The sequence below is a fragment of the Niveispirillum sp. KHB5.9 genome, from assembly GCF_048066115.1.
Classification (GTDB): Bacteria; Pseudomonadota; Alphaproteobacteria; order Azospirillales; family Azospirillaceae; genus Niveispirillum.
Genome location: NZ_JBLTYX010000010.1, coordinates 115,344 through 172,698 on the forward strand (window position 1 = coordinate 115,344; position 57,355 = coordinate 172,698).

The 57,355-nt window shown below is 65.6% G+C and carries 52 protein-coding genes (2 of these 52 only partly in view); 30 read left to right on the top strand and 22 right to left on the bottom strand.

The genetic code is table 11. The features are described from left to right. The 9 genes from ACM9HJ_RS17345 to ACM9HJ_RS17385 all read left to right on the top strand — a co-directional run. Nucleotides 1-653, top strand: the 3' portion of a protein-coding gene (locus ACM9HJ_RS17345; protein ID WP_416573014.1) for an ABC transporter ATP-binding protein. It extends 178 nt beyond the left edge of the window; only the last 653 of its 831 coding nucleotides appear in the window; the start codon falls outside the window, past its left edge; the stop codon is at nt 651-653. Nucleotides 654-665: 12 nt separating this feature from the next. Further along, the gene (locus ACM9HJ_RS17350) at nt 666-1,481 is read left to right on the top strand and encodes an urea amidolyase associated protein UAAP1 (protein WP_416573015.1); all 816 of its coding nucleotides are present in this window, start codon (nt 666-668) and stop codon (nt 1,479-1,481) included. A gap of 16 nt (nt 1,482-1,497) precedes the next feature. Then, nucleotides 1,498-2,148 carry an urea amidolyase associated protein UAAP2 gene (locus ACM9HJ_RS17355; RefSeq protein WP_416573016.1) on the top strand — a complete coding sequence of 217 codons (651 nt, stop codon included), beginning with the start codon at nt 1,498-1,500 and terminating at the stop codon, nt 2,146-2,148. 11 nt (nt 2,149-2,159) lie between these two features. Beyond that, nucleotides 2,160-5,675, top strand: a complete 3,516-nt coding sequence (locus ACM9HJ_RS17360; RefSeq protein ID WP_416573017.1) for a 5-oxoprolinase/urea amidolyase family protein — start codon at nt 2,160-2,162, stop codon at nt 5,673-5,675. Further along, nucleotides 5,675-7,435: an allophanate hydrolase gene (atzF, locus tag ACM9HJ_RS17365; RefSeq protein ID WP_416573018.1), complete on the top strand. Its 1,761-nt coding sequence runs from the start codon at nt 5,675-5,677 to the stop codon at nt 7,433-7,435. Before ACM9HJ_RS17360 ends, atzF begins: the two co-directional genes overlap by 1 nt. Before the next feature lie 111 nt (nt 7,436-7,546). Further along, on the top strand, nt 7,547-7,909 hold the full coding sequence (locus ACM9HJ_RS17370) for a hypothetical protein (protein ID WP_416573019.1): 363 nt from the start codon (nt 7,547-7,549) through the stop codon (nt 7,907-7,909). A gap of 75 nt (nt 7,910-7,984) precedes the next feature. Beyond that, the gene (gene secD / locus ACM9HJ_RS17375) at nt 7,985-10,525 is read left to right on the top strand and encodes a protein translocase subunit SecD (protein WP_416573020.1); all 2,541 of its coding nucleotides are present in this window, start codon (nt 7,985-7,987) and stop codon (nt 10,523-10,525) included. Nucleotides 10,526-10,646: 121 nt separating this feature from the next. Further along, nucleotides 10,647-11,267, top strand: a complete 621-nt coding sequence (locus ACM9HJ_RS17380; RefSeq protein ID WP_416573021.1) for a DUF433 domain-containing protein — start codon at nt 10,647-10,649, stop codon at nt 11,265-11,267. Then, nucleotides 11,245-11,619, top strand: a complete 375-nt coding sequence (locus tag ACM9HJ_RS17385) for a DUF5615 family PIN-like protein (RefSeq protein ID WP_416573022.1) — start codon at nt 11,245-11,247, stop codon at nt 11,617-11,619. Before ACM9HJ_RS17380 ends, ACM9HJ_RS17385 begins: the two co-directional genes overlap by 23 nt. Before the next feature lie 319 nt (nt 11,620-11,938). On the opposite strand, the gene ACM9HJ_RS17390 is transcribed toward ACM9HJ_RS17385, so the two are convergent. From ACM9HJ_RS17390 to ACM9HJ_RS17445, 12 genes are all read right to left on the bottom strand, one after another. After that, entirely contained in the window at nt 11,939-12,970 is a 1,032-nt protein-coding gene (locus ACM9HJ_RS17390; RefSeq protein WP_416573023.1) for a glycosyltransferase family 4 protein, read from the bottom strand. Nucleotides 12,971-13,579: 609 nt separating this feature from the next. Next, nucleotides 13,580-14,974 (bottom strand): efflux transporter outer membrane subunit, encoded by a 1,395-nt coding sequence (locus ACM9HJ_RS17395; protein WP_416573024.1) that lies wholly within the window; start codon nt 14,972-14,974, stop codon nt 13,580-13,582. Nucleotides 14,975-14,979: 5 nt separating this feature from the next. Next, nucleotides 14,980-18,105: an efflux RND transporter permease subunit gene (locus ACM9HJ_RS17400; protein WP_416573025.1), complete on the bottom strand. Its 3,126-nt coding sequence runs from the start codon at nt 18,103-18,105 to the stop codon at nt 14,980-14,982. Nucleotides 18,106-18,125: 20 nt separating this feature from the next. Further along, nucleotides 18,126-19,307 (bottom strand): efflux RND transporter periplasmic adaptor subunit, encoded by a 1,182-nt coding sequence (locus tag ACM9HJ_RS17405; RefSeq protein ID WP_416573026.1) that lies wholly within the window; start codon nt 19,305-19,307, stop codon nt 18,126-18,128. Between the two features lie 500 nt (nt 19,308-19,807). Next, entirely contained in the window at nt 19,808-20,455 is a 648-nt protein-coding gene (locus tag ACM9HJ_RS17410) for a hypothetical protein (protein WP_416573027.1), read from the bottom strand. A gap of 104 nt (nt 20,456-20,559) precedes the next feature. Beyond that, entirely contained in the window at nt 20,560-21,405 is an 846-nt protein-coding gene (locus tag ACM9HJ_RS17415) for a ParB/RepB/Spo0J family partition protein (protein WP_416573028.1), read from the bottom strand. Further along, a complete protein-coding gene (locus ACM9HJ_RS17420) occupies nt 21,395-22,369 on the bottom strand; it encodes a ParA family protein (RefSeq protein ID WP_416573029.1) in 975 nt (324 codons plus the stop codon). Before ACM9HJ_RS17420 ends, ACM9HJ_RS17415 begins: the two co-directional genes overlap by 11 nt. A gap of 126 nt (nt 22,370-22,495) precedes the next feature. Continuing rightward, nucleotides 22,496-22,747 carry a pilus assembly protein HicB gene (locus ACM9HJ_RS17425; RefSeq protein ID WP_416573030.1) on the bottom strand — a complete coding sequence of 84 codons (252 nt, stop codon included), beginning with the start codon at nt 22,745-22,747 and terminating at the stop codon, nt 22,496-22,498. After that, nucleotides 22,744-23,166, bottom strand: coding sequence for a putative toxin-antitoxin system toxin component, PIN family (locus tag ACM9HJ_RS17430; RefSeq protein WP_416573031.1), 423 nt, complete (start codon nt 23,164-23,166; stop codon nt 22,744-22,746). The genes ACM9HJ_RS17425 and ACM9HJ_RS17430 overlap by 4 nt, the downstream gene beginning before the upstream one ends. 84 nt (nt 23,167-23,250) lie before the next feature. After that, nucleotides 23,251-24,066, bottom strand: coding sequence for an alpha/beta fold hydrolase (locus tag ACM9HJ_RS17435; RefSeq protein WP_416573032.1), 816 nt, complete (start codon nt 24,064-24,066; stop codon nt 23,251-23,253). A gap of 92 nt (nt 24,067-24,158) precedes the next feature. Then, a complete protein-coding gene (locus ACM9HJ_RS17440; RefSeq protein ID WP_416573033.1) occupies nt 24,159-24,371 on the bottom strand; it encodes an alkylphosphonate utilization protein in 213 nt (70 codons plus the stop codon). Between the two features lie 119 nt (nt 24,372-24,490). After that, the gene (locus tag ACM9HJ_RS17445) at nt 24,491-25,813 is read right to left on the bottom strand and encodes a replication initiation protein (RefSeq protein WP_416573034.1); all 1,323 of its coding nucleotides are present in this window, start codon (nt 25,811-25,813) and stop codon (nt 24,491-24,493) included. 979 nt (nt 25,814-26,792) lie between these two features. On the opposite strand from ACM9HJ_RS17445, the gene ACM9HJ_RS17450 reads away from it, so the two are divergent. From ACM9HJ_RS17450 to ACM9HJ_RS17465, 4 genes are all read left to right on the top strand, one after another. After that, nucleotides 26,793-27,299: a hypothetical protein gene (locus ACM9HJ_RS17450; RefSeq protein ID WP_416573035.1), complete on the top strand. Its 507-nt coding sequence runs from the start codon at nt 26,793-26,795 to the stop codon at nt 27,297-27,299. Between the two features lie 201 nt (nt 27,300-27,500). Further along, nucleotides 27,501-27,830, top strand: coding sequence for a hypothetical protein (locus tag ACM9HJ_RS17455; RefSeq protein ID WP_416573036.1), 330 nt, complete (start codon nt 27,501-27,503; stop codon nt 27,828-27,830). Between the two features lie 51 nt (nt 27,831-27,881). Continuing rightward, on the top strand, nt 27,882-28,373 hold the full coding sequence (locus ACM9HJ_RS17460; RefSeq protein ID WP_416573037.1) for a copper chaperone PCu(A)C: 492 nt from the start codon (nt 27,882-27,884) through the stop codon (nt 28,371-28,373). 11 nt (nt 28,374-28,384) lie between these two features. Continuing rightward, nucleotides 28,385-29,005 carry an SCO family protein gene (locus ACM9HJ_RS17465; protein WP_416573038.1) on the top strand — a complete coding sequence of 207 codons (621 nt, stop codon included), beginning with the start codon at nt 28,385-28,387 and terminating at the stop codon, nt 29,003-29,005. Here ACM9HJ_RS17465 and ACM9HJ_RS17470 read toward each other — a convergent pair. The 6 genes from ACM9HJ_RS17470 to ACM9HJ_RS17495 form a co-directional block, all read right to left on the bottom strand. Continuing rightward, entirely contained in the window at nt 29,002-29,895 is an 894-nt protein-coding gene (locus ACM9HJ_RS17470; protein ID WP_416573039.1) for a LysR substrate-binding domain-containing protein, read from the bottom strand. The two genes, ACM9HJ_RS17465 and ACM9HJ_RS17470, sit on opposite strands and share 4 nt — an antisense overlap. A gap of 203 nt (nt 29,896-30,098) precedes the next feature. After that, nucleotides 30,099-30,287 (bottom strand): hypothetical protein, encoded by a 189-nt coding sequence (locus ACM9HJ_RS17475; protein WP_416573040.1) that lies wholly within the window; start codon nt 30,285-30,287, stop codon nt 30,099-30,101. Between the two features lie 62 nt (nt 30,288-30,349). Beyond that, nucleotides 30,350-31,084 carry a substrate-binding periplasmic protein gene (locus tag ACM9HJ_RS17480; RefSeq protein WP_416573104.1) on the bottom strand — a complete coding sequence of 245 codons (735 nt, stop codon included), beginning with the start codon at nt 31,082-31,084 and terminating at the stop codon, nt 30,350-30,352. A gap of 120 nt (nt 31,085-31,204) precedes the next feature. Further along, on the bottom strand, nt 31,205-32,245 hold the full coding sequence (hemH, locus tag ACM9HJ_RS17485) for a ferrochelatase (RefSeq protein ID WP_416573041.1): 1,041 nt from the start codon (nt 32,243-32,245) through the stop codon (nt 31,205-31,207). Between the two features lie 37 nt (nt 32,246-32,282). Continuing rightward, the gene (locus ACM9HJ_RS17490; RefSeq protein ID WP_416573042.1) at nt 32,283-32,453 is read right to left on the bottom strand and encodes a hypothetical protein; all 171 of its coding nucleotides are present in this window, start codon (nt 32,451-32,453) and stop codon (nt 32,283-32,285) included. Between the two features lie 197 nt (nt 32,454-32,650). Next, nucleotides 32,651-33,127, bottom strand: coding sequence for a YchJ family protein (locus tag ACM9HJ_RS17495; RefSeq protein ID WP_416573043.1), 477 nt, complete (start codon nt 33,125-33,127; stop codon nt 32,651-32,653). A 127-nt stretch (nt 33,128-33,254) separates the two neighbouring features. Between ACM9HJ_RS17495 and ACM9HJ_RS17500 the strand changes: the two genes are divergently transcribed. Beyond that, nucleotides 33,255-34,157, top strand: a complete 903-nt coding sequence (locus tag ACM9HJ_RS17500; RefSeq protein WP_416573044.1) for a hypothetical protein — start codon at nt 33,255-33,257, stop codon at nt 34,155-34,157. 13 nt (nt 34,158-34,170) lie between these two features. Here the strand turns inward: ACM9HJ_RS17500 and ACM9HJ_RS17505 are convergent, their stop codons facing one another. After that, a complete protein-coding gene (locus ACM9HJ_RS17505) occupies nt 34,171-34,755 on the bottom strand; it encodes a thymidine kinase (RefSeq protein WP_416573045.1) in 585 nt (194 codons plus the stop codon). Between the two features lie 194 nt (nt 34,756-34,949). Here ACM9HJ_RS17505 and ACM9HJ_RS17510 point away from each other — a divergent pair, with 194 nt between their 5' ends. The 8 genes from ACM9HJ_RS17510 to ACM9HJ_RS17545 all read left to right on the top strand — a co-directional run bounded on the left by ACM9HJ_RS17510 (nt 34,950) and on the right by ACM9HJ_RS17545 (nt 46,078). Continuing rightward, nucleotides 34,950-36,443: a class I SAM-dependent methyltransferase gene (locus ACM9HJ_RS17510; RefSeq protein ID WP_416573046.1), complete on the top strand. Its 1,494-nt coding sequence runs from the start codon at nt 34,950-34,952 to the stop codon at nt 36,441-36,443. 122 nt (nt 36,444-36,565) lie between these two features. Beyond that, nucleotides 36,566-36,892, top strand: a complete 327-nt coding sequence (locus ACM9HJ_RS17515) for a DUF2934 domain-containing protein (protein ID WP_416573047.1) — start codon at nt 36,566-36,568, stop codon at nt 36,890-36,892. A 145-nt stretch (nt 36,893-37,037) separates the two neighbouring features. After that, nucleotides 37,038-37,595: a hypothetical protein gene (locus ACM9HJ_RS17520; RefSeq protein WP_416573048.1), complete on the top strand. Its 558-nt coding sequence runs from the start codon at nt 37,038-37,040 to the stop codon at nt 37,593-37,595. A gap of 222 nt (nt 37,596-37,817) precedes the next feature. Then, nucleotides 37,818-39,224 (top strand): flagellar hook-associated protein FlgK, encoded by a 1,407-nt coding sequence (gene flgK, locus ACM9HJ_RS17525; RefSeq protein WP_416573049.1) that lies wholly within the window; start codon nt 37,818-37,820, stop codon nt 39,222-39,224. Continuing rightward, nucleotides 39,221-41,287: a hypothetical protein gene (locus tag ACM9HJ_RS17530; protein WP_416573050.1), complete on the top strand. Its 2,067-nt coding sequence runs from the start codon at nt 39,221-39,223 to the stop codon at nt 41,285-41,287. Before flgK ends, ACM9HJ_RS17530 begins: the two co-directional genes overlap by 4 nt. Before the next feature lie 34 nt (nt 41,288-41,321). Beyond that, nucleotides 41,322-41,609 (top strand): hypothetical protein, encoded by a 288-nt coding sequence (locus tag ACM9HJ_RS17535; protein WP_416573051.1) that lies wholly within the window; start codon nt 41,322-41,324, stop codon nt 41,607-41,609. A gap of 379 nt (nt 41,610-41,988) precedes the next feature. Next, nucleotides 41,989-45,306 carry a flagellar hook-basal body complex protein gene (locus tag ACM9HJ_RS17540; RefSeq protein WP_416573052.1) on the top strand — a complete coding sequence of 1,106 codons (3,318 nt, stop codon included), beginning with the start codon at nt 41,989-41,991 and terminating at the stop codon, nt 45,304-45,306. 151 nt (nt 45,307-45,457) lie between these two features. Continuing rightward, a complete protein-coding gene (locus tag ACM9HJ_RS17545) occupies nt 45,458-46,078 on the top strand; it encodes a putative metalloprotease CJM1_0395 family protein (protein ID WP_416573053.1) in 621 nt (206 codons plus the stop codon). A 107-nt stretch (nt 46,079-46,185) separates the two neighbouring features. Here the strand turns inward: ACM9HJ_RS17545 and ACM9HJ_RS17550 are convergent, their stop codons facing one another. Both ACM9HJ_RS17550 and ACM9HJ_RS17555 read right to left on the bottom strand, forming a co-directional pair. Then, nucleotides 46,186-47,007, bottom strand: coding sequence for a hypothetical protein (locus ACM9HJ_RS17550; protein WP_416573054.1), 822 nt, complete (start codon nt 47,005-47,007; stop codon nt 46,186-46,188). Between the two features lie 195 nt (nt 47,008-47,202). Continuing rightward, a complete protein-coding gene (locus tag ACM9HJ_RS17555) occupies nt 47,203-47,670 on the bottom strand; it encodes a flagellar biosynthesis regulator FlaF (protein WP_416573055.1) in 468 nt (155 codons plus the stop codon). Nucleotides 47,671-47,810: 140 nt separating this feature from the next. On the opposite strand from ACM9HJ_RS17555, the gene ACM9HJ_RS17560 reads away from it, so the two are divergent. Together ACM9HJ_RS17560 and ACM9HJ_RS17565 are read left to right on the top strand one after the other, a co-directional pair. Further along, a complete protein-coding gene (locus ACM9HJ_RS17560) occupies nt 47,811-49,823 on the top strand; it encodes a tetratricopeptide repeat protein (protein ID WP_416573056.1) in 2,013 nt (670 codons plus the stop codon). Nucleotides 49,824-49,964: 141 nt separating this feature from the next. Further along, nucleotides 49,965-52,895, top strand: a complete 2,931-nt coding sequence (locus tag ACM9HJ_RS17565) for an ATP-binding protein (protein ID WP_416573057.1) — start codon at nt 49,965-49,967, stop codon at nt 52,893-52,895. A 127-nt stretch (nt 52,896-53,022) separates the two neighbouring features. Here ACM9HJ_RS17565 and ACM9HJ_RS17570 read toward each other — a convergent pair whose 3' ends face one another. Continuing rightward, complete coding sequence (locus ACM9HJ_RS17570; RefSeq protein WP_416573058.1) at nt 53,023-53,361, bottom strand: ribbon-helix-helix domain-containing protein; 339 nt, start codon at nt 53,359-53,361, stop codon at nt 53,023-53,025. 226 nt (nt 53,362-53,587) lie between these two features. Here ACM9HJ_RS17570 and ACM9HJ_RS17575 point away from each other — a divergent pair, with 226 nt between their 5' ends. From ACM9HJ_RS17575 to ACM9HJ_RS17600, 6 genes are all read left to right on the top strand, one after another. Next, a complete protein-coding gene (locus ACM9HJ_RS17575) occupies nt 53,588-53,767 on the top strand; it encodes a hypothetical protein (protein ID WP_416573059.1) in 180 nt (59 codons plus the stop codon). A gap of 88 nt (nt 53,768-53,855) precedes the next feature. Beyond that, entirely contained in the window at nt 53,856-55,094 is a 1,239-nt protein-coding gene (locus ACM9HJ_RS17580; protein WP_416573060.1) for a YcaO-like family protein, read from the top strand. Nucleotides 55,095-55,106: 12 nt separating this feature from the next. Further along, complete coding sequence (locus ACM9HJ_RS17585; RefSeq protein ID WP_416573061.1) at nt 55,107-55,856, top strand: TfuA-like protein; 750 nt, start codon at nt 55,107-55,109, stop codon at nt 55,854-55,856. An 83-nt stretch (nt 55,857-55,939) separates the two neighbouring features. After that, entirely contained in the window at nt 55,940-56,629 is a 690-nt protein-coding gene (locus ACM9HJ_RS17590; RefSeq protein WP_416573062.1) for a Crp/Fnr family transcriptional regulator, read from the top strand. Nucleotides 56,630-56,675: 46 nt separating this feature from the next. Beyond that, nucleotides 56,676-56,981: a hypothetical protein gene (locus tag ACM9HJ_RS17595; RefSeq protein ID WP_416573063.1), complete on the top strand. Its 306-nt coding sequence runs from the start codon at nt 56,676-56,678 to the stop codon at nt 56,979-56,981. Nucleotide 56,982: 1 nt separating this feature from the next. Further along, a protein-coding gene (locus ACM9HJ_RS17600) for a tetratricopeptide repeat protein (protein ID WP_416573064.1) crosses the window boundary here: on the top strand, nt 56,983-57,355 show its start. Its footprint extends 1,580 nt past the window's final position; only the first 373 of its 1,953 coding nucleotides appear in the window; the start codon lies at nt 56,983-56,985; the stop codon falls past the right edge of the window.

The window sequence follows — 57,355 nt, forward strand, 5'->3', positions numbered from 1 at the left end:
TCCTGATCGATGGCGTGCCGATCTCGCCGGAACCCGGCCCCGACCGCGGCGTCGTCTTCCAGCGCTATTCCGTGTTCCCGCATCTGAGCGTGCTCGGCAATGTGCTGCTGGGCGCGGAATTGAAGGGCGGCGGCGTTTTCGGCCGGCTGTTCGGGTCGGCCCGCGCCCGGGCGAAGGAGGAAGCGGCGGGATTGCTGGCCGAGGTCGGCCTGTCCAACGCGCTCGACAAATATCCGGCCCAGCTTTCCGGCGGCATGCAGCAACGTCTCGCCCTGGCCCAGGCCCTTATCGCCAAGCCCAAGGTGCTGCTGCTGGACGAACCGTTCGGCGCGCTCGATCCCGGCATCCGTGCCGATGTGCACAAGCTGATGCGCAAGCTGTGGCATGAGCATCCGATGAGCGTGGTCATGGTCACCCATGATCTGTCGGAGGCGTTCCATCTGGCCACCCGCGTCATCGCCTTCGACCGCCGCCGCAACCTGCCGGAAGAACGGCTGCGTTATGGCGCCAGCATCACCAACGATATCGAGGTCTGGCCCCGCCGCGTGGCGGGCAATCCCGGCTTCGGCAAAGACCCCAACCCGCCCCGCCGGGACGACCCGGCCAGTGATGACGGGCAACCAGACCGGGACGACCCGGCCGACGCCGCGTGAGAGGGAGCCACCATGCCCCGCCAAACCGCTGAACAGATCGCCGCCAACCGCGCCCGTTACCTGGAACTGAAATCCGCCGCCTCCGGCCGTGCGCCACTGGTCTTGCCCCCGCCCACCAAACGCGACGCCGCTCCGCCCAGCGCAGACAGCGTGAAACTGTCGGAGACGCTGCCCGGCGGCTGGTACTGGACCGGAGTCATCCGGCGCGGACAGGTGCTGACCATTGCCAACCCGGCTGCCACGCCGGGCGTGTCGCTGCTGGCCTGGAACCTGGCCGACCCGACCGAACGTTACAATCATGCCGACACGATCAAGATCCAGTGGACGGCGGAACTGCGCAAGGGGCGGGTCCTGTTCTCCGACATGGGCCGGGTGCTGCTCTCCATCGTGGAGGATAGCTGCGGCAAGCATGACACATTGGTCGGCGGCTCCACCCCGGCCAGCGTGGCGCGGGTGTATGGGCCTGACAGCGGCATGCGTAATGCGCGCGACAATTTCATCCTGGCGGCCGGCAAGCATGGCCTGACCCAGCGCGACATCCCGCCCTGCATCAGCTTCTTCGCGCCCGTCACCGTGACCGGTAATGGGAAATTTGCGTTCGATGCAACCGGTGTTCAGCCGGGTGATTTCGTGTCGCTGCGCGCGGAAATGGATTTGATCGTCGCCATCTCGAACACACCCCACCCCCTGGCGTCACCGGTCACACCATCGCCGGTGGAACTGACCATCCTTACCGCGCCCGACGCCGGTGCGGATGATCTGTGCCGCACCGCCACGGCGGAAGCCGCGCGCGGCTTCGTCAATACCGACGCCTATCTGTCGGCCTGAGCGGGGAGGAAGAAACATGAGCAACAGCAGCTTCACCCCCGTCCTGTCGTCCCGCGACATTGCCACCGCCATCCTGGATGAGGTGATCGCCGCCGAACATCCCTGGTCCGGCGTGGTGCGCAAGGGCCAGGTGATCCGCATCGTGGATAGCGAGGGCTGTCAGGCCGTCGATACGCTGTTCTACGCCCTTGCCGATTTCGCTGAGCGTTACAGCGCCCAGGATACGGTGCTGGCCCAGGGCACGCCCTATATCGGCCCGGGTTCGATGCTCTACTCCAACCGTGGCAACGTGCTGGCCCGGATGGTGGCCGATACGTGCGGCAGCCATGACACCTCGGCCGGTGCCTGCTCGTGCGAGAGCAACACGGTCCGCTTCGGCCATCACACCAAATATATGCATGCATGTCGCGAAAACTTCCTGATCGCCGTGACCCGTCACGGCATGGGCAAGCGTGATATCGTGCCCAACATCAATTTCTTCATGAACGTCCCCATCGATCCCGACGGCACCCTGGCCATCGCCGATGGTGTGTCGTCAGGCGGGGATTATGTGGAGCTGGTGGCGGAGCAGGATCTGCTCTGCGTCATCTCCAACTGTCCCCAGGTCAACAATCCCTGCAACGGCTTCGACCCCACGCCCATCCGCGTGCTGGTCTGGGAAGCGTGAGGGAGACACCCATGTTCACCAAGGTCCTGATCGCCAATCGTGGCGAGATCTGCGCGCGGGTGATCAAGACCCTGCGCCGCATGGGTATCGCCTCCGTCGCGGTCTATTCCGACGCCGACCGCTTCACCCTGCCCGTCCTGTCGGCAGACGAGGCGGTGCATGTCGGCCCGGCCCCGGCCAAGCAATCCTATCTGGATATCGACGCCGTCATCGCCGCTTGCCAGGCGACGGGGGCGCAGGCGGTGCATCCTGGATATGGCTTCCTGTCGGAAAATGCCGGCTTCGTGGAACGGCTGAACGAAGCCGGTATCGCCTTCATCGGCCCGCGCGTGGAGCATCTGCTGGGCTTCGGCCTGAAGCACACGGCACGCGAATTGGCCAAGGCGGCCGGCGTGCCGCTGCTGCCCGGCACCGACATTCTGGACAGTGTGGAACAGGCGCAGCAAGCGGCGGCGAAGATCGGCTTTCCGGTGATGCTGAAAAGCACGGCGGGCGGCGGCGGCATCGGCATGCAGCTCTGTCACAGCGCCGACGAACTGGCCGCCAGGTTCGCGGCCGTGCAGCGCATGGCCACCAGCAGCTTCGGCGATGCGCGGGTCTATCTGGAACGGTTCGTGGCCCAGGCCCGCCATGTCGAGGTGCAGATCTTCGGCGATGGCAAGGGCGAAGTGGTGGCGTTGGGGGAACGTGACTGTTCGCTCCAGCGCCGCAACCAGAAGGTCGTGGAGGAGACCCCGGCACCCGGCCTGCCCGATGCGGTGCGCACCCAGTTGCGCGATGCCGCCATCGCCCTGGGACAAAGCGTGCAGTACGCCTCGGCCGGCACGGTGGAGTTCATCTATGACGTGGCGCGGTCCCAGGTCTATTTCCTGGAGGTGAATACCCGCCTGCAGGTCGAACATCCGGTGACCGAGGCCATTTTCGGCGTCGATCTGGTGGAATGGATGGTGCGGCAGGCGGCGGGTGATTTCACCCTGCCGGCCCAGGATAGCCTGATCCCGCAGGGGGCCGCCATCGAGGTCCGGCTCTATGCCGAGAACGCCGCGGCAGACTTCCGGCCATCCACCGGCCTGCTGACGGCGGTGAGCTTCCCCACCGATATCCGCGTCGATGGCTGGGTGGCCACGGGTACGGAAGTGACGGCCAATTACGACCCGATGCTGGCCAAGCTGATCGTGCATGCCGACGATCGTGACAGGGCCATCGACAAGCTGTCGGTGGCACTCGCCGCGTCACGCGTGGCGGGAATCGAGACCAACCTGTCATACCTGCGCGCCATCATCGGGTCGGACATTTTCCGCCGGGGCGAGGTGGCCACATCGGTCCTGAAGACCTTCGCCTTCACCCCCGCGACCGTGGAGGTGCTGGCACCCGGCGCCCAGACCTCGCTTCAGGATTGGCCGGGACGGCTGGGTTATTGGGATGTGGGCGTGCCGCCGTCCGGCCCCATGGATGACAAGTCCTTCCGGCTGGCCAACCGGTTGCTGGGCAATGAAGAAGGCACGGCCGCATTGGAATGCACCCTGACCGGCCCTACCCTGCGCTTCAACCAGGATACGACCATCGCCCTGACCGGGGCGGTGATGGCCGCGACTTTAGACGGAAGCACCATCAATCATGGTGTACCGGTCACGGTGAAGGCCGGACAGACCTTGGCCCTGGGCCGCATCCAGGGGCCGGGACAACGCACCTATCTGGCCGTGGCGGGCGGGTTCGATGCGCCGGATTATCTGGGATCGAAAGCCACCTTCGCCCTGGGGCGGTTCGGCGGTCATGCCACGGGCTGCCTGAAGGCCGGCGATACGCTGGCTTTGGCGGGGCTGCCGGTGGGTGTGGCGGAAACGCCCGCCCTGCCCACCCTGTCGAACGAATGGGAACTGGCGGTGCATTACGGCCCACATGGGGCGCCCGACTTCTTCCAGGAAAGCGACATCGCCGACCTGTTCGCGGCCACCTATGAGGTGCATTTCAATTCCGCCCGCACCGGCGTGCGCCTGATCGGTCCCAGGCCGAAATGGGCGCGGGCGGATGGGGGGGAGGCCGGGCTGCACCCGTCCAACATCCATGACAATGCCTATGCCATTGGCGCGGTGGATTTCACCGGCGACATGCCGATCATCCTGGGGCCGGACGGGCCCAGTCTGGGCGGTTTCGTCTGCCCTGTCGTCGTCGCCAAGACCGACCTGTGGAAGGTCGGGCAATTGCGGCCGGGCGACAAGCTGCGCTTCGTGCCCGTCGTGACAGCGCCCAGCGCGCCCGTCACCCATGCCACCCTGCCCTCGCCCATCCTGTCGCGGATCGAGGGGCCGGTGCCTGTCGTCTATCGCCGGGCCGGCGACGATTACCTGCTGGTCGAGTACGGTCCGATGGCCCTGGATCTGGGCCTGCGGCTGCGCGTGCATCTGCTGGTCACGGCGCTACGCGAGCGGGCCTTGGCCGGCATCATCGACCTGACACCGGGCATCCGGTCGCTGCAAATCCATTATGACAGCGGATCGTTGAAGCTACCCATCCTGCTGGGGGTTCTGGCAGAGATAGAAGCCTCGCTGGGCGGCATCGACCAGGCGAAGGTGCCCAGCCGCATCGTCCACCTGCCTTTGTCCTGGAACGACCCCCAGGTGCGGCTGGCGATGACCAAGTACCAGGAACTGGTGAGGGCCGATGCCCCCTGGTGCCCGGACAATATCGAGTTCATCCGCCGTATCAATGGCTTGGACAGCCAGGAGGATGTGAAGCGCATCGTCTTCGACGCCAGCTACCTCGTCTATGGCCTGGGCGACGTCTATCTGGGCGCCCCCGTGGCCACGCCGTTGGACCCGCGCCACCGGCTGGTCACCACCAAATACAATCCCGCCCGCACCTGGACCCCGGAAAATGCCGTGGGCATCGGCGGCGCCTATATGTGCATCTATGGCATGGAGGGACCGGGCGGGTATCAGCTGTTCGGCCGCACCATCCAGGTCTGGAACAGCTGGCGGGCGACCCAGCCCTTCCAGGCGGGCCAACCCTGGCTGCTGCGCTTCTTCGACCAAATTCGTTTCTTTCCCGTAACAGAACAGGAACTGGCCGAGGCGCGCGAGGCCTTCCCCCACGGCCATTACGCCGTGCGGATCGAGGAGACGGTGCTGGATTATGCCGCGCATCTGCGGTTTCAGGCCGAGAATGCCGACAGCATCGATGCCTTCAAGCGGCGCCAGCAGGCGGCGTTCGAGGCGGAGCGGGAGGATTGGAAGGCAAAGGGTCTGGACAGTTTCGTCAGTGACGAGGGCGGGCCGGCGGCCGAGGCCACCGCCCTGCCCGAAGGCTGCACCGGCGTGGAGACCGGCGTGACCGGCAATGTCTGGAAGATCATGGTGGAACCGGGCCAGGATGTGGCCGCTGGTGATACGATCCTGATCCTGGAAAGCATGAAGATGGAAATGGAAGTGAAGGCCGCCAGCGCCGGCCGGGTACGCGAGGTCACCGTGAAGCCGGGCCGCACCGTCAATGCCGGCCAGACCGTCGCCATTCTGGAGGAGGTCGCCTGATGCTGCTCGAGAAGTTGACCATACAGGGCCTGACGGCACTTTATCGCGCCGGGGAGGCCAGTCCGGTCACGGTGATCGAGGCGGTTTTGCACCGCCTTGCCCGCAATCCCGACAAAGCCGTCTGGATCAGCACGGTCCCGGCGGAGAAGTTAAGGGCGGAAGCCGAGGCGCTGGCCAAAGGTGGCTATGATCCTTCCAAACCGCTGTGGGGCATTCCGTTCGCCGCCAAGGACAATATCGACGCGGCCGGCCTGCCCACCACGGCCGCCTGCCCCGCCTTCGCCTATGATCCGGGTGCCGACAGTACCGTGGTGGCCAAGCTGCGCGCGGCGGGTGCCATCCTGATCGGCAAGACCAACCTGGACCAGTTCGCCACCGGCTTGAACGGCACGCGCAGCCCTTATGGCGCTCCGCGCTGCGTATTCAACGAGGAGTACGTCTCAGGCGGGTCCAGTTCCGGGTCCGCCGTGGCGGTGGCGCGGGGTCAGGTGGCGTTTGCACTGGGGACGGATACGGCAGGCTCCGGCCGGGTGCCAGCCGCCTTCAACGATCTGGTCGGGATCAAGCCCAGCAAGGGGCTGCTGTCCACCAGCGGTGCCGTACCCGCCTGCCGGTCGCAGGATTGCATTACTGTGCTGGCCCACAGCATCGCCGATGGCGATCTGGTACGGCGCGTGGCGGAGGGGTTCGACGAGGCCGACCCCTTCTCCCGCGCGCCACAGACGCGGCCGTTGCGGCTGGAGGGGTTCCGCTTCGGGGTTCTGACGGGGGCGGAGAAGGAGTTCCTGGGCGATAAGGCGGCCGAAGCACTTTATGACGCCGCCGTGGAGCGACTGGCCGGGTTGGGCGGCACGGCCGTACCCTTCGATTACAAGCCATTGCGTGAATGCGCCCACCTGCTCTATGGCGGGCCGTGGGTGGCGGAGCGGCTGGCCGCCATTGAGGAGTTCGTGGAGGGTCAGGCCGATGCCATGGACCCGACCGTGCGGGCCATCATCAAGGGGGCGGAGGGCAAGACAGCGGTTGAGGCCTTTGTCGGCCAATACGCCCTGGCCTTCTATGCCCAGGAGATGCCCCGGTTGTGGGGAGAGCTTGACATCCTGCTGCTGCCCACCACGCCCACCATCTACAAGGTGGCCGACATGCTGGCCGATCCGGTGCGGCTGAACAGCAACCTGGGCCGCTACACCAATTTCGTGAACCTGCTGGATTGCGCCGCCGTGGCCGTGCCGGCGGGTTTCCGGCCCAACGGGCTGCCGTTCGGCGTCACCCTGGTCGGGCCGGCCTTCACCGATAACGGCTTGGCCATGCTGGCCGACCGGCTGCACAATGATGGGAACGTGACCATGACACCGCAGATCCCCGCAGACTGGCTGCCCATCATCGTCGTGGGCGCGCATCTGTCGGGCATGCCGCTGAACCATGAGCTGACCTCTGTGGGCGGTATCCGGCTGGGCGAGGTGCGGACGGCACCCGATTACCGGTTCTACGCCCTGGCCGGCACGGTCCCGCCCAAGCCGGGGCTGGTACGCGATCCGGGCTTTGCCGGGCCGGGGATCGTGGCGGAGGAATGGGCCCTGCCGCCCGCCGCCTTCGGCGCCTTCGTGGCCCGTATACCGGCACCGCTGGGGGTGGGCAAGGTGACGTTGGACGACGGGCGGCAGGTCACCTGCTTCCTGTGCGAGAGCCATGCGCTGCAGGGCGCCACGGAGATCACCGGTTTCGGCGGCTGGCGGGCCTATCGGGCCAGCTTGGCGTAAGTACCCTCTCCCTCCCAAGCCTGACGGCTTGGGAGGGAGAGGGTAACGCGCTTGCCAGCGGGGCCCTGCCAGCGTATTTCTCCACCCTTCATGTTCCGGACGGTGGCCCCTTTGCGTCTTCCCTTCACCCAATGGCGTCTGTTGCTGCTGGCGGCCTTCGTGCTGCTGGCCGGCGCCATGGGTGGCGGCAGCCATCCCGCCGCAGCACAGGCGGCCAGCGGCTGTCACGACGGCCAGGGCTGCGACCAGTACCTGACGGCGCCGGCCCAGCCGGCCCTGATCCAGGCAGCACTGCGCATCGACGGCAAGGCCATGGCCGGTGGCGATGGCAATGCCACCATCCTGCCCGGTACGATCGGCCCGAATTCCTTCGCCCTGCCCGTCCGGGCGGGCCTGAACCCCGATCCGGTCACGCGGCCGCGCAAGGCCGCCAATGGTCCCGGCCAGCCACGCGGCCCGCCGGCGTTCGCCTGATCCCCTATCCGTCCTGACCTTGATCACCCAGGCGCCGCGCCCAACGCGGCCGGTGCCGTTGATCGGATGAATTCCATGCTGAAATTTACAAAGCTGCAGACGATCGCAATTCTGCTGATCTGCTTCCTGGGCAGCGCGCTGGCCATCCCCAGCTTGATCGGCCCGCACAACATGCCGTCCTGGCTGCCCATGCGTCACTTCAACCTGGGCCTCGACCTGCAAGGCGGTTCCTACCTGCTGCTGGAGGTCGATGCCGAGGCGGTGAAGCGCGAGCGGCTGGAGAATGCCACGGACGAGGTGCGCGGCCTGCTGCGCACCGCCGAACTGCGCGCCGCCGGCGTCGCGGTGGAAGGCAATGGCCTGATCGTGCGTCTGGCCGATCCCGGCGATGCCCAGCGCGTGACCGAGGCGCTGCGTCCCCTGACCCAGGGCACGATGCCCGGTGAGATCGCCGATTTCACCATCGTGCCGGAAGCCGGGCGTCTGCGCCTGGATTTCGGTCAGCAGGCCCTGACCAACCGCGTCAGCAAGGCGGTGGACCAGTCGCTGGAGATCGTGCGCCGCCGCATCGACGAGACGGGCGTGAACGAGCCCATCGTGGCCCGCCAGGGCGCATCGCGCGTGCTGGTGCAGCTGCCGGGCGTCACCGATCCGGGGCGCATCAAGCGCCTGCTGGGCCAGACCGCCAAGATGACCTTCCATCTGGTGGGCGATGCGACCGTGGCGCCGGGTTCGTCGGCCCCGCCGGGCTTCGAATGGCTGCCCAACAGCGACCGTGGCGCCGGTGGTCCCCAGGTGCTGGTGCGCAAGCGCGTGGAGGTGGATGGCGCCACCCTGACCGACGCCCAGCCCAGCGCCGACCCGCAATCGGGCCGCTGGGTCGTGTCCTTCAGCTTCGACAGCATCGGCGCCCGCCGCTTCGCCGACATCACCAAGGCCAATGTCGGTCGACCGTTCGCCATCGTGCTGGACGGCCGCGTCATCTCCGCGCCGGTAATCAACGAGCCCATCATGGGCGGTCGCGGCCAGATCAGCGGCAATTTCACCGCCCAGACGGCCACCGAACTTGCCGTGCTGCTGCGTGCCGGTGCCCTGCCCGCCCCGCTGACGGTGGTGGAGGAACGGTCGATCGGGCCCGAACTGGGGGCCGACAGCATCAAGGCCGGCGTCATCTCCTGCCTTGTCGGCGTGGTGCTGGTCTTCGTCTATATGTGGCTGACCTACGGCTTCTTCGGCCTGATCGCCAACGCGGCATTGGTGTTCAACCTGTTCATGACGCTGTCCTGCCTGGCCATGCTGGAAGCAACCCTGACCCTGCCCGGCATCGCCGGCGTCGTCCTGACGCTCGGCATGTCGGTGGACGCCAACATCCTGATCAACGAGCGTATCCGGGAAGAGCTGCGCAAAGGCAAGACCGCCCTGTCGGCGCTGGAAACGGGCTATATCAAGGCCCGCGGCACCATCATGGACAGCAACCTGACCACGCTGATCAAGATGGTCCTGCTCTATGTGGTCGGTACCGGCTCGGTGAAGGGCTTCGCCGTCACCACCTCGCTGGGCATCATCACCTCGATGTTCACGGCCACGGTCGTGGCCCGCCTGCTGACCGCCATCTGGTACAAGCGCACCCGGTCCAAGACCCTGCCCGTCTTCGGCCCCGTCAAGCTGAAGACCGCCGGAATGAAGATCAACTTCATGAACGGCCGGCATGTCGGCCTGGCCGTGTCGGTGGTGCTGTCCACCATCTCCGTCATCATGTTCTTCAAGCCGGGCCTGAATTACGGCATTGATTTCGCCGGCGGCATCGTCATGGAGGTCCGCACGGCGGAACAGACCGATTTCCCCAGGCTGCGCGAGGTGATGGAGGGCGTGAATGTCGGCCCGGTGGCCCTGCAGGCCTTCGGCACCGACCGCGACGTCATCCTGCGCATGGAGCGCCAGGAAGGAGCAGAGGCCAACCAGCAAGCCGCCATCAAATCCGTCACCGCAGCATTGGAGCAGAACTTCCCCGGCTCGGAAGTGCGGCGCGTGGAGGCGGTCGGTGCCTCAGTGTCGGCGGAACTGTTCAGCGACGGCATGCTGGCTCTGGGTCTGGCCGCGTTCTTCATGCTGATCTACATCACCTTCCGCTTCGAATGGCAGTTCGGCGTGGGTGCGGTGGTGACCATGATGCTGGACGTGACCAAGACGGTGGGCTTCTACGCCCTGACCGGGTTGCAGTTCAACCTGACGGCCGTGGCGGCGATGCTCACCATCATGGGCTTCTCCATCAACGACAAGGTCGTGGTCTATGACCGCGTGCGCGAGAACCTGCGGCTTTACCGCAAGATGCCGCTGCGCGAATTGATCGACCGGTCGATCAACGAAACCATGACCCGCACGATCAACACGAACATCGCCGTGTTCCTGTCCATCGTGCCGCTGGCGCTTTATGGCGGCGAGGCGCTGCGCGAGTTCGCCTGGGCCCTGCTGTTCGGCATCCTGCTGGCCACCTCGTCCTCCATCTTCATCGCAGCCCCGATCCTGCTCTATCTGGGCGAGAACCGGCTGCGCAAGACCATGGATGCCGAGGACCCGCCGACGGAAGCCGAGGGCGACACGGCCGCCAAGGCCTGATCGGTTTGGAAGCAGAAACCCCGGCACCGCAAGGCGCCGGGGTTTTTGTTTGACGGCAGGTTGGTTTGCGGAATTCCGAAAATGCTGCCATCATAAAGATACCCAGAAGAAGGGCATATTTATGATGGCGGAAACCATGGCTGGCATGGACCGGTTGCTGACGGCGCGTGAAGCCTCCTTTGTGGCGGGTGTAAGCTACGACAAGGTGGTGAAGGCGCTTGAAAACCGTACCGTGCCCAACCGTGCCGGCCGGGCGCGGCAGCGGGCGTTGGATCTGGACGGCGTGCTGTCCCTGACCCTGTCCGACAGGCTCCAGGGATATCCGGCCCTGATGCGCCGCCGGGTCAGCCGACGGGTGCTGGAACACCTGCGTGGCGACGGCCCCGATGCCAATGCTCCCGACATTATCGACAGCGATGGACTGGTCGTGACCACCTTCCGGACCGGTGAGCTGTTCAGGGGTGTCCAGGAAAGACTGTCCATCCTGGTCAAGCTGACGGCCAGCGTGGAACGAAACCCGGATGTCCAGGGCGGTGCCCCGGTGTTCCGAGGGACACGCATCATGGTGCATCATATAGCCGACCTGCTGCGCAGCGGAACAAACAGGAGAGAAATTCAGGAGGATTTCCCCGATCTGGATGAGGAGATGTTGGAACTGGCCCTGCTGTTCGATAGGCTTCACCCGGTCAAGGGTCGGCCGGTTCGGAAAGCGGGACAGAGTGAAATATCGCTTCCTGATTGATGCGAACATCTCCGTCGCCTTGGAAGCGGCGGCCCATGCCAGGGGACACGAGGCCTATCATGTCCGCACCCTGGGCCGGCAGAATGACGGAGACCCCGTACTGCTGAAGCTGATCGAGGCGGAAGGCTATACGCTGGTCACCAACAATATCGTCGAATTCCGCAACCGGCAGCTTTTCCATGCAGGTATGGTCTTCATTGCTGAAGCCGCACGCGGTCGCGCCTATCAATTATCCGACTTCTCAGCCGCGTTGGACCATATAGAGCAGGTCAACGTTATCGACGGTCATGAGGTACTGGTTGAGCCGGCACCGGACGGCACCTGCACGACAAGCCAAGCGCAACTGCCATAAGCTGTACGAGACCATTCGGAGTTGCCGACGGCATTGCTGCGTGCCTGTGAAACACCGCGCAACACGAATTGCGCTTGGTTTCAGAGCGCCAAGCCGGTCTGCTCCGAATAAGGGCGCCCCCCGTGCAACAGTGTGAAACGGAAAAACGGGTGCATTCGGAGCGGGCGGGTTGCTTACTCCGGGCATCGGGTCATGGGGATGGCGTTGATGAACAACGATATCATGGGAGGGGCGGCACGAAAAGAAAAACGGCCGGGAAAGCCCCCCGGCCGCTCGTCAGTGATCCCGCTTCGGGAGGAGCCCGGCGGGTCGGGTAAAATCAGCGCGCCTCGCCACCAACGGCACCGGCCGGGGCCGGCACACTGGCCGTGCGGGCCAGGGCGATGCGGTAGAGGACCAGGGTCAGGACAATGGTGACCATGAAGCCGGAGATGCCACCGACCAGGATGCCGGCCGCATTGGGCAGGGCCACCATGGTCCAGTAGAACATGGCCGTGCGGGTGGGAGAGACCAGCCAGCGCAGCAGGTAATGGTGCAGATGCTCGCGATCGGGCGAGAACGGCGCCCGGCCGGAACGGATGCGCGACACGATCAGGCGCAGGCAATCCAGCACCGGCAGCAGGAACAGGCCCATCAGCTGCATGTTGGTCAGGCTGCTGTCGGCATGGCCGGTAACAGCCAGGCCCAGCAGGCCCATGACGGCGGAGATGCCATAGGCGCCGCTGTCGCCCAGGAAGATGCGGCCGCGCATGTTGAAGACCAGGAACACCGCCCCGCCGGCCACGATCAGCAGCGCCAGCATGGAGAGCGTGCCGGCACCGGCCAGCGCGAAGAACATGCCCCAGATCATGGCCATGCCGCTGGCGATGCCGTTGGCACCGTCGCTCATGTTGAAGGCGTACTGGAAGCCGACCAGGCTGATGATGGTCAGCGTGGCACCCAGGAAGGGCGGGACGTCCACCTGCATGCCGCCACCGAAATCCAGGCTGGTCAGGGCCAGCTGCGGCGCCAGGATGATGGCGAAGGAGAACATCACCAGCGACACCGACAGCCGCACGACGGGCGGCAGATGCTGGCGATCATCGATCATGCCCATGACGAACAGGATGGCCATAACGGGGACGATCACCCAGTGCAGGCCGACACCGTCCATATAGGAAAGCCCACCACCGATCAGCGTCGCGGGCAGCAGGATGGCAAGCCCGCCCACCAGGGGCACGGCGCCACGATGCAGCTTACGCAGGCTGTCCGGCTTGTCGATGATGCCCAGCGCATTGCCGATCGGCATCGCGGTGAGGCAGATGATGGCAGACAGGGCGATCTGCAGGGTAATGGCCAGAAGATATTCCAATTTCGCCACCCTTCAGGTGTGGTTTGCGAGTTTTCTTCGCCACGCACGATTTGATCGCCATCGATCCGCGGGATCGACAGCGCCATCTTTCGTGATGCGGGAAGACACTCCTTATTGACGTTACCCTGCGGCTCGCCCTCGTACCGCAGTGCCGAAACCATGGTTGGTTTACCATAGGCCCCGATCTATCGGAAAGACATTAACGTAGGGATGGTCTACGTGGAAGCGCAGACAGACAAAAACAACTTACTGACATGGAGATTAGCATATCCGATGCAGGAAAAGCACAGTCTTTCGGCATGTCAACCTATGCCTTTGCGCAGGGGTCCTAGCCGGAAATGGGCAGAACAGCAGGACTTCGGGGGTAATACGCCCCGGCAGCGGGCAATGGCATACACTCTTGTGCAACCGCGACTCCGAGAGACCGGGATCCCCGCAAAAGGTTAAGGCGGGCCCCTTTCGGGGACCCGCCCTTGCACGTTAAAGTTATGTTGCAGCGCGGAAATTACATGTTTCCTCAGGCACCGGGCGCCGCCATCCGGCGGCCTGGGCTTGACAGCGACCACGCGGGTCGCCGGCCGCCGACAGTCGTTTCCCAATGACCTTGGATCAGGCCGGAGCGCGATCCGAGACGCCGCCGCCCAGCGCCTTGTACAGTGTGACCAGATTGGACAGGCGCTGCTGGCGTAGCACGATCAGGCCGCTTTCGGCGGCATAGAGGCTGCGCTGCGCATCCAGCACCTGCAGGTAATTGTCCACGCCCCGGTCGTACCGGGCCTGGGACAGGGTATAGGTCTCGCGCGTGGCGGCCACCAGGGCCGCCTGGGCCGCCACCTGGTCGTCCAGGGTGGAACGGGCTGCCAGCGCGTCCGCCACCTCGCGGAAGCCGGTGCGCACCGCGCCCTGGTAATTGGCGACGGCGATGTCCCGGTCGGCCCTGGCCACATCCAGGTTCGCCTCGTTCCGGCCGAAATCGAAGATCGGCAGGCTGGCATCGGCCCCCACGCTCCACACCTTCGTCCCACCCTCGAACAGGCCGGACAGCGAGGTGCTGGCGGTGCCGAGCGCACTGGTCAGGCTGATGCGCGGGAAGAAGGCGGCCCGCGCCGCCCCGATATTGGCGTTGGCGGCGCGCAGGCTGTGTTCGGCCTGGGCGATATCGGGCCGGCGGGTCAGCAGGTCGGACGGCAGTCCTTCCGGCAGGCCCGGCACCAGCAGCGCCCCATCATCGCCCAGCACCTTGTCGGCGGCCACGCTGACGGGGCTGCCCACTAGCAGGGTCAGGGCGTTCTCGTCCTGCGCTACCTGCCGGCGGAAGGCGGCATGGTCGGCCCGCGCCGTCTCCAGCGTGGTTTCGGCCTGACGCAGTTCCAGCATGGAGCGCGCACCACGGTCGAAGGCCAGCTTCACCAGATCGTAGCTTTCCTTCTGCGCATCGAAGGTCCGCTGCGTCAAAGCCAGCTGTTCGCGGTCGGCCAAAAGCGTCAGGTAGGCGTTCGCCACTTCCGCCACCAGGGCCAGACGCGCGGTCTCCCGGGCGGCGGCGGTAGCGAAATAGCTTTCCAAGGCGGCATCGGACAGGCTGCGCACCCGGCCGAAAAAGTCCAGCTCGAACGCCGTGACGCCGACGCTGGCCTGGTACTGGCTGCTGATCTGCTTCTGCGGCTCGTTCACCCGCGAACGGGTGCCCGTGCCGGCGATGCCGACGGTCGGCAGCTGCGCCGAACGCTCCACACGATAGAGCGCACGGGCCCGCTCGACATTGGCCGTGGCCACCAGCAGATCGTGGTTCTGCACCAGGGCCTGGTCGATCAGGCCGCGCAACCCCTCATCCAGGAAGAAGTCCCGCCAGCCCAGGTCAGCCAAGGGGGCCGCCGCAGTACCGGTGGAGGCCTGGGCATAGCGGTCGGCGATGCCCGTGGCCGGGGCCTGGTATTCGGGCGCCATGGAGCAGCCGGCCAGCAGCAGCGGCAGCAAGGCCAGGGTGGATATACGCTTCGTCATCATCATCACTCCTGGCCCGCGGCCTGCGGCTTCTTGCGGCTGAAACGCTTCACCATCGTTTCCACGCCGACGAAGAAGATCGGCACGAAGAAGATGGCCAGCATCGTGGCCGCCAACATGCCACCGATCACACCGATACCGATTGCGTTCTGGCTGCCCGATCCGGCACCGGATGCCAAAGCCAGCGGCGAAACACCCAGAATGAACGCCAGCGAGGTCATGATGATGGGACGCAGGCGCTGACGCGCCGCTTCCAGCGTGGCCTCCACCAGATCCATGCCCTTCTCGTAATATTCCTTGGCGAATTCCACGATCAGGATGGCGTTCTTGGCGGAAAGCCCGATGGTTGTCAGCAGGCCCACCTGGAAATAGATGTCGTTGGACATGCCGGTCAGCGTGGCCGCGACCACCGCCCCCAGCACGCCCAGCGGCACCACCAGCATCACCGCGAACGGGATCGACCAGCTTTCATAAAGGGCCGCCAGGCAGAGGAACACCACCAGCAGCGAGATGGCGTAGAGCATGGGTGCCTGGGCACCGGACAGACGCTCCTCATAGGACAGGCCGGTCCAGGCATAGCCGATGCCGGGCGGCAGCTTGGACACGATCTCCTCCATCGCGGCCATGGCCTGGCCGGAGCTGTAACCCGGGGCCGGCTGGCCCTGGATGTTCATGGAGGCGGTGCCCATGAACCGTTCCAGCTTGGGCGGGCCATAGTTCCATTCGGCCTTGGCGAAGGCCGAGAAGGGCACCATCTCCCCCTGGTCGTTGCGCACATGCAGCTTGGCGATGTCGTCGGGCAGCATGCGGAACGGTGCGTCGGCCTGCAGGAACACGCGCTTCACGCGGTTCTGGTCGACGAAATCGTCGATATAGGTGGACCCCCAGAAGGCGGTCAGGGTGCTGTTGATATCGGCGATCTGAAGACCCAGCGCCGCAGCCTTGGCCTTGTCGACCTCGATCCGCAGCTGGGCCGTATCCTCCAGCCCGTTGGGGCGCACGCCGGCCAGGGCCGGATTCTGCGCAGCCATGCCCAGCAGCTGGTTGCGGGCGGCCAGCAGCGCCTCGTGCCCGGCACCGGCCTCGTCCAGAAGCTGGAAGTCGAAGCCCGTGGCATTGCCCAGTTCCTGCACCGCCGGCGGGGTGAAGGCGAAGGCCATCGCATCCTTCAGGCCCATGAAGGCGCCCATGGAGCGCATGGCGACGGCCTGGGCCGTGCCCTCATGCCCTTCGCGTTCCGACCAGTCCTTCATCGGCACGAACACCATGGCGGAATTCTGCCCCTGGCCGGCGAAGCTGAAGCCGGCGACGGAGAACACGCCCTTGATATACTGGCCTTCCTGGTTCAGCAGGTAATCCTCGACCTGCTTCACGGTCTCCAGGGTACGCTCCTGGGTGGAACCCGGCGGGGCCATGACCATGGCGAACATGATGCCCTGGTCCTCTTCCGGCAGGAAAGCGGTAGGCAGGCGCACGAACAGGAAGCCCAGCAGGGCCACCAGCCCCACGAACAGCAGCAGGAAGCGTTTGCTTCGCCGCAGCACGCCGGTCGTGGCATTCACATAGGTGCGGTTGGCGCGGTTGAAACTGCGGTTGAACCAGCCGAAGAAGCCCTTGCGCTCATGATGGTCCTGGGCTTTCAGGATCGTGGCGCACAAGGCCGGGGTCAGCACCAGCGCTACCAGCACCGACAGCGCCATGGCCGATACGATGGTGATGGAGAACTGGCGGTAGATGACGCCCGTGGAACCGGGGAAGAAGGCCATGGGCACGAACACGGCCGACAGGACCAGGCCGATGCCGACCAGGGCACCGGTGATCTGGTCCATGGATTTGCGCGTGGCCTCGCGGGGCGACAGCCCCTCCTCCGCCATCACGCGTTCCACGTTTTCCACGACCACGATGGCGTCGTCCACCAGCAGGCCGATGGCCAGCACGACGCCGAACAGTGTCAGCGTATTGATGGTGAAGCCGAAGGCCGCCAGGATGCCGAAGGTGCCCAGCAGCACGACCGGCACGGCGATGGTGGGGATGATGGTCGCCCGGATGGACTGCAAGAACAGGTACATCACCAGGAAGACCAGCACCACCGCCTCGATCAGGGTCTTCACCACCTCCTGGATCGACAGTTTCACGAACGGCGTCGTCTCGTACGGGTAGCTGACCTCGACCCCGGCCGGGAAGCTGGGGCGCAGGTTCTCGATCGCCTGTTTCACGGACTCCGCCGTTTCCAGGGCGTTCGCCCCCGTGGCCAGGTTCACGGCCAGGCCGACGGCGTTCATGCGGTTGTAGCGGGAGACGAAATCATAGCTTTCGCCACCCAGTTCCACCCGCGCCACATCGCGCAGATGCACGGCGGCACCGTCACGGGCGGATTTCAGCAGGATGGCTTCGAACTGCTCCGGCTTCTGCAGGCGGCTCTGCGCCGTCACGGTGGCGTTCAGCTGCTGGCCCTTGACCGACGGCGTGCCGCCGACCTGGCCCGCGGAAACCTGGGCGTTCTGGGCGCGGATGGCGCTGGACACGTCATCCACCGTCAGGCCGAAACCGGCCATCTTCACCGGGTCCAGCCAGATGCGCATGGCATAGCCGGAACCGAACACCTGCACCGAACCGACACCGTTCACGCGGCTGATCGGGTCCTGGACGCGGGTGGAGATGAAGTCGCCCAGATCGATGCCCGACAGCCGCCCGTCGGTCGACGCGAAGCCGGCCACCATCAGGAAGCTGGCCGCCGACTTGGCAACGGTCACGCCACGCTGCTGCACTTCCGACGGCAGCGAGGACAGGGACGGCGTCACCTTGTTCTGCACCTGCACCTGGGCGATGTCGGGATCGGTCCCGGCATTGAAGGTCAGGGTGATGGTGACGCTGCCCGAACTGTCGCTGCTGGCCGACATGTAACGCAGATTGTCGATGCCCTTCAGGTTCTGCTCGATCACCTGGGTGACGGTCTTTTCCAGCGTTTCGGCCGAGGCGCCGGGATATGAGGCGTTTACCGCGATGGTCGGCGGGGCGATGGCAGGATATTGCTCGATCGGCAGGCGCATGATGGACAGCGCGCCGGCCAGCATGATCACGATGGCGATCACCCAGGCAAAGACCGGGCGATCAATGAAAAACTTCGCCATTTCGGTTCACTCCGGGATGATCAGCGGGCCGGGGCCGGTGCGGCACCCGCCGCGGCCGGGGCCGGATTATAGGGCACGGGCTTGACCTGGGCGCCGGGGGCGGCCTTCAGCACGCCCTGCACGATCACCCGATCCTTGGGTGCCAGACCGCCGGTCACCACCCACTGGTCGCCAACGGCCTTGGCAGCGGTGACCGGACGGACCTCCACCTTGTCCTCCTTACCCACGACCATGGTCATAGCGGCACCGCCGGGGCCGATGATCACGGCCTGCTGCGGCACCAGGAAGGCATCGGCGCGGGTCCCCTGATCAACCACGGCCCGCACGAACATGCCGGGCAGCAATTCCAGGTTCTTGTTGGGGAAGGTGGCGCGCAGGCCCACGGTGCCCGTCCCCTCATCCACCGTGATGTCGGAGAAGTCCAAGGCCCCCTCCTGGGCATAGGGCGTGCCGTCGGGCAGGATCAGCCTCACCTTCAGCTTGCCGCCCTCGGCGATGGTCGCTTGGCCCGCCGCCACCTGCCGGCGCAGGGCCGCCATGGCATCGGCCGACTGCGTCAGGTCGATATAGATCGGGTCCAGCTGGGTGATGGTGGTCAACAGCGTGTCCTGCCCCGCCACAACCAGGGCGCCCGGCGTGATGCGCGAACGGCCGACACGGCCGTCGATGGGCGCGGTCAGGCCGGCATAATCCAGGTTGATGCGCGCCGTTTCCACATTGGCCTTGCCGGCGGCCACCGCCGCCTCACGCGCACCCAGGTCGGACACGGCGTCATCATATTCCTGCTGGCTGACGCCCTTCACGGCCACCAGTTCCTTGTAGCGGCCGGCCTTGGCCTTCACCGCCGTCAGCTGCGCCTCCGCACTTTTCAGATCGGCCTGCGCCTGCGCCAGGGCGGCGCGGTAAGGGGCGCTGTCGATCTGGTAGAGCGGCTGGCCGGCCTTCACATCGCCGCCTTCGGTGAACAGCCGGTCCTTGATGATGCCCGACACCTGCGGCCGGATCTCCGCCACCCGGTAGGGCGTGACGCGCCCCGTCAGCTCCGTCGTCAGCGTATAGGGGGCGGGATTGACCGACACCACCGCGACCTCCGCCGGCGGCATCGCCCCCATGCCGGCCCCACCGCCGCCCTCCTGGCCGCAGGCCGTAAGCGTCAGTGCCATCAGCACGAGGGGGCCGGAAAGCCGAGGGGTCATACGCATGGTGGAGTTCCTTGAACTTCGTTGTTGCCGGCGTCGCCGGTCATGGAATTACATCCGCGAGCGGATGTATCATGATTGCGCGCCGATGGATATGGTTAACAGGGTTCGAGGCGTCTAACACTTTCGTGATAAACCTCGCGAACCCGCAAAGCCGCCCTGCCGAACCGGCGACCCTGAAGATTTTGGGGCTGTTATCAGGTGAACACAGATCATTTCATGTGATCCCAATCACAATTTCGCCAGGAAGTGCCGGGCAGACCCCCGTTGCAAAATTTCAAATGCCGAAAAGTCCGGAACTGTGCGCAAAGCCCGCCCCCCATCCCGATGACGCCAGCACATTGGCGGATATCAGGAAGACGGATGGGACCGGGGGAATCCGACAGGTCCCGGCACTATTTTCAGGATGATAATGTATCCGCGCCCCGCCAACATGCGGCCGCGTTCACACCCCAAGCGGTAAGGATGGGGATCATGTCCCCCGAGCGGTAAGGGAAGAGGGGTCAGAACCCGCCAGGGACTTTATAAATGTCCGGCTCCGCCGGCTTTTCCACATAGGACAGGCGCATGCTGGCGCCGGCCACCTCCGGCTGGGCGTCGGGCTTGGCCGGCGGCTTCTTGGCAATGCCCAGGATCAGCTCGGTCAGGCGGCCCTGGGTGTCGGTGCCCTGGAAGACCAGGATATTGTCGGCCCCCAGCGGCTGGTTCAAAATCAGCCCTTCCTGGCGGTATCCCTGGCCCAGCAGGTAGTTGCGCAGGGAATTGACGGCCCCCACGATCTGTTCCGGCTTGGTCGGCGACCCGATCTCCTGCCCCCAGATGACGTTGACGCGGAACAGCTTTTTCGACTTGTAGCCCATCATGTAGGCGACGATGGCCGGCCCGCTGTCGGGCAGCAGGTCGTTGACCTTGATGACCAGGGCGGAGGTGCGCTCCGTGGGGTCCTCCACCTTCTGGATGGCATCGCCCGTCAGCTTGAAATCCTTACCGATGGCGTCGCGAATCTGGGCTTCGGTCATGCCGAAGCGGGCATTGCGGAAGCCTTCCACCTTCACCTGGCCGGCAGGCTTTGCGGCGGCCGACGGATTCTGGGCGTTTGCGGGCAGAGTGGCCAACAGGCCCGCCAGGATTGCGACCAGCGCCTTGCGCATCTTCACCCTCATCCTTACGCCTTGGGGGACAGTATCCCCATCCTTACCGCCTGGGGGCATCGCTTGCGACGTCGCAAATGCGCACCCTCAATCGCTGGGTGGCATCAGCCCTTGATCAGCCGGTCGATCCTGTCGCGCAGCGCCGTCAGCGACGCGACCTCATCCTCGGCCAGCCGGCCGGCCCGGTCGGACAGCTTGTCCAGGCTGCGGCCCAGCTTGCGGGCCACGGACAGGACGGGGCTTTCATCGGCCGCAGGGGCCGCCGGCTGCTGCTTGGCGGCGCGCAGTTCCTTGATGGTGGCCCCTTCCTTGATGCGCGCCCACAGTGCCAGGCGCGCCTCCTCCCCCTCCGTGTCGGCCAGGACGTAGAGATGGCTTTTCGTCACCTTGTCGCGGAAGCCGGGATATTCGGCCTGCACCTTGTCCGGCAGGCCGCGCAGGGCCAGCAGGCGGGAGACCTCCGACTTGGACAGGCCGACGACGACCGCCAGCTGCTCCTGCGCGTAATTGTGCCGTTCGCCCAGCCGGCCCAGGGCCGACGCCGTCTCCAGCGCGTCCAGGTCGCGGCGCTGGAGATTCTCCACCAGGGCCACTTCCTCGATATCGCCCCGGGTGATGACGGCGAAGATGGTGGGCTTGCCCAGCAGCCCGTGCGCCCGCCAGCGCCGCTCACCCGCCGCGATGATATAGCCACCATCGGCGTGCTTCTTCACCAGGATGGGCTGCAGCAGGCCGTTATGGCGGATGCTGTCGGCCAGTTCCATCAGGGCGGTGGGGTCGAAATGCCGGCGCGGCTGTTCCGGATTGGGATGGACCTGTTCCAGGTCCAGTTCCACCAGTTCCGGGAAATCGGCGGAAGTGCCGAACAGGCGGTTCATCCCGCTGTCGCGCGGCACCATGGGCATGGCGGGGGCAAGCGCCGGATTGGTGCGGGCGAGCTTACGCGACACGGGCTTCCTCCGTCTGGTCGGCTTCAAGCAGGGAACTGGCCACCTCGCGGAACGGGGCGACCAGGGCCGGGTCGGGCGCCACATCCACCGTCGGTTGGGCGGCCGCCACCGATTGCGGAAAAATGGTGGAGCGCGGCACCGGCGTGAAGATGCGCAAGGAGCCGCCGAACCGTTCCGTCAGGTCGGCCAGGGTGGCCCGGTCCTGGGTATGGCGGGCGGTGAACATGGTGGGCAGGATGCCGATGATCGACAGGTCGGGATTGCCGCGCCGGCGCACCTTGGCGATGGTGTCCAGCAGCAGCGGTACGCCCATCATGGCCAGCATCTCCGTCTGCACGGGGATCAGCACGCCGGTGGCGGCGGCAAGTGCGTTCAAGGTCATCATGCCCAGGTGCGGCGGGCAATCCAGCAGGATGTAATCATAGGCGCGGGCGACGGTGGACAGCTTCTCCCGCAGCACCAGCGTGCCCATCGGTTCCGCCATCAGCTCCGTCTCCGCCGCCGACAGCAGGATGGTGGAGGGCAGCAGGTGGAACCGCCCGTCACAAACCGGCATCACGGCACCGGAAACCGGCTGGTCCTTCAGCATGACGTGATATGTCGTGCGCCCCGCCTCCGACGCCTCGGCCTGGCTGATGCCCAGATGCACGGTGGCGCTGGCCTGCGGGTCGGCATCGACCAGCAGCACACGCTGGCCCAAGGCGGCCAGGGCGGCGGCGATGTTGACGGCGGCAGAGGTCTTGCCGACCCCACCCTTCTGGTTGGAAATGGCGATGATGGTGGCTCGGTCGCGCTGCCGGCGGGCGGGCGTGCCGATGACGTCGGAAACAACCTGCGGGATCTTCTCCGTACCACCCTCCCAGCGGGAGACGCGGCCCTTGTCATAACGACGGCCCAGACGGGCATTCAGCCAGTCGGCGAAGGCCTGCTGCGTATCCCCGCGTGCTTCCCGCGCAGCCCTCAACGCCGCCCCATCCATGACCTGCCCCCAGTGCTAGTGGCTATACCTGCGCCGGGAGCATAGGGGTTGGTTGACAGGGTGTCAACTGGTGGGGTTGTGGGGTGTCAACAAGTGGTACGCCTTCTTCCCTTACCCCGCCAGTTCGTCGCCTGCTTGCGCAGGCACGTCAGGGACACGGGCAAGAAAGCTGTGCAACCCCTCACCGGTCGCGCCATCGGCCCGCTCATGCAGAAAAGCCGCTGCCGTCTGCACAGCGCCCACCTTCTCGGCAACCGCGGCAGCAATCCACTGATTAAGCGAGACGCCATCTTCCTTCGCCAGCCGGGCCGCGGCGTCCTTGATGGAGGTCGGCAGCTTAAGGGGATATGTCGCTTTGCTCATAACGCGAATCCTTTCAGAAACTCAGCGGGCGTTTCCACCACTAAACCAAAACGGTTCGCTGTTCGGAAATCCCGGCCATTATGAGTGACCAGTCGATCCGCACGGCCATTGACGGCCGCTTCCAAGACCAGTTCATCGGCTGGATCAGCCAGTTGCGGCCGCCAGATAAACCGCACTTCCACCGGTTCCATAATCGCCGCCAGTTCACGGAGCAGCAGCTCGATATCCGGCAGATCAAGCCCATGGGCCTGACGCTGTTCGGCCCGCTTCAACACAGCCTCATACTCAAGGAAGAGCGCCGTTGTCGCCAGACCCTGGAATTTTCTGTCCGCCAACAGATTTAGGACGGCAAAGGATGCACCCTGCCTGCTACGCAGGCCCGCCGCCAAAACATTGGTATCAAGGACAGCCCGTAACATAGGGGAATTCTATATCAGAATTCCCGGAAGACCAAGGGCATGACATCACATGGGATGTTATCCACCTTCCGGCGATCAACCTTCTCAATAATCCACCCCATCCAGGAAATCCGCCGCCGCATCGGCCCATTCCAGCGGCGCCTGGTCCAGGATGTCGATCCCCCCGCCCTCAATGGCGTGGAAGGCGAAGTCGGGGCGCATTCGGTGGGCTTCCAGGGCGGCCTGATAGATCATGTCGCCGGTATTGGTCAGGATCAGGGTCGGCTGGCGCAGGGCCATCAGCGGGCCTTCCTGCCGGTACATGAAGGCGGCGGCATGGCCGTACCAGTAAGTGCCCATGGCGAAGGCCTGCATGGCCTGGACGACATAGTCGGTGATGCGGGCCGGGCCGATCGTGCCGGCGGCATAACGTTCGCGGATCTTCGCCACCTCCACCATATGGGCCGCCTCCGGCAGGGCGGTGAAGGCCTTTTCCCGTTCCACGACGTCGGTGATCAGCGCCTGGCGGACATTATCCGGGATCAGCAGCGGGCCGCCCAGGATGCAGGCGCTGATGCGGTCGGGATAGAGGTTCGCCGCCTCGTTGCCGACCAGGGCGCCGGTATGGTGGCCGCCGATGGCAGCCAGGTCGATGCCCAACGCATCCAGCAGGGGCGGGATCGCGGCGGCGTAATCGGCGATGGTGGGGGCGAAACCGGTCGGGTCGGACAGGCCGAAACCCGGCAGGTCCAGGGCGATGGGGCGGATGCCACGGTCCAGCAGCGGCTGGAACACATAATCATACTCGTTGGCGGACATGATGGCCTGATGCACCAGCACCAGCGGCTTGCCCCGTTCCCCATCCCAATAATGGATCTGGCCGAAGGGACCATCCGCATAACCGCGCCGCAACCTTGCCATCACCCTATTCCCCGATCTGGAAAACCGGGGAACAGCTTCAGGCCGGGCAGGCCGACAGGCACGCGGTGATCAATGGCCTGTTCGACAGGCGGTCAGGCCTTCTTCACGAAGCAGGTCTTCAACACCAGGCCCTTCACCTTCTCCACCTTGCCTTCGATCTCTTCCGGATCGTCGGTCAGGTGGATGCCCTTCACCACGGTGCCGCGCTTCAGCGTGACATTGGCGCCCTTGACCTTCAGGTCCTTGATCAGGGTGACGCTGTCACCCTCGGCCAGCAGGTTGCCGTTGCAGTCCTTGACGTCCATCGTCCACATCCTCCGGGGTCTGTCGGCGCGGACCATAGCCCAGGGGATGCGGGTGTCCGGATTGATGAAAGCACATCACGCCCCGGACCTATTGTGCATCTGTTGATATCGGGAAGAGATTATCGACCGGTGCGGGCAGCCAGGAACTCCACCTCGGCGATGGAACCCGACGTCAGGGAGGACAGGACCGAGCGCATGGTCGCCTCATGGCTGCGCCGGGCCGTCTCGGCCGTGGCGGCGTGGCCGGCGCGCAAGACCAGCTTGCGGGTGCCGCGCGCCGTCTCCTCGATCGCCACCACGCTGAGGTCACGCAGCAGGGGGCCGGGCACCTGCTTCTGGCTCAGCGCGTGGCGGGCGGCAGCCCACAGCGCTTCGGCATCGTCGGCATCCGGCAGCGGCGGGGCCGGTTCGGGCAAGGGGCGCGCGGTGGCCAGGGCCGGCTTCGCCGTCCCCTCTCCCGCCTCGCGCCGCGTCTTGCGGCCGACGGAGCTACGCTCGCGTTCCAGGAAGGTGTCGGCAGCCTCATCCTCGTCCTTGGCGTGGAAGGTGAGGGTCACCTCCTCGATCTTGCGGCCCTTCCGCTTCATCTTCTCTTCCGGCATCTCCACACGGAAGGGGGCGAGCTGGTTCACCTCCGCCATGGCGCGGTCGATGGTACGGGTGCGCAGGATGCCGAAATCCTTGTACGCCCCCTCCGGCACGTTCAGCAGCTTGCGCAGCGTCTCGATATCCAGCGTCAGGGACGGATGGTCCATCTGGTAGCGCTGCATCCCGATCTCATAGAGCTTCAGGGCATAGGTGCTGGTGACCTTGACCATGGCCGGGCCGGACAGACGGGCCCAAAGCTGGGAGGAGCGCTGGAGTTCCAGGAAGGCGTCGGTGAACTGGAAATGGATATCGACACTGTCGCTCTCCACCTCATCCTCCGGCCGGACATAGGAGGAGAGGATGCGCAGTTCCGCGCGGCTGCGCCGGCCACGGAAGGGGCCGATCACCACCAGGCTGCTCTCGTAAATCTCCTTCACCGCGTCGAAGATGCGCTCATTGCCCTTGTGGTTGCCACGCACGACCTTCTTGGGCAGGCGGTAGAGCTTGTTGGCGAAGTTCTGGCTGCCGGCCAGATGAATCATGAAATTCAGCATCTTCTGCGCCGGCAGCGACAGGCGGGAACCGTTGGCCGGGTAGGAATAGACGGCTTCGGCCGCCTTGATCAGATGCTTGTAGCCGTCGCGTTCAAAGGTGGCGGCGGCCACGCGTGCCGTCTGGCCCGTCCGGTCCAGGGCCGGCAGGTTCTCCCCTGCCCCGCTGCTGTCGACTAGGCTGCCTTCCACGTCGATGACCACACCACCATCGCCGGCCGTGGGCACATAGGGTACGATGGCAGCCAGCTTCTCAGGTCCCGCCGCATCGGCGGTGCTGGTCTTGCGGCGGCTTGGCGGCATGGTGGTTCCCCTGTTCCCTGCAGTGCGATCGGTCCAAATGCGTTCATCTGGACCGTGAATCGCACTGCAAACCGAAAGCACTTGCCGGCAAGCTAGTCCCTTCCTTACAGCCGAGGCAAGTAAGGAAAGGGGTTTTCCACAGGGAATTTCATACCCTTACGGGATGGGGGCAACGCTTACGCCCTGGGGCGTATGTCAAACGCCCCCGCCATGTGGGGATAGTCTCCCCCGATCTGTAAGGTTGATGGCCGAAAACCCCAGCAAATCCGCGGCTCTCCGCGCCCTAGAATCTTTACTAGAATCTTGGAACAAAAGTCAGGAAAGGATTTTGGGGAGATTGAGGGAGGATGGATAGGGCCATCGTCCTGCAGCTGTCGCGACTCGCGGTGACAATTCCTTACCGGTTGGGGATGCAGCGACTCCGATGACAGGTATCCGGGCCAATCCTTACGGTTCGGGGGAATCCTTACGCTTTGGGGGCTGGCGGGCCCTGCATGCCCAGGCCCCCAAGCCGTAAGGTTCAGGTTCCCCCAGGATGTAAGGAGACTCGACAGCCCGACCCAAATCGCCATCGGCGGGGTACCGGAGTCGGCCACGTATTTCCGCGGCTTTCAGGCCCCCGAACCGTAAGGATGCATTCCCCCAAGGCGTAAGGATCGATGCGGCGCATCCCTTCCCCCAGGGTGTAAGGAATGCCCGAGTCCCCTACGGCGTGGGGGAGCCCCCAAGCCGTAAGGAAGCTGGAGACGACTCCGGTGGCAGGAGGCCCGCCGATCATGACCATGATACCAGGGCAGGTGCCTTGTCCCGGTGCGAGCCACCCGATCTGGTGAATCCGACTTTGCCGACATCGTCAAGAGTAAGGCAATGGTCCCTGCCGAACGGAGAGGGCGGGCATGTCGATGACTGCCCTTTGACATATTGAGAATGATTATCAATATCGGTATGTTGCGACGTCGCATCTCAGCGAGGATAGAAAATGCAGACCGACCGTCGCGGCCAAACCCGTCACCGCCGTCCCGCCATTGCCGGCAACATGCCCTTCGTGGCGCTTCACCCGTCGGCACGGCTGGCCTTGTGGGGATTGAGATACTGGGCGACCTGCGCCAATCAGGGGCGGTGCCCTGCCCTGCTGCTGCGTGACGTGTTCGTGTCGGCGGGTGTGCCGCTGGCGCCGATCAGCATCGACCGGCTGATGCGGGTCTTCGCCACGGCGTCGCGCCAGCCGCTGGCCCTAGGCTGCCCGGCCTGTACCCGGCTGACCGATGACGAGGCGGAATTGCTGAATGCCATCCTGTGTCTTCAGGGCGGTGAAGGCGTGGCGGTGGAGCGGGTGCTGACCGCCTGGCTGCCACAGCAGGCGGCGGAGGTGGCGGGACCGGCGCTGGAGGGATTCGCCCGCCTGCTGCTGGATGGCGGCTACGATTTGGCGTCGGATCGTGTGCCGGTGCTGGATCGCGCGCCGATGGGGACCAGGTTGCATTGATACTGTTTCCCTCAAGCGCCGGGCGGGCGTATCCGCGCCCTTGGCTTGCGCGCCACGAGGCGCGGGCCGGCAGTCGCCGGCCTGAAGCGAGTTGTTGCGACAACAGAGCATTGGACAGGGGACGGCCGGCATGGCATCGCATGAGGCATGGATCATGCCTTGATCATGCGGCGGGACGGTTGGCGGGGGTGGGTGGCGTGGATGCTGCTGCCGGCGCTGCTGTTCGTCGCCCTGTTGCCGCGCGGCTATATGCCGGATGCCGACGCGCTGCGCCGGGGTGATCTGTCGCTGACCCTGTGCCGGGTGGTGGAGCCGCGGCGGGCGGACATCAATGCCGCACCTGCGGGTGATCACGCCCTGCCCGCCTGTCCGTTCGGATTGCTGCCGGTTTTGTCGGTGCCGGTGGAGCCGCTGAGCCTGTCCGTGCCGGTACGCTGGGGCGTGGCGTCGGTGGAGCTTGTGGGGAGGCTGGCCTGGAAGGTTGGTGTCCGGATCGATGGATTGGGTGCGCGGGGGCCGCCGGAAGCGTGATCGCCCCTGCCCCTTGCCTTCCATAATCAACGATCCAATGGGAATTCCGCCATGCGCAGCTTTGCCCGCCCTCTTTTGATTTCCGCCGTCACCAGCCTGCTGCTGATCGGTGCCGCCCAGGCGGAGATCAGCGTCACCAGCCCCTTCTCCCGCGCCTCCGCCCCCGCCGCCAGGGCCGGGGCTGCCTTCCTGACCGTCAGCATCGATGCCGGTACCGACAAGCTGGTGGGCGCCAGCAGTCCGGTGGCGGAGAAGGCGGAACTGCACAGCCATATGATGGAGAACGGCATCGCCCGGATGCGGCCGGTGGAAGGCGGTATCGCCGTCACCGCCGGCACGCCGGTGGAACTGAAGCCGGGCGGGCTGCATATCATGCTGATCGGGCTGAAGGCGCCGCTGAAGCAGGGAGAAAGCTTCCCGCTCACCCTGAAGTTCGAGAAGGCAGGTGATGTCGCGGTAACGGTTGCCGTGCAGGGGCCGGGCGCCATGGGGGCGGCGATGACCGGCCATGATCATGGCGGTCACGGCGACCATCAGCACTGAGCCCGCGATCCATGAAGCGCCGGACATTCTGGACCGGCCTGGCACTGCTGGCGACAGCGGCTGTGCTGGGCTCCGTCGTGATGATCGCCGATCATCTGTCACCGCAGAAGCAGCGGGCGGAACAGGGGCAGGGGCGTGCCGCCATCGGCGGCCCCTTCGCCCTGACCGACCAGACGGGACAGGCGGTCACCCAGGACAATCTGAAGGGCAAGGTGTCGCTGGTCTATTTCGGCTACAGCTTCTGCCCCGATATCTGCCCGACCGATCTGCAACTGATCGGACAGGTGCTGGATCAGTTGTCGGAAGAGGAGTTGGCCGACGCCCAGGCCCTGTTCATCACCGTCGATCCGGAGCGGGATACGCAGAAGCAGTTGGCCGACTATGTGCCGCTGTTCCATCCGTCGATCCGTGGCCTGACCGGCACGCCGGAACAGATCGCCGAAGCCGCCAAATCCTATCGCGCCTATTATAAAAAGGTGTCGGCGGAGGAGGCGGGAACGTCGGACTATCTGATGGACCATTCCGCCTTCATCTATCTGATGGACCGGAACGGCGATTTCGTCCGGGTGTTCGGCCATGGGTCCGATCAGGGGGAACTGCTGGAATGGTTCCGCAAGGTGCGGAACGGTTAAACTCCCCCGAGCCGTAAGGATCGGATCATTTCCACCACGGCTTCCACCGCCTGACGGCGGGGAAAGGTTTCCCGGAAGGCCAGGCGCACGCTGCGTCCGGCCGATCCGGGAACCAGCGGACGGGTCACCGTGCCGGGCACCGGCACCGCCCGTCCTGCCACCACCAGGGCCGGGGCCAGGGTGCAGCCATAGCCGGCGGCGACCATGTTCAACAGCATCTCCAGGCTGGTGGCGCGCAGGTCGGCCCGACCGACACCGGGCTGGTGACAGGCGGCCAGCGCCTGGTCGCGCAGGCAATGGCCGTCGGCCAGGACCAGCATTTCCAACGCCGAAAGCTGTTCCGCGTCGATCAGTGCCATGCCGGCCAGCGGATGATCTTCGGGCAGGACCAGCAAGAACGGCTCCTCGAACAGGGGCAGGGTGACGATGTCATCCTCCTCCACCTCCGTGGCCAGCAAGGCCACGTCCAGTTCATGCCGGCGCAGGCGGGAGAGCAGGTTGTCGGTAATATCCTCCCACAGCACCAGATCCAGGTTGGGATATTGCCGCTTCAGCGGGCCCAGCACGCGGGGCATCAGATAGGGACCCAGGGTCGGGATGACCCCAAGACGTAAGGAACCGGCCAGCGGGTCGCGCCAGCCCTGGGCCAGGGCGGCGATGGCATCGGCCTTTTCCACCGCGGCACGGGCGAGCGGCAGGATATCCGCGGCGGCGGGTGTGGGGATCACCGACTTGTTCGTGCGTTCGAACAGAATGATGCCCAGCATCTCTTCCAGCTTGCGGATCTGGCCGGAGAGCGTGGGCTGGCTGACATGGCAGGCCTCGGCCGCGCGGCCGAAATGCCGATGGTCATCCAGGGCGATGACATAACGCAGGTCGCGCAGGTTCATGATCGCATCTCGCAATTGCGCAATAGGCAAAGCCGATCATTATCATTTGAACAATCAATTGTACCAGCGAAGCCTGTGCCGGTACGGTTTCGCCCATGGCACGCACGATTGCGACGTCGCAATCGTGCATCGCACGGATTTACCACTTCCCGTTTTCCGAAAACTCCAAAGGCCCGTGGACGCCAACACCACGGGCTTTCTTTTTAGCTCTTGCTTCGCCCCAGCATCGACTGCAACAGCTTCTCTCCCGGTGCCTTGGCCGGGACCGCCAGTTCCAGACGATGATTGGCGGTCAGCAGGGCCGACAGCCGGTCACCGGGCCTTACCCCCAGATGTTCCAGCATTTCGGCACTCAGGTGGATGGTGCCGTCGGGTCCGATGATGATGTCCATGGCTTTGGTCCGCAAATGATGTGCCCAGAAAATAGGGTGCGGAAGCGGTCAGGACAATGGGGTCAGGAAGGAGGCTTGGCCAGCAGCAGATCGGGCACGATGCCATCGGCGCGAAGCTGCGCCAGGCCCTGGTTGAAACCGTCAAGGATTTGCTGGGCGTCGGGATGGTCCCGGGCCACGATCAGATGCAACGTGGCTTCGCTGGCGGCGGGGCCGGGCACGGTGGCCAGTTTTTCCCGCTCGGCCGCTTCGGCGCGGCGGGCCGTGGCGATGCGGTCATCCTCCACCATGAAGTCGGCGCGGCCGGCAACGATCATCGACAGGCAACTGCGCTGCTGTGTGGGGGTGACGCGCAGGACATCGCCCTGCTGGATCAGCATATCCAGCCAGGGCGGCAGGCCATAACCGACGGCGGCGCAGACGCGCCGCCCCTTCATCCAGCCGGTGGCCATGGCCGCCTGTTCATTGCCGATGGCCACCACCAGGTGCTGGCGTACGGCGACGATGGGATCGGAGAACAGCATCTCGCGCGTCCGCTGTTCGGTCCGGATATAGGGGAAGCTGGCGTCGTAGCGATGGGCCAGCAGCCCTTCATATCCCCGGCGCCAGGGTTCAATGGTCAGGGTGACGGGGTGGCCGATCCTGGTGAAAACCTGTCGGACCAGCTGGGTGATCGGGCCGCCGCCGGGCAGCCTGTCATCGACATAGGGGGCATAATCGCTGCCGGTGACCAGCTTCAACGGCGCACGCTCCGCCCCCGCGGACAGGGCCGGAAGAAACACCGCCAGCAAAAGCATGCCCAAGCGCCGCACCCGTGCCCCTCGCCGGCAACCACCATGAGGGTAAGCCTAAAGTTTAGGTGCGGTCAGGTCAACCCGGGGACGGGTGACAATTTGCCCCCGGGACGTAAGGTTTGGTCAGATCCAGCCCGCCAGTTCCCGCTCCACAATCCGGCGCAAAAGCCCGATATGGTCGGGATGGTCGTTCAGGCAGGGGATATAGGCGAAGTCACTCCCCCCAGCGGTAAGGAATGTCGCGCGGATGCCCTGGTCGACCTCTTCCAGCGTCTCCACACAGTCGCTGACGAAGGCGGGCGCCAGGATGGCCAGCTTCTTCACGCCCTGGGCGGGCAGGGCCTGCACCGTAGGTTCCAGATAGGGCTGGAGCCATTCCGTGCGGCCGAAGCGGGACTGGAAGGCGTGGGTCAGCATGTCCGCACCCAGGCCCAGCTTTTCCCGCAGCAGGCGTGTCGTCTTCAGGCAATAGCAGTGATAGGGGTCGCCCTTTTCCAGATATAGCTTGGGCAGGCCGTGGAAGGAGGCGATGATGCGGTCCGGCTTCCAGGACAGCCCGCCCAGCGCCCGTGTCACGGAAGCCGCCAGCGCGTCGATATAGGCGGGATCGTCGTGGTAGGTGGGCACCGTGCGCACGGCCGGCTGGCGGCGCAGGGTCATCAGGTGGCGGAAGGCCTGGTCGCAGGCGGTGGCCGTCGTCGTGGCGCTGTATTGCGGATAGAGCGGGAACAGCAGGATACGCTCGCAGCCCTGCGCGATCAGGCTGTCGATGGCCTTGGCGGTGGCGGGATGGCCATAGCGCATGCCCCATTCCACCATGATGCGGCCACCATGCGCACCGTCCAGCGCCGCCCGCAGCCCGTCCGCCTGTGCGCGGGTGAATGTCTTCAGCGGGCTTTCATTCAGTTCCCGGTTCCAGATGCCGGCATAGGCATGGCCGCTTTTCTTTGGCCTGAAGGTCAGGATGATGCCCTGCAGGATCGGCTGCCAGATGGCTTGGGGAATTTCCACGACGCGGCGGTCGGACAGGAATTCCGACAGATACCGGCGCATCGACCAGTAATCGGTGGCTTCCGGGGTGCCCAGATTGATCAGCAGCACGCCGATCTTCGGTACGGTCACGGGCGGGTGGCCGACGGGCAGGTTGGTATTGTTCTGGGTCAAGACGGCGCCATGGGACAATGGTAAGGGGTACCGCCCTTTATGGACGGGTGCGCACCATTGCCGCCAGGGCTTTGCGGTGCCGGTGCGCCTGCAACAGGATATCCGGCGGGGCCAAACCTTCAATGATCAGCTGGCCGTTCTGTGCCGAAAGCCCCGCGCCATGCTGGCGCAGCGACAGGATCAGCTTTTCCAATGTCTTGCGGTTCATAACCCTTACCTATCATGTTCCTCAATCGCCGGCGCCAACATCCGTTGGCTTGGCTTACGCGGCACGTGCCGCGCGGCGGTGGTCACCGCCGGAGCGATTTCCGGTTACCCGGAAACCGCTCTTGATCTCGATACAATGGCAGGAAGGGTGGATCGATGGAAATCGATTGATCGGATGGCGACGATAGGGGTTGCCTATCAGGCGCCGCAGCACTTCTTGAACTTCTTGCCCGATCCGCAGGTGCAGGGATCGTTGCGGCCGACCTTCTGCACGGTGCGTGGGCGCTGGCCCATGACGCCGTCCACATACCACCAGCGGCCGTCCTGCTGCTTGAAGCGGCCGGTTTCGTGATGGATCAGGTCCTTGCCGTCCATGGTGAACTTGGCCACGAATTCCACATAGGCCTCGTCCGGGACCAGACCATCGGCGGTGGAGCGCACTTCCAGCCCCGTCCACACACTCTTGGCCGCCCATTCGGTGACCTGGGCCACGTCGAAATCATCCTGCGTGCCGGGCAGCAGGGTTTCGCCCAGATATTTGATGTCCTGCTTGGCGAAGGCGGTATAGCGCGAACGCATCAGCGCTTCGGGCGTCGGGGCGGCTTCGGTGCGGGCCAGATAGGGGCCGCAGCAGGCATCGAATTCACGGCCGCTGTCGCAGGGGCACTTGCTCATGTCGGTCACTCGTTCTTGAAATCATGTTCGCTGTGGGCGGGATAACCGATTGTGGCCATCTTCACCAGTGCGCTTATCATGGGGCGGCCCATGACGCTGAAACGCAAGGGCCGGAGAGAGGGAGCAGATGAGCCTGAAAGAGACGATGCGCGTGTTCTCCCTTGAATGCTATCCGCCCGGGCATCCGGATTTCGACCTGGATATGGACATGGTGGTCCGGGCGCCGCCGGAGGACAGATATCAACTGATGGATGCCTATCTGGCGAAGGAAGAAGCGCTGATATGGGCGGTCGACGACATCGCCGAGATGTTCAATGTGAAACAATTCATCGTCGTGAATCCGGGGCGGTATGTCGTCGATTATGATCAGGAGACGATCCGTCTTGTTGGATTGAAAGGTACGCCCAGTGCCTATGAGACGGGAGATGGCCTTACGCGAGGGCAGGCGAAGACATTCGTGCAATTGGCGTTGCGCGGTATGGCCGGCATGGGGTTGGCGGAGCCGGAGAGCGGCATCTTCCTGTATTTCCCGGATGATGTGCGGGTGGAGGTGGGGATTCCGGTCACGGCGAGATTACCCAGCAGCATCCATTTTGTCGCCAGGGTTACCGACATCACGGATTTCTTCCAGACCTACGATATCCACTCGGTCATGGTTGATACGCTGGCGGCCAGATATGTCGCGAATGACGTTCCGGGCTTCTATCGGCTGGGTCAGACTGACTATAGCACCCTGCACCAGTTTTCATTTCATCGATCCGAATGGATGAACGTGTCGGCGCCTTTTGACATCACGTTGGAATTGTCACATCCCGATACCGGCAATGAGAACAGTTTCGATCTTACCTTCCGGGACGTGCGGGATTTTCGCGCCGAGCGTCTTGATAAGGCCGTTGGGCTGAAGATCGGCATCACCGACATTCGTGCAGAACAGCTGGATGGCGTGGCCTATCGAGTCCAGGAGCTGGGAAGCGGCGCCTTCTCCTTTTGTTGTGCGAGCTTCCTGGCGTATCTGCGGGCGCCGTGGTGATCGCGGCCGGCCCCTACAAATCCAGCGACAATTCCCGGCCCGGTCCTTCGCTATGGTCGTGCCAATGGGCGTTGCAGCGGGGTTCGTACAGGTCGGCCAGGCCCAGTTCCAGGGTGCGGTCGTTGCGGTGCTTCTTGAAGCTCTTATGCGCTTCATGGCCGCAGACGGAACAGCGCGACCGCAGCTTCCACAGTCCATCGGCCATGGCGGCCAGGGTGGCGGTTATCTGGAAGGCACGGCCGCGCCAGTCCATGTCCAGGCCCGAGACGGCGACATCGATACCCCGGTGCAGCAGGGCACGGATATCCTCCACCAGATCGCCCTGGTAATGCGGTTCCACGCAGAACTGCACCTCGTCGATGAAGACGGCGGTGATGTTGTCGGGGACGGTTGGCATGCGGGTGATGGGCATGGCGTCGAAGCCGATGCCGTCATGGTTGACAACCCGGTTCTCCGAAAAGCGCACGTCGAAGGCCGGCTTCAGCAGCATGATGTGGGAGCCGGTGCCGTGGGTGTACCAGATGGCGCGCTTCAGGATCTCCGTGGACTTGCCCGAGAACATGGGTCCGCAGATGACTTCCAGCTTTCCGTAGCGCATGCCTGTTTCCTGACGATCGATCGGGCCTTTGCATAGCCGAGTTCGGCGCTTCATGCCAATAGAACAGGGCTGGAGCATTTCCGGGTACCGGGAATGCTTCGGCGGCGACTGCCGCCGCGCCGCACGTGCGGCGTAAGCCAAGCCGCCGGATGGCGGCGCCCAGCGCTTGGGGGAACACGAAGAGGGTAGGGATCATGCGGGGGTGGACCGACGGTTATGTGACCGAGATCGGCTATACCTACAGCTTCCATGCGGAGCTGCAGCCCTGGTCCATGGCTCAGGCGCTGGGGGACCGGTCGCCGATCCGGCCGGGTGAGCGCTTCGATTATTGCGAGCTGGGTTTCGGCCAGGGGTTCAGCCTGGCGCTGCTGGCCGCCGCCAATCCGCAGGCCCGCTTCTGGGGCAATGACATCAATCCCGCCCATGTCGCCCATGCGCGCTGGCTGGCCGATGGGGCCGGCCTGTCCAACCTGACGGTCAGCCCGCTCGGCTTTGCCGATTATGCCGATGCGGACCTGCCCGGCTTCGACATCGTGGCGCTGCACGGGGTCTGGTCCTGGGTGGGGCCGCAGCAGCGGGCGGAGATCGTGGCCTTCCTGGACCGGCACCTGAAGCCTGGCGGGCTGGTCTATCTGGGTTACAATGTCCTGCCGGGCTGGGCGCAGTATCTGCCGCTGCGCGAGCTGATGCTGGCCGGTGCAAGGCGAGGGGAAGGGGCGCTGGCGGCGCGCATTACCGGCGCCCTGGGTCTGGCGGAACGGCTGCGGGCGCAGGAGGCGGGGTATTTCCGGGTGAACCCGACGGTAGCCACGCGCCTGGACGCGCTGCTGGACCGGCCCGTCGATTACCTGGCCCATGAATATTTCAATGAGAGCTGGCACCCCACTTATTTCACCGATCTGGCAGCATCCCTGGCGCCGGCCGGATTGCGGCTGGGGGCACAGGCGCGGGCGGGCGACCGGTGGGAGGAGGGGGTGTTGGCGCAGGCCATCCTTACTGCCGGGGGGCGGCAGGCGGCGGATGATCCTGACTTCGCGGAACTGCTGCGCGACTTCCTGACCAACCGGCCCTTCCGCCGCGACCTGTTCATCCGCGAGGGTGGAGGGGGGCGGGAACAGGCGCCACGCCGCTGGGCGGCGCTGGGCCATCCGCGTGACCTGCCGCGCCGGGCGACACCGGCCACGCAGCCCATCGAGGTGCCGTTCGATGCCGCCCACGCCGTCCTGAGCGCTTTGCAGGCGGGGCCGGTGGCGGAGGAGGCGCTGCTGACCCCGCTGGGCGGGGAAGGACAGGGGGCGCTGGCGGTGCTGCTGGCGCTGGACCTGGTGGCGCCGGCCTTGCCCGATGCGGGATTGGAGCCGCGGCGGGAAAGCTGCGCCCGGCTGAACGCGCTGCTGCTGGCCGATGCCGCCGGGGCCGACCGGATGCCGGCCCTGGCCAGCCCCGTCACCGGCGGCGGGGTGGGGCTGGACCGGATCGGCAAGCTGTTCCTGGCCGGGCTGGAAGCGGGGCATGACCCGGCCGGTCACGCCTGGGCGGTGCTGGAGGCCGGTGGCCAGCGGGTGCTGCGCGATGGCAAGCCGTTGGCAACGGCGGCACAGAACAAGGCCGAGCTGGCGGAGCGCTGGGATGCCTTTTCACGCCGTCGGCTGCCGGTGCTGCGCACCTTGGGTGCGGTGCCGCAATAATTCGGGGAGGAGAGTGGAAATTTCGAGGCAATCCTAAGGAACGTAGTGGCATTTTTTCCGGTTGCGATGCACCATGTCCTTGCGCCTGACCAGCTTGATTTCCACCCAGGAGTAACGCCCCGATGCCGCGCAAATCCGTCAAGTCTGAAGCCGCCGCCCTGTCGCTGCCCGAAACCGAGCCCACCCCGGCCCCGCCGCCCGTGAAGGCCAAGCCGGCGGCCAAGCCCCGCGCCAAGAAGGTGGCGGCCGCCCCGGTCCTGGTCGCTACGCCCACCGTTGCCGTCGCCATCAGCACGGAACCGTCCGATGCCCAGGTGGCGGAGGAGGCCTATCTGCTGTGGCTGTCGGAAGGGCAGCCGGCCGGCCGCGACATCGAACATTGGCTGCTGGCCCAGCAGATCGTGCGCAGCCGCCTGTCGCTGCTGTCGGCGGCCGTGCATTCCGCCTGATCGCGGCCCGCCCCTGATCGCGCGACGGTGCCGACCGGTTGCCGTCGCGCATAAGGCTTTATAGTCCATGGGTTGATCTTTCCCGGTACCACCCCTCCATATCGGCCCCGTCTGTGGTATCAAGCCACCCAGGGATAATGTGGAGATGATGATGCCGTACCGGTACCTGTCCGTTCTGTTGGCTTCCCTGGTCCTTGCCTTTCCGTCCATGGCGACGGCGGCCGGCGTGGATAAATCGGTCCAGCCCGTGCTGGTGGCCGTGACGAAGCTGCGCGACGATGTGAAGAAGGAACAGATCGACCCGCAAGCACTGGCAGGCGATGTCCTGGCAGTCCGCGATGCCATCCGCCGCAAGGGGATGGGGCATGATTTCGACAATCTCAACGATGTGCAGTTCAAGGAGGTGGTGGAATTGGTCACCACCACCATGGCGGTGGCTGGCGATACCGATTTCAGCAAATGCCGCACCCGGGTGGAGGGCGGCGACACGCTGTTCATCCTGAGCGATGCCGGCAAGCCCGACATCGAATGCATGCGGTCGCTGATCGAGATCATGCATGGGGCCGGGGTGGACCCGGAACTCGGCAAGAAACTGATGACGCAGGGGCCGACGCTGGACCGGTTGCTACTGGCCGTGGCAGCCCTGGATGCCGTCCGCAAACGTGCCGACCGGGTGGTGGCACTTCTGGCGGCGGCCCGTTGACCCCATGGGCAGGTGATGGCCCCACGCACCCGGCCATCCTTGCCGTTTCCGGCTTTTTCCATTCGGCAGAATCTGCCCAGGGTCGATACTGACCAGTGGGAAAACGGCTAAAACCTTTGGAAATCAACGATATTTGCAGTTGGCCCGCCTGTTGCAGATGCGATGGCGGGCCGGTCATGGGGATCGGTCCTGACGCTTTCGTCAGAACAAGGGACCCGTCCGATGACCAGCCTCTTCGGCGTTCTCAATCACTCCAGTAACGGCCTGCGCCTGATCCAGGGGCAGCTGGGGTTGGTTGCCGAGAATGTGGCGCGTGCGGAGGATCCCAACCGTTCCCGGCATTCGCTGGAACAGACGGTCGACAACCAGGGCAACGCCACCATCGCGCAGTACAAGCGCCAGGTGGACGTGGCGCTGCGCGTGCAGCTGGAACAGACGGTTTCGGAGGAAGCGGGTGCCGCGACGCTGTCCACCTATATGCGCCGGGCGACCGACCTGCTGGGCACCACGGGTGGCACGCCGCCCCTGACCAATGCGCTGGACAAGTTCCAGGCGGCCTGGAAGGAACTGGCCGCCACCCCTGAAAGCACCGTGGCCCAGGGCCAGATCATCGTCCATGGCGAGGATCTGTCGCGTGAGATCCGCCGCCTGAACGAGGGTATCGGCGAGATCGAGAAGCAGCTGGACACCGATATCAGCAATTCGGTGGATTCGCTGAACCAGGCGCTTTCCTCCATCGACCAGCTGAATGCCGACATCATGTCGACGCGCGGCGCCGGCGATCCGACCATGAACCTGGAAGACCGCCGCGACGCCCTGGTGCGCGAGGTCGCCAGCATGATGAGCATCCGGACCGTGGAACGCACGGACGGCAAGCTGTCGATCTTCACCACCTCGGGCGTGTCGCTGCTGGACGCGGCCCCGGTCAAATTCACCTATCAGAGCGGCCAGCTGCGTTCGACCGCGTCCGATCGCGACCTGACCGGCCTGGTCCGGGACGGCAAGCTGGGCGCGATGCTGGAACTGCGCGCCGACGGTTCCACCCAGGACCCGCCGCAGGCGGCTTCCACCCTTCCAGGTGCTGAGATCCTGCGCAAGCTGCGCTCGCAGGTGCAGGCCGTGTCCGAGGCCTTCCTGGGGGCGACCAAGCCCGGAGAGCCCACCAGCTTCGCCGATGCCTATAACGGTGCCGGCCCGGTGGCCGATGGCGAGCTGCCCAACCGGTTCTTCATCGGTACGGGGGCGGGCACCATCGAACTGAACCCCGGCCTGCTGTCGGGCGATCTCACCATCAAGACCAGCGCCGCCCAGGGCGTGACCACCGCCATGGAGGCGACGGGCCGGTCGATCAATGCCGACGGCCTGCGGGCCTCGGGCGTCTCCTACGGCTCCATGGTTTCCACCATGATCGGGCAGTGGAGTGCCAATTCCAAGGTCGCGACCGAGCAGGCGACCATCGCCACCGATTTCAAGAACGAGCTGGACGGCCGCTACAAGAACAATACCGGCGTCAACATGGATGAGGAGATCGCCATGTTGCAGGTGCTCCAGCGCAACTATTCCGCCGCCGCCCGCGTGATGCAGACGGTCAACAACATGTTGGATGCCATCGAGGGGATCGTCAGATGACCCGCATCAGCGCCTATGGCAGCTACATCAACACCATCCGCACGCTTACCGGTGGCCAGAGCACGATCGACGATCTGTCGGCGCAGCTCAATACCGGCAAGAAATCGACGGACGTCTCCTTCTACGGCACGCAGTCGCAGCGGCTGCTGGACCTGAAGTCGGAACTGGTGCGGCGGCAGAGCTATTCGCAGACCATCGACCAGACGATGACGCGCGTGAAGTCGTACGACACGCTGATGGAGCGCATGGCCGACATGGCCAGCGAACTGTCCAGCGCCACCCGCCTGCCGCAAGGTCCCGGCGAGCCCCGCATCAGCAGCGTCACCAACCAGTCCACCGGTGCCATGAAGGTGTCGGTCGATACGATCAACAGCAGCTTCAAGGCCGAGGCCACCTACACCATCTCGTCGGTGCCCAGCAAGAGCGGGACACCCGGCAGCTTCGACGTGACCATCACCGACGGGCTGGGCGGCCGTTCCACCAACACCATCAACCTGAAGCAGGTACCGCCACAGGTGGATGCCGACCGTTTCACCATATCCGGCGGCCCCGGCGATGGTGCCATCATCAAGCTGAATATCGAGACCCTGGAGGGGACCGGTATTTCCAGCTTCGGCGTGACCTGGCCCGACCTCGCCTCCACCAAGGAGGTGATCCGCGGCATGACGGTGGAGTTGCAGTCGCTGCTGAACGAACGGGTGGGCGACCGTTATCTGTTCGCCGGTTCCCGCTACAACACCAAGCCCGTGGACGACATCGTCGCCGCCAAGCAGATCACCCGTACCACCCTGGTGGGCGAGCGCGGCGATGCCGGCGAAACCTACGAGATGGTGCTGAACGGCAAGCGCTTCACCTATGTCACCACCGGCAACGAGGCGTCGCTGGACGAGGCGCTGACCAACAGCAGCGGCACCGGCCTGGTCGACCAGATCCGGGCCTACAGCGACCCGCCCTTCAATGTCACCGCGTCTGTCTCCAACGGCATCGTCACCATCACCGGCAACGATGTGAAGGAGAAGTTCACGCTGACCAGCAAGGTCTATGACAACGGCACCCACAACAACACCGTCCTGGCCGCCGCCAACGCCATCGATGCCGGCAACGCGCCCTTCACGATCCAGGAAGCGACGGAAACCCAGCAGCAGGTCGACAATGTCAAGCTGCACGGCAATGACGCCGATGTCGGCGACGTGTTCAACATGTCGATCGGCGCGCGCACCATCGTGCAGAACGAGAACGCGCCGCCGCAGGTGATCATCGCCGGGCCGACCAAGTACAGCTATGTCATCGGCGCCAAGGATTTCGACGAGCTGAAGGCCTACAACGCCACGCAGCCGGCGAACGCCCAGCTGTCCATGTCGGGCTGGGCGGCGCAGAAGCTGACGGGGCAGATCAATGCCGATCCGGCCGCCACCGTGGTGGCCAGCATCGATCCCGCCGACGAGACCAACATCGTCCTGACGGCTAAGGAACCCAACAGCCAGTTCCAGACCAATGCCGATATCAACAATTCCGGCAACCAGACCAAGCTGATCACCAACGAGATCCCGCCGCTGGCCGAACAGGACACGTTCGAAGGGATCGTGAGCCCGCCGGGCCTGCCCTTCTACGACACGCAGTTCCAGACGACGCGGGAGGTCTCCGCCTCCTACGACATCGCGCAATTGCAGGTCGACGATAACCTGACCGTAAAATACGGGGTCAGCAGCAACGACCCGGCCATCCAGAAGCTGGTCAGCGGCCTGCGCCGCCTGACGGCGGCCGTCTCCCGCCCCGGCGACTATTCGGAGCTGATGCAGGAGGGCAAGAACCTGCTGATCGATGCGCAGAACGAACTGCGCGGGGTGCATTCTCGCGTCGTGAACGCGGCGGCCAGCATGGATAACGCCCAGAGCCGCCACCAGGACGCCGTCGCCAAGGCCCAGAACGAATTGGCCGGCATCGAGGGGGTCGACCAGAACGAGGTCGCCGTCCGCCTGCAGGCGGCCCTGTCCACCCAGCAGGCCAGCTACACCATCACCGGTAAAGTCCAGTCCCTGTCCCTGATCAACTTCCTTGCCTGACACCAACGAAATCCCAACCCGAAGGAGAACCGAGATGAACGCCTTTTCGCCCCCCAACGGCTTTGCCGCCGCCCCGGCCCCCACCAGCGCCCCCGGCTCCGACGAGGCCATCCGCACCCGCCTGTTCGACCAGTTCAACGCCTTCTGGGTCAACGCCTCGCGCGAGGGTGTGCCCTACGACATGATCGGCACCATGTCGGTGACGGCGGCCGTCTATGGCCTGCTGGCCAAGCACGGTGTCGGCACCACGGCCGAATTCCTGGAAGGCATGGCCAACGATGTGCGCACCGGCATGTTCGCCGTGCCGCCGCGGCCTAATTAAGTTTTGTTGTTTGTTCTTTGTTCCCTCAGGCGCCGGGCGCCGCCGTCCGGCGGCTTGGCTTACGCCGCATGTGCGGCGGGCCGGCGGTCGCCGGCCTCCAGCGGTCATGGGCAATGACCGCTGGATTGCAGAGCATTCAAAAAGGGCCGGACGCCTGACCAGGTGTCCGGCCCTTGCCATGTCCGCTCCCGGCAAAAGCCACCCGGCGCCCGGCAAAATCCGCCGACCGGGGCCAGGCGGGGGAGGGTGAGGCAGGGACTGCCGGGGTAAATGGGGTGGTTCATCGTAATAAAATCAATCACTTATGTCGGCGTCGGCAGTTGGCATCGAACTTGCTCAATAGGCTGCGACACGTCATCATTCCCACGGGAGCCCTTCCATGAGCATCTTCGGATCCTTGACCACCGGCATCTCCGGCCTTCAGGCCCAGGCAGCCGCGCTTGGTCATATCTCGGACAACATCGCCAACGCCCGCACCACCGGTTACAAGCGCGTCGATACCGCCTTCACCAACCTGGTGCTGCAATCCAACTCCCGCGTCCACAATCCCGGTGGCGTCGTCGCCCGTCCCAGCTATGCCAACAGCGTAGCCGGCAATATCGAGACGGTGGACCGCACGACCAACCTGGCGATCCGCGGACAGGGCTTCTTCAATGTCAGCCGCCTGACGGAAGTCAACGGCACCTCGGTGCCGACCGGTGAGCGCTATTACACCCGCGACGGTTCCTTCGAGCTGAACGACGAGCGCATCCTGGTCAACCGCTCCGGCTTCGCGCTGAATGGCTATATCTACAGCGAGGCGACGAATTCCTTCTCGACCTCGGCCACGCCCATCCAGGTGACGGCCGATATCGACAGCCCGGTGCCCACCAAGTCCATCGAGCTGCGTGCCAACCTGCCGACCGACCCGACCCCGGGCCAGCCGATCCAGCCGACCACCATCCAGATCTTCGACAGCACGGGCAAGCCGCGCGACATCACGCTGGGCTGGCGTCCCGGCCAGGTGGACGGCGCCTGGCGCCTGTCGGTCGATACGCCGGGCGCCGTGGGCAGCATGCCGCTGTCGGGCAGCCTGGACGGTTTCCCCGTGTCGGCCCAGTCCACCTCGCTGACCCAGGGCGTGACGCCGCGCAAGCAGATCGAGGAAGTGCAGTTCACCTCGCCCAACGGCGACGGCGCCTTCAAGATCGGCGACACCTATCGCGTCACCGTGAACGGCGTGGAATTCACCGAGAGCGTGAGCACCACCAACGCCTCGCAGCTGTCCAACCTGACGGGTGTGGCGCAGTCGCTGGCCGACAAGATCAACGGCGCCGTGCCGCCGGTGGGCGTGACGGCCACCGTGTCCAATGGACGCCTGCGCATCGCCGCCACCACGGCCGGTGACGACTTCGCCATGACGACGGGCGTCAACAACGCCACGCCGACCATCAACACGGCCAACACCCCGGTCACCACCCCGGCCACGTCCACGCAGCAGCAGCAGTCGGTGATCACCTTCGCCGGCAGCTCCGTCGATATCGGTGACACCTTCACCCTGAACGTGGACAATAACAGCACCCAGACCTACACGGTGAAGGTCACTGCCGCCAATATCGGCCAGCTGAAGGACCTGAACGGCGTGGTCACGGCGCTGGCTGCCCAGGTGAACGCCAACTCCTCCACCGAGAAGGTTATCGCCTCGGTCACGGGCAACACCCTGACCCTGCGCGGCACGACGGTGGGCGACAGCTTCAGCGTCGGTGAACAGGCCGGCACGACGGTGACCGTCGCGTCCTCCACCGCTTCGCAGGTCACGGAACTGAGCTATCCGAACCGTGACATCGGCACGGACGAAGACGATATGCAGGTGACGATCAACGGCACGATCATCAGCTACTCGCCCGTCGCCGGCAATGACATGGCCACGGAACTGAACGAGTTCGCCAACGAGATCAACGGCCAGGGCCTGGGTGTCACGGCGACCATCTCCGGCACCCGCCTGGTGCTGACGGCCGATGCCACCAACACGGCCTTCACCGTCAGCGGCCGTGACCGGCTCATGCAGGCGGCGGTCGACAACGCCCCGCCGGCCGACAACACGACCTTCGTCAGCTCGGTCCAGGGTAACATCTCCGGCTCGCGCCAGACGCAGCGCATCTCCATCACCGGCGTGCCGGGCGATGTGGGCGCCACCTATTCGGTGACGCTGCGCAGCCCGACGACCAACCAGGTCGATCCCATCGCCCTGGAAGGTACGACCACGACCCAGGCTTCGGCCACCGCGGCCCAGGTCACCGAGGTCTCATATCCCAGCACGGCCCCCAAGGTCGGCGACGTCTACAGCGTCACCATCAACGGTGCGACTTACAATTACGGGCCGCTGACCCAGGCCGACCTTGACGGTCTGCCGACGCAGCCGCCGACCCAGACCGATGCGCTGACCACCCTGTTCATGCCGCAGATCACCAGCGCCGACGTGACGGCCACGGTGCCGGTGGGCGGCAACAAGCTGGTGCTGACCGGTGCCGCCGTGAACACGCCGTTCCGGGTGACGGGAACCGACGAGATGGCGACCGACCCCTCGTCGCAGTTCTTCGACTTCTCCTCCACCACGGCGGCCCCTGTCGTCGGAAACCGATATGCGGTGACGATGAACGGCACCACCTATTCGGTGCAGATCACGGAGCAGAATATCGGTGACTTCCCGACGCCGGCCAGCGTCATGGACAGCATCATCACCAAGATCGGCAACGATTTCGGCGCACCCTTCACCGCCTCGGCCGTGAAGAATGACGGTGTCACCACCGGCATCCTGCTGACGGCCAAGGATGCCAGCATCCAGTTGAACGGGGCGCAGGAAGTGGCGCCGAACTTCAACCGCACCATCACCTACACCACCACCGGCGAAGAAGTGTCGCTGGACGAGATCGCGGCCAACCTGGCACTGAAGGTCAACCAGGAAAGCGGCATCCCGGTGCAGGCCACATCGGTGGGCGGTGTCATCACCATGACCGGCAACCAGGACGGCATCGCCTTCCTGGGTGAGCCCAGCTCCAACATCGGTACGACCCCGGCGCACATCACGCTGAATTTCGGCGGCACGCTGCCCAACGGCGACCAAGCCAAGGCCGGCACGTTGTCCAGCCTGTCGTCGGCCAATGTCGGCACCGGCAACGCCACGGTCAGTGCCGTGACGGAAAGCGGCCAGCCGGCACAGGTGTCCTTCACCGTCGATTACGGCAACGGGCCGCAGCGCATCACGCTGGACCTGGGCACCTTCGGCGAGGCCACCGGCCTGACGGAATATGAGGGCAATGCCATCAACGTCACCTCGCTGCTCCAGGATGGCAGCCCGCAGGGCACCTTCCGCGATGTGGAAATCCGCGAGAACGGCGATGTCGTGGCCAATTACGACAATGGCCGCCGCCGCGTGATTGCCCAGGTGCCGCTGGTTCTGTTCAACAACCCGAACGCGCTGGGCCGAGAGACGGGCGGTACCTTCACGGAGACGGCGGACAGCGGCCGCGCCCGCTTCACCTCCACCGGCGTCAATGGCGCCGGCGTGATCGCCGCCAGCTCCATCGAGGGTTCCAACGTCGATATCGCGCAGGAATTCACTAAGCTGATCGTGGCGCAGCGTTCCTATACGGCCAATACCCGCGTCATCACCACGACCGACGAAATGCTGACGGAGACGATCAACCTGAAGCGGTAACCTGACGGGCGGCAGCGGCCCCTTACCCCAGCTGCATGGCGTGTCGATCCCGGCCCACCTCCCGTGGGGCCGGGATTTCGCATTTTTGGGTTTGGCGATGGGGCCGGCGGCGGTACCATCGGGGCGATATCATTTCCACAGCCAGACCGCCATGACCGCCATTTCCGGCATATCCTCCGCGCTGTTTGCTGTGCCTGGTGGCGCGAAGGCGGCACGTGGCGGGGGTGGGGGACAGGCTGCCTCCTCCTCGCCCCCCGGTGCGCCGGCGGCGGAGAAGGACCTGACGGAAGAGCAGCAGACGCAGCTGCGCGAACTGAAGAAGACCGACGCCGAGGTGCGCACCCACGAGCAGGCGCACAAGACGGCCGGCGGCCCCTATGCCGGTGGCATCCAGCTGGAATACACGACGGGGCCGGACGGAAGGCGCTATGCCACCGCCGGCGAGGTGCCGATCGACGTTTCTCCCGTCCGCAACAATCCGGAAGCCACCATCACCAAGATGGAGGTGGTGAAGCGTGCGGCGCTGGCCCCGCAGGCGCCATCCCCGCAGGACCGGGCCGTCGCCGCCCAGGCCGACGCCACCAAGGCGCAGGCCCAGACCGAACTGCGCCAGTCGCGCAACGGGGAGGGGACGGAAGGGGAGGGGGCGGAGACCGGGGGAGGAGGGGGAGCGGCCAATGACCGTTCAGCCGCGCGGCGGGCGACGGAAAGCTATAACCGCGCCGCATCGGCGACGGCGCAGCCCGGCTTCAGTTTTGCGATTTCCGCTTGAAGAAACCCGTCACCCCAGGCCGGCGACCGCCGGCCCGCGACCACGTGGTCGCGTAAGCCAAGCCGCCGGATGGCGGCGCCATACACCTGGGGGAGCATAAAAGAAACTTAACCGAACAGGGCGTTGTTCAGCTTGGCGGTACCGGACAGGCCGGTATCGTAGCTCTGTGCCGCGGTCAGCATGCTCTGCAGCTCCAGCGATGCCGCCGATTGCTGCGGCATGCCGTCGCCGGCCTTGGGTTGCTGCGCGACCGTGTCGTAATCCTTGCGATAGACGCCCATCGACAGCTGGATCGCGTAATTCTTGGAAGAGACGGTGGCGCCCTTGCTGTCCTTGGCCGGGGTGTTCCCGTCATTGGTGATCTTGACGTAGTAGTCACCAGAGGTGAGCTTCAGCTCCCCCTTCTGCAATTTGGCGTAATTGTCGCTGGTAGAGCCCAGGCCTTCCTTGCTATCGGCGACGACGGCGCCGAAGCGGGACATGACCTGGACGCGCAGACCCGGATCGCCCAGCAGACCCATCTGCGCCTCGCCCGAATTCTGGACGCGGAATTTGAAGACGTCGCCCTTGTCGTCCTTCTTGATGGCGCTGTAGACGTTCAGGCGGGTCGTGTCCTTGACCAGGGTGCCGATGTCGGTGGCGGCGCCATTGGTGGCGTAGGGCGACTTGCGGACCTCCTTCTCGAAGGTCTGGACCTGGATCTTGGACTGCGCCTCGGCCTTCTTGCTGGACTTGGCGGTGGCTTCCGCGAATTCGGCCAGCTGCCTTTCGATCTCCGACATCTTCTTGGTCGTGTTGGAGAGAACGCTGGACGCTGTGGCTGCACCGGCGGCCGTGGTGGTGTTGGCGGTCGTGGACGTAGTTGTCCCGATCAGCGAAGAGCTGCTGGACGTCAGAACATTACTCGACCCGCTAACGGACGAGACCATGGCAAGTCTCCCTCTTGTGGCATCCGGTAGACCGGATGCGACCACCAATGCCCCTTTCAATGGCCACTCTACGGGCCATTTTGATAAAATGCAATCTATTCCAGCCGGTTTTCCATCGGGAATGCCCACGGAAATCGGCTGGAAGCCATGCAACCCGCCCTGTCCGGGCCGAAGCCCGGGACAGGTGGAAATGGGTCAGATGGAAATGCTGAGCTTGCCGGGACCACCCGCCGGCGGGGCCGGCGACTTGGGCACGGGTGGCGTGGGTGCCGCGGCCGCCTGGGCCGGTGCCGTCACGGTGCCGGCCGACGGACGCTGCGACAGGCCCGTGGCCACGGCGCGGTTGATGTCGATCAGCCGGTCCAGCTTGTTCACATCCAGATCGATCAGCCGGTCGAAGGTCTGACGGTCCACGATGATGGACAGCGCCAGGACATTGTCGCGGATGTCCTTGGGAAGCGGGCATTCCGGATCGACCATCGAGGTCTGGAAGATGGTCCAGAGACGCTGGTTCAGCGACAGCGCCTGCCGCAGAAGGTCCGGATTCTCCGGCGCCTGCCGAGCATGGATCAGGCGGCGCGCCGCTTCCGTGAGGCCCCAGGCCTCCACATCGCGGGGATCATCGGAGGTGGGACGATTGCTATAACCCGTCGCAGGCTTCATAACGGTCGCCGTGCCCTTTGAACGGTAAAACCATGGACGCATTATTCCACATCGGGTTACGCCCGACAAGGATAATGGCCTAGAATGACCCGCGGCGGGGGACCCGGTGCCGGTGCATTGGGATAGGAGGGGGGCAAAGTATGGCGGCGGGGAGAGCGCATGTCACTGCGGAGCAGGCGGTGCGCCTGCACCAGTCCGGTGACGTGGCCGGCGCCGCGGCTGCCTATCGCGCCTTGCTGGCCGCGGACCCGCGCAATGCCCAGTTGCTGAACCTGCTGGGGGTGGCCAGCCTGCAATTGGGCGACGCGGCGGACGCGGTGGCGCTGCTGACCGACGCCGTCGGCCGCCAGCCCACGGCCGCCGATTATCATGACAATCTGGGCAGCGCGCTGCGCGCCGCCGGCAATCCCGCCCCGGCGGTGGAGGCGCACCGCAAGGCATTGCGCCTGAAGCCCCACCATGCGCCCTACCTGTTCAACCTGGGCAATGCGCTGGCGGCCATGGGCGCGCACCATCAGGCGGTCGATGCCTACCAGAAGTCCCTGTCGCGGCGGCCCGGCCATGCGGGCGCCATGTTCAACCTGGCCAACAGCCAGCGTGCGTTGGGCGACCTGGCTGGCGCCGGGGAAGGGTACAGGGCGCTGCTGGCGGGCCAGCCGGGCCACGCCCAGGCCTGGAACAACCTGGGCGCCGTCCTGGGGCTGCAAGGCGAGCTGGCGGGGGCGGAGGATGCCTACCGGCAGTCCCTGGCCGCCCGGCCCGGCCATGCGGAGACCCTGTCCAACCTGGGCAATGTGCTGGTGGAGCGCGGCCGGCTGGGCGAAGGGCTGGAATGTCATCTGGCCGCCGCCGCCGCCGCCCCCGACAGTGCCGAGGCGCGCATCTTCCTGGGCGTGGCGCTGCAGGAACTGGACAAGCTGGACGGGGCCATCGCCGCCTATCGCGAGGGGCTCCGCCTCGATCCCGGCAATATCCAGGGCCTGTCCAACCTGGGTTCCGCGCTGGAACAGGCGGGTCAGCTGGCCGAGGCCGAGGCCGTCCTGTCGCAGGCCCTGGCGCTGGATTCCGGTTCGGCGGAGGTCTGGGGCAACCTGGGGCTCTGCCGTCTGGCGCAGGGCGACCGGGTGCGGGCACGCCAGGCGCTGGACCGGGCGCTGGAACTGGACCCGGAACTGGCCCGCGCCCGCCTTACCCGCGCGCTGCTGCGGCTGGAGGATGGGGATCTGGGCGGCGGCTGGGCCGACTATGCCTGGCGCTTCGCGGCAGGGGAGGCCTTGCCCGACCGCCGTTTCGCCGTTCCGCAATGGCAGGGACAAAGCCTGCCGCGCGGGCGTCTGCTGATCTGGCGTGAACAGGGGCTGGGCGACGAGCTGATGTTCGCCGGCCTTTACAAGCAGGCGATCGCGCGGGCCGGGCAGGGACCGGGCGGCGTGACCATCGAATGCGACCCGCGCCTGCTGGGCCTGTTCACCCGCAGCTTCCCTGCGGCCAATGTGCGCGCGCAGTCGCTGCCGCCCGCCGGGTCGGATGCGGCCGAACGGCCCGACATGGATGCGCAGATCCCCGCCGGGGGGCTGGTTCCCCTGCTGCGCCCGACCCTGTCCGCCTTCCCCGGCGCGCCCTATCTGGTGGCGGACCGCCGCCGGACGGAGCAGGCGCGGATCTGGCTGGACGGGCTGCCGGACGGCCTGCGCGTGGGCATCTGCTGGCGTTCCCGTCTGATCACCGCGCGCCGCCGTGCGAACTATGCGGCGGTGGAACATTGGGCGCCGCTGCTGGCGCAGCCGACGCTGCAAATGGTGAGTTTGCAGTATGGGGCCGATCCGGCGGAGATCGCGACGCTGGAGGCGGCGGCGGGCCGCCCGCTGCACATAATGCCGGGCCTGGACCTGACGGACGACCTGGAAGGTCTCGCCGGCCTGATATCGGGCCTGGACCTGGTGGTCACCGCCCCCACGGCCGTGGGCGAGATGGCGGGTGCCCTTGGCATACCGGTCTGGCGCGTCCTGGGAGGGGGTGACTGGTCAACCCTTGGTGCCGCGACGCGTCCATGGTTCGCGTCCATGCGTATGATTACACATGCAGGCGGCGTTGCCGCGGCTATTGGCGAAGTCGTCCATATTCTTAAGGATATTTCGCGTTCGCATGGCTGACATTTTGTCCGTGCCCAGTTTCCATGGGCCCAACGTGATGCTATCGTATGCCTGAAGGTCGAGACCAAGAGTTGGGGGACTCCGGATTTCGACGGATGGTTAATTTTCCAAACCATCATTTGGCTTCGGCGGGCAGAGAACATGTCGGTGGCGGGTGGTAGTCGGTCAGGCGACGCACACGATGGCATTCATGCCGTACCCTCGGGCGGGCGCACGGGACTGGCCCGTGCCGACCGGCGCATGGTCACGGCCTTTTTCTGCGACATCGTCAATTCCAGCCTCATGGTCATCCCGCAGGACCCGGAAGACGCCTATGACCAGCTTTCCGGCCTGATCGACATCATGCGCCGCCATGTGGCGGCCTTTGGCGGCACCTTGTGCCAGACCTTGGGCGACGGCGTCTATGCGGTGTTCGGCGCCCCGGTGGCACAGGAGAACCATGCCGTCCGTGCCTGCTTCGCCGCCGACGCCATCCTGCGCGAGGTGGCGCGCAGCGGCCGGTCGGTGCGCATCGGCATGGCATCGGGCGAGGTGCTGTGGGACCATGATGCCACCGGGCGGCAATCCTGCAATCCCGCTACGGGTGCCACGGTGCATATCGCCGCCAAGCTTCAGCAGCTGGCCGCGGGCGGTCATGCCCTGATGGCGGAAGCCACGGCCCGCCTGGCGGCCGATTGGGTGGAGACGCGCGAGGGATCGCTGGTGGTCCTGGGCGGGGATGGCCCGTTGCAGACCCATTTGCTGCTGGGGCTGCGCAGCCGGCGCCGGCAGTGCGACGACGAACTGCCCATGGTCGGGCGGGAGAATATCCACAATTACCTGATGACCGCACTGGACGGGGTCGTCGCGGATGGCACCTTCGCCGCGCATCTGGTGCAGGCCGCACCCGGCATGGGCAAGACCCGCCTGATGCGATCGCTGGCGGGCATGGCGCGCGGCCGTGGCCTGCGCGTGATCGAATGGCAGGTGCCGGCGATGGAGCCGGTGGGCGCGCCGAGCCCGCTGTGCCAATTGGTGACCGAGCTTTTGGACGGGCCCCTGCCGCGCACGCTGGACGGGGTGTCCGCCATGCTGCTGGGCGCGGGGGCGCAGCGGGAGGCGGCGGAGGCCCTATCCCTGATCCTGCTGCCGGCCCAGGATGGCATGGGTGAGCGCGGCGCGCCGGCCGTGTTGTCCCTGGCGGCGTCGGCGCTGGCGACGCTGGCTCGGTCGGCGGCGGAGCGGCGGCCCACATTGCTGCTGGTGGAGGACGCCCACTGGGCGGATACCGCCGTGCAGGCCGTGCTGAACGCCCTGCTGGACCTGCCGACCGCCAGCACGCGCCTGATGCTGGTCCTGACCAGCCGGGACGAGGGGCTGGCGGCCGCCCTTGCCGGTCATCGCGTCCTGCACCAGCACAAGCTGGGCCTGCTGGGTGCCGCGGAGGCGTCGCGCCTGCTGGACATGTGGATGGGCCGGTTCCCCGGACTGGACCCGATCAAGCATGACCTGGCCCGCCGCGCGCGGGGCAATCCCTTCTTCCTGGTCGAATGCATCCGCGTCCTGATGATGAACGGGACGCTGATCGGCGAGGTCGGGGATATGCGACCCGGCGAAATGCCGGCCTTCCCCGTCCCCGACACGGTGCAGGCCCTGCTGTCGGTGCGTATCGACATGCTGGACGAGGAGGCCCGTCGCCTGCTGCGTACGGCCGCCGTTGTCGGCCAGACCTTCGATGCCGGCCTGTTGTCCACCCTGACGGGTCCGGACACGGCGATCCGGCGACTGCCCGATCTTGTCCGCCTGGGTTTCATCGACGAGACGCGCCTGCTGCCGCGGCAGGAATATTCCTTCCATCATGCGTTGCTGCATGAGGCCGTCTATTCCGCTGTCACGCGCCGCGATCGGCAGCAGTTGCATGGCGGGCTGGCGGAGTTGCTGAACCGGCCCGAATTTTCCGAATTGCCGGGCCGGCTGGCCGCGCAGGCGCGCCACGCTTCGGCGGGTGCCTTGTGGCCGCTGGCCGTGCGCGCGGGGATGGCCGCGGGACGGGAGGCGCTGGGCCGTTCGCTGGCGGTGGAGGCCGTGTCGCTGCTGGCCATCGCCGTCGACGCCAACGAGAAGCTGCCGCCGGGTCAGGAGATGATGACGGCCGGCATCGATCTGCGTCTGACCCTGGCCCGGGCTGCCATGCCGGCCGGTCTGGGCGACCGCGCCATGGCCGAGTTGGACAAGGCCGTCGGTCTGGCCCGGCGCGTCGGCGACGAATCCCGCGCCATGGTGGGACTGGTCCAGCAGATCAACTATGAATGGGTCTTCGGCCGCCTGGATCAGGCCACGATGCTCGCCGACAGCGCCATCAGCTATTCCGGCGGGGAGGAGGCAGCGCATCCGGAGCTACTGATCATCACCGCCGCCTGCCAGATCGAGAATGACGAGGCGGCCGACGCCTTGCGTCTGCTGGATATCGCGGAACGATCGGTGGCGCACGGACGGCACACGGTCGGCCAGCACATCATGCTGGATCTGGAGATGATGCTTGCCATCAAGCGGGCCCGCTGCCTGTCGCAGCTGGGCCGCGATGTCGAGGCGGAAACCCTGGTTCAGCAGGCGCTCCGCTGCGCCGATGCCAACCCCCATCTGTTCAACCGGGTTTTCGCCCGGTCGGACGCGGCGGAGATCCGGCTGCGCCAGCGGCGCTATGGCGACGTGCTCGCCTACAGCTCGGAAAGCCTCAACGTTTCGCGTTCCACCGGGTCCACCCTTCTGGACACGGTCAGTCTGGCCCGGAGGGGACTGGCCCTGGCCTATCTGGGCCGTGGCACCGCCGGTCTGGTGGATATCGAGCAGGGATTGCGTATCGCAACCACCCGCGGGGCCGCCCTGCACGTGGCCAAAGTCAAGCTTTGCCGTGCCTTCGCCCTGGCGCTGACCGGGCAGTTGCAGGCCGCGCAACAAGAACGGGCTGCCGTGGCCATGCTGGCCGATGAACGCGGCTACCGGCTTCTGGCCAACCAGTTGCCCAGCCTGACGGAACTGACGGAAATCGCCGCACAGGCCAGGTCCAACCTGAACCTTCTTTCCATGCGCTGACCATTGCGGTCACGCACCGGCGCGTGCTTCCGATCAACCAGAAGCAGCCGGTATGACGCATTACGGCAGAAAGGTTCCGGACGGCACCCGCCATCCGGAACCCTTTCGCCGCATGGACGTGAAGGGATCAGAATTTCATGTCGAGGGGCAGGTCCGCGGCGTCGCGCAGCAGCAGCGTGGAAGCGCCGCGGGACACGGCCCGGTAATAGGCCACCAAGAAGGCCCGGATCGTGGCGGTCAGCGAAGCATTCTGGTGCTGGCGGCGCGACACGATGGTGATCACCTGGTGGATGCTGAGATTCTCGCGCTCGGCGATCTCATGCAGTGCCTGCCACATCACCGCTTCCAGGCGTACGCTGGTCCGGTGTCCATCAACCCAGACATTGTGGCTGATCAACTGGCCGTCGACCTCCAGGTCGTGCGGCTCATAGACGGTGATGTCGTTCTTGGATTGCAGAGCGTTCATCGGCGACCTCGCCTTCCTATCGATCATTATTCCGGTCTGTCGCGGATACCGGTCGGCAGGCCGCGTTTGGTGAACACACCATAGCGTTCCTTCTGCATACGCCGCTGTGAAGCACTTCACACGGCAAAACCGGCTGCCGGCATTAGCATCGGCAACGAAGACGACGAGGACTCGCCGCGCTCGTCTTTCGGAATACATAAGTAACCTTTGAGATGGAGATCGTAATATGCTGAGCCGTGGTGCCGATGGCCGTCTGTATCGTATCGCCCCGAACGGGGCCACCGTTGTTGTAGAACAGGCGCAGAACCAGACCGTGAGCCGCGTTGCGGCCCGTGGCGCGGCGGATGCCGGCGCCAGCGCCGAGATTTACAGCGCCAGCGCAGAAATCTACGCCGCGAGGATTTAACCTTGTGGGATGCCGTTCCGCGGGTCTGCCGTGGAACGGCCCCATACGCCCATGCAGTCGAAGCGACAAAGTGCGATAGGGGACGGAGATGGATCAGGTCCGTTTGACCGACTGGGACAATCTTGAGATGCCGCAGTGGCGCCGATTGGTCTCCGCGGAGGAAACGCTGGACCGGGTGAAGCCTTTATTTCCCTTATTCGGCATTACGCGCGTGGCCAATGTCACGGGCCTGGACACGATCGGCATTCCGGTTGTCATGGTGAACCGGCCCAATTCCCGTGCGCTGGCCGTATCGCAGGGCAAGGGCGTGACGCTGGCGGCCGCCAAGGCCTCCGCCGTGATGGAGAGCATCGAAAGCTGGCATGCGGAGCGCTGCACGCATCTGTCGCTGCGCATCGGGTCGTACGAGGATCTGCGTTATTCGCTGCCCATGGTCGATCCCGACCGTCTGCCCGCCAATACCGACAGCGCCTATTCCCCCCATCACCAGATGTTGTGGGCGGAAGGCACCAACCTGCGCGATGGCAACAGCCTGTGGATCCCCTATGAGATGGTCCACACCAACTATACCCTGCCGCTGCCCACGGGCCATGGCTGCTTCCAGGCCAATTCCAACGGGCTGGCATCGGGCAACCATTGGATCGAGGCGGTGATCCACGGCCTGTCCGAGGTGATCGAGCGCGACGCCCGCACCTTGTGGAATCAGCTGCCGGAGGAGGCGCAGGAAGAGACGCGGGTCGATCTGGAGACCATTGCCGATCCCACCTGCCGTGCGCTGCTGGCCCGCTTCGCCCATGCCGGCGTGGCCGTGGGCGTCTGGGACATGACGTCGGACGTGGGTGTGCCCACCTTCCTGGCCCGTATCGTCCAAGCCAATGCCGGCGCCGGCACCACGGTGCGCCCGGCCTGCGGCTATGGCACGCACCTGGTGCCGGAGATCGCCCTGTCCCGCGCCCTGACCGAGGCGGCGCAGAGCCGCCTGACCTTCATTTCCGGTGCCCGCGACGACATGCGGCGCGAGGAATACGACCATTTCCTGGCGGAGGAGCAGCAGGCCCTGTGGTTGAACCGCATCCGCCTGGGCACCACGGTGCGCGACTTCAACGAGTTCGAGGGCTGGCAGGGTCAGTCCCTGCGCGGCGACCTGGAGGAACTGCGCCGGCGTCTGGACAATGTCGGGATCGAGGATGTGGTCGTCGTCGACCTGACCCGCGCCGAGATCGGCATTCCCGTGGTCCGCGTCGTCGTGCCCGGTCTGGAAGGGGTGGATAATACCCCGAACTATGCGCTGGGCGCCCGTGGCCGCCGTGCCGCCGGCCTGGCCTGAGAGGACAAAGCCATGAGCAATCCCGTCATCGTCTTCCTGGGTCCGACCCTGCCGGTTTCCGCCGCCCGCCGCGTGCTGGCCGCCGACTACCGCCCGCCTGTGGCCCAGGGCGACGTGCTGCGCGCGGTCATGGACCGTCCGGCCGCCATCGCCATCATCGACGGCTATTTCGAGAATGTGCCGGCCGTCTGGCACAAGGAGATCCTGTACGCCATGTCGCAGGGCATCCCCGTGCTGGGGGCCGCCAGCATGGGCGCCTTGCGCGCCGCCGAACTGGCCACCTTCGGCATGGAAGGGGCTGGCGCCATCTTCGATGCCTATATCGACGGCCGGCTGGAGGATGATGACGAGGTCGCGGTGACCCACGGCCCGGCAGAGCTGGGCTATCCGTCGCTGTCGGAGGCGATGGTCAATATCCGCCGCACCCTGTCGGATGCGCATGGCGCCGGCATCCTGTCGGTCCCGGCCCGTCGCCGCCTGCAGGATATCGCCAAGGACCTGTGCTATCGCGACCGCAACTATGGCCGCATCCTGCGCGAGGCGGAGGACGACATCGATGTCGACCCGGCCGAGATCGAGGCTTTCCGCGACTGGCTGCCCACCGGCCGCGCCGACCAGAAGCGCGAGGATGCGCTGTGCCTGCTGTCCCGGGTGCGTGAGCGGGTGACGACCGGCACGCTGGGCGTGCGGCCGCTCTACGCGTTCGAGCATACGACCATGTGGGAACAGGTGGCGCGTCCGGTCCTGCGGGCGCTCGTCTGACTTGCATTTTTCGATCACGGAATCAATCCTGAGGCGATAGTCGCGGTTTGCGCCGCGGCCATGCGGATGACGGGGAGATTGCCGTGGCGCCTATCATCGATCCTGGCCTGCTGCGCCGGAACAGCCTGTTCGGCATTCTGGACGAGGCGGAGATGGAGGCCGTGCTTGGCTTCGCGAAGCTTCGCCGGGCGGCGGGTGAGGAGCGGATATTCGCCAAGGGTGATCCTGGCGACAGCCTCTATGTCATCCTGCGCGGCCGCGTCGCGGTGCAGACCGAGTCGCAGGATGCCAAGGTCATGCTGCTGAACATCCTGGACACCGGTGCGGTGTTCGGGGAGATCGCGATGCTGGACGGGGGCGAGCGCACCGCCACCATCGTGGCGCAGGAGCCGACGGACCTGCTGCGCATCGACCGCCGGGATTTCCTGCCCTTCCTGTCGCAGCGCGCCGATCTGTGCATCCGCCTGATGGGTGTGCTGTGCGAGCGGGTGCGCTGGACCAGCGCCATCATTGAGGACACGGTCTTCCTTAACGTCACCCGCCGTTTGGCCAAGCGTATCCTGATGCTGGCGCAGAATTACGGACGGCAGACGGACACCGGCGTCCGCATCGCCACCTTCGTCAGCCAGGAGGATCTGGCCAACATGCTGGGCGTGTCGCGCGAGATCGTGAACAAGACGCTGAAGAGTTTCCAGGCGTCTGGCGCCATCACCTATCGCAACGGCTATATCGTGCTGCAGGATGAAAGCTTCCTGGATCAGATTTCGCGGTAGGCGTAACCTGGGCACCTTGTGATCGGCAAGGTGCGGTGGGCTTGGCGTGGGCAGCAATCGGATCGCTTCATCCTTTCTTCTCCTGGCCTGCGTGACAGGGCTGACGGCCTGCGCCAGCCATGAGGGGCAGGTGAATGACAATTATATGTATGTGCCGTCGCGGCCGCCCGATCCCACGCCCCCGGCACCCGTCGCCACGCCACCTGCGATGACGCCAGCCCCCGCACCGGTGCCGTTGCCGGCGGTGCCCGCCGCCCCCGCCACCAAAGCGGAACCCGCGAAGCCGGCGGCACCGGCGAAGCCTGTCCCGTTGAAGCCGCCCCCGCCCAAACCCGCCGGGACCGGCACCTGACATGGATGTGAACACGACGATCGACCGGGCCGTCGCCCTGCATCAGGGCGGTGACCTGGTCGGGGCGGAAGCGCTTTACCGCGACATCCTGGTGGCGGTGCCCGGTCTGGCCGATGTCCATTATCTGCTGGGCATGGCGCTGCTGGGCCAGGGGAAGGCGCCCGTCGCCGTGAAGGCCTTGCGCATGGCCCTGCGCCTGAAGCCGGGTGCGGGGGAATGGTGGTTCAATCTGGGCACGGCCCTGCGCCAGGCCGGGGAGGGGGAAGCGGCGCTGGACGCTTTCGCCACCGCCGCCGACCGGTACGCCGGGGAGCCGGCCCGCCGGGCCGATGCCCTGGCCGAAAGCGGCGCCCTGCTGGCGGCCCGTGGTGACG

Excerpts from the sequence above, each read along its gene's own strand:
- ACM9HJ_RS17350 (WP_416573015.1), top strand. The coding sequence starts at position 666 with ATGCCCCGCCAAACCGCTGAACAGATCGCCGCCAACCGCGCCCGTTAC.
- ACM9HJ_RS17355 (WP_416573016.1), top strand. The coding sequence starts at position 1,498 with ATGAGCAACAGCAGCTTCACCCCCGTCCTGTCGTCCCGCGACATTGCC.
- ACM9HJ_RS17360 (WP_416573017.1), top strand. The coding sequence starts at position 2,160 with ATGTTCACCAAGGTCCTGATCGCCAATCGTGGCGAGATCTGCGCGCGG.
- atzF (WP_416573018.1), top strand. The coding sequence starts at position 5,675 with ATGCTGCTCGAGAAGTTGACCATACAGGGCCTGACGGCACTTTATCGC.
- secD (WP_416573020.1), top strand. The coding sequence starts at position 7,985 with ATGCTGAAATTTACAAAGCTGCAGACGATCGCAATTCTGCTGATCTGC.
- ACM9HJ_RS17380 (WP_416573021.1), top strand. The coding sequence starts at position 10,647 with ATGATGGCGGAAACCATGGCTGGCATGGACCGGTTGCTGACGGCGCGT.
- ACM9HJ_RS17395 (WP_416573024.1), bottom strand. The coding sequence starts at position 14,974 with ATGACGAAGCGTATATCCACCCTGGCCTTGCTGCCGCTGCTGCTGGCC.
- ACM9HJ_RS17400 (WP_416573025.1), bottom strand. The coding sequence starts at position 18,105 with ATGGCGAAGTTTTTCATTGATCGCCCGGTCTTTGCCTGGGTGATCGCC.
- ACM9HJ_RS17405 (WP_416573026.1), bottom strand. The coding sequence starts at position 19,307 with ATGCGTATGACCCCTCGGCTTTCCGGCCCCCTCGTGCTGATGGCACTG.
- ACM9HJ_RS17410 (WP_416573027.1), bottom strand. The coding sequence starts at position 20,455 with ATGCGCAAGGCGCTGGTCGCAATCCTGGCGGGCCTGTTGGCCACTCTG.
- ACM9HJ_RS17425 (WP_416573030.1), bottom strand. The coding sequence starts at position 22,747 with ATGAGCAAAGCGACATATCCCCTTAAGCTGCCGACCTCCATCAAGGAC.
- ACM9HJ_RS17430 (WP_416573031.1), bottom strand. The coding sequence starts at position 23,166 with ATGTTACGGGCTGTCCTTGATACCAATGTTTTGGCGGCGGGCCTGCGT.
- ACM9HJ_RS17435 (WP_416573032.1), bottom strand. The coding sequence starts at position 24,066 with ATGGCAAGGTTGCGGCGCGGTTATGCGGATGGTCCCTTCGGCCAGATC.
- ACM9HJ_RS17440 (WP_416573033.1), bottom strand. The coding sequence starts at position 24,371 with ATGGACGTCAAGGACTGCAACGGCAACCTGCTGGCCGAGGGTGACAGC.
- ACM9HJ_RS17445 (WP_416573034.1), bottom strand. The coding sequence starts at position 25,813 with ATGCCGCCAAGCCGCCGCAAGACCAGCACCGCCGATGCGGCGGGACCT.
- ACM9HJ_RS17450 (WP_416573035.1), top strand. The coding sequence starts at position 26,793 with ATGCAGACCGACCGTCGCGGCCAAACCCGTCACCGCCGTCCCGCCATT.
- ACM9HJ_RS17455 (WP_416573036.1), top strand. The coding sequence starts at position 27,501 with ATGCTGCTGCCGGCGCTGCTGTTCGTCGCCCTGTTGCCGCGCGGCTAT.
- ACM9HJ_RS17460 (WP_416573037.1), top strand. The coding sequence starts at position 27,882 with ATGCGCAGCTTTGCCCGCCCTCTTTTGATTTCCGCCGTCACCAGCCTG.
- ACM9HJ_RS17465 (WP_416573038.1), top strand. The coding sequence starts at position 28,385 with ATGAAGCGCCGGACATTCTGGACCGGCCTGGCACTGCTGGCGACAGCG.
- ACM9HJ_RS17470 (WP_416573039.1), bottom strand. The coding sequence starts at position 29,895 with ATGAACCTGCGCGACCTGCGTTATGTCATCGCCCTGGATGACCATCGG.
- ACM9HJ_RS17475 (WP_416573040.1), bottom strand. The coding sequence starts at position 30,287 with ATGGACATCATCATCGGACCCGACGGCACCATCCACCTGAGTGCCGAA.
- ACM9HJ_RS17480 (WP_416573104.1), bottom strand. The coding sequence starts at position 31,084 with ATGCTTTTGCTGGCGGTGTTTCTTCCGGCCCTGTCCGCGGGGGCGGAG.
- ACM9HJ_RS17490 (WP_416573042.1), bottom strand. The coding sequence starts at position 32,453 with ATGAACCGCAAGACATTGGAAAAGCTGATCCTGTCGCTGCGCCAGCAT.
- ACM9HJ_RS17495 (WP_416573043.1), bottom strand. The coding sequence starts at position 33,127 with ATGAGCAAGTGCCCCTGCGACAGCGGCCGTGAATTCGATGCCTGCTGC.
- ACM9HJ_RS17500 (WP_416573044.1), top strand. The coding sequence starts at position 33,255 with ATGAGCCTGAAAGAGACGATGCGCGTGTTCTCCCTTGAATGCTATCCG.
- ACM9HJ_RS17505 (WP_416573045.1), bottom strand. The coding sequence starts at position 34,755 with ATGCGCTACGGAAAGCTGGAAGTCATCTGCGGACCCATGTTCTCGGGC.
- ACM9HJ_RS17510 (WP_416573046.1), top strand. The coding sequence starts at position 34,950 with ATGCGGGGGTGGACCGACGGTTATGTGACCGAGATCGGCTATACCTAC.
- ACM9HJ_RS17515 (WP_416573047.1), top strand. The coding sequence starts at position 36,566 with ATGCCGCGCAAATCCGTCAAGTCTGAAGCCGCCGCCCTGTCGCTGCCC.
- ACM9HJ_RS17520 (WP_416573048.1), top strand. The coding sequence starts at position 37,038 with ATGATGATGCCGTACCGGTACCTGTCCGTTCTGTTGGCTTCCCTGGTC.
- flgK (WP_416573049.1), top strand. The coding sequence starts at position 37,818 with ATGACCAGCCTCTTCGGCGTTCTCAATCACTCCAGTAACGGCCTGCGC.
- ACM9HJ_RS17530 (WP_416573050.1), top strand. The coding sequence starts at position 39,221 with ATGACCCGCATCAGCGCCTATGGCAGCTACATCAACACCATCCGCACG.
- ACM9HJ_RS17535 (WP_416573051.1), top strand. The coding sequence starts at position 41,322 with ATGAACGCCTTTTCGCCCCCCAACGGCTTTGCCGCCGCCCCGGCCCCC.
- ACM9HJ_RS17540 (WP_416573052.1), top strand. The coding sequence starts at position 41,989 with ATGAGCATCTTCGGATCCTTGACCACCGGCATCTCCGGCCTTCAGGCC.
- ACM9HJ_RS17545 (WP_416573053.1), top strand. The coding sequence starts at position 45,458 with ATGACCGCCATTTCCGGCATATCCTCCGCGCTGTTTGCTGTGCCTGGT.
- ACM9HJ_RS17550 (WP_416573054.1), bottom strand. The coding sequence starts at position 47,007 with ATGGTCTCGTCCGTTAGCGGGTCGAGTAATGTTCTGACGTCCAGCAGC.
- ACM9HJ_RS17555 (WP_416573055.1), bottom strand. The coding sequence starts at position 47,670 with ATGAAGCCTGCGACGGGTTATAGCAATCGTCCCACCTCCGATGATCCC.
- ACM9HJ_RS17560 (WP_416573056.1), top strand. The coding sequence starts at position 47,811 with ATGGCGGCGGGGAGAGCGCATGTCACTGCGGAGCAGGCGGTGCGCCTG.
- ACM9HJ_RS17565 (WP_416573057.1), top strand. The coding sequence starts at position 49,965 with ATGTCGGTGGCGGGTGGTAGTCGGTCAGGCGACGCACACGATGGCATT.
- ACM9HJ_RS17570 (WP_416573058.1), bottom strand. The coding sequence starts at position 53,361 with ATGAACGCTCTGCAATCCAAGAACGACATCACCGTCTATGAGCCGCAC.
- ACM9HJ_RS17575 (WP_416573059.1), top strand. The coding sequence starts at position 53,588 with ATGCTGAGCCGTGGTGCCGATGGCCGTCTGTATCGTATCGCCCCGAAC.
- ACM9HJ_RS17580 (WP_416573060.1), top strand. The coding sequence starts at position 53,856 with ATGGATCAGGTCCGTTTGACCGACTGGGACAATCTTGAGATGCCGCAG.
- ACM9HJ_RS17585 (WP_416573061.1), top strand. The coding sequence starts at position 55,107 with ATGAGCAATCCCGTCATCGTCTTCCTGGGTCCGACCCTGCCGGTTTCC.